The sequence below is a fragment of the Polaromonas glacialis genome, assembly GCF_000709345.1.
In the GTDB taxonomy this organism is placed as follows: domain Bacteria; phylum Pseudomonadota; class Gammaproteobacteria; order Burkholderiales; family Burkholderiaceae_C; genus Polaromonas; species Polaromonas glacialis.
In genome coordinates this window covers 3,288,961-3,343,418 of the sequence record NZ_KL448323.1, presented here as the reverse complement: position 1 = coordinate 3,343,418, position 54,458 = coordinate 3,288,961, and the positions used below count along the sequence as shown (strand labels likewise).

Sequence of the window (54,458 nt, the reverse complement as noted above, 5' to 3'; positions counted from 1 at the left end):
AGTCCAGCGGTTGCGGAGCGGTGAACTCAAGATCATTTGCAGCTGTGATGTTTTTAATGAGGGCATCGACATACCCGAAGCCAACGCAGTTTTTCTGCTGCGCCCGACGCAAAGCCCGGTTATTTTTCAACAACAAATTGGCCGTGGCCTGCGTTTGGCCAGCGGCAAGGAAGCCTGCCTGGTGCTTGATTTTGTGGGTGTACACAACGCCAATTTTCGTTTTGATGTGCTGCTACGCGCCATCACCGGCTTGTCTCGGCGGCACATCCAGAACGCAGTTGCCAACGGCTTCAGCACCTTGCCTGCTGGCGTTCATATCCAGTTTGATCGCGTGGCGCGTAATCGGGTGCTGGAAAATCTCAAGCAATCGTTGAACCTGAATGTTGCCCGCTTGTGCAGCGAGTTGGCGGCCTGGGCTTCGCTTCAAACCGGCGGATCAGTGTCACTTCGCGTATTTTTGCTGGACTGCCAACTGGAACTGTCCGACATCTACACCGGCGGCACCCAGGCCCGCTCATGGACCAGCCTCAAGCGGCGTGCGGGGCTCGAAACCAGCGCCGTGGGGGAACGTGAACCGGATATCGCAAGGCGAATTTTCAGCATTTTGCATGCTGACGATCCCTTGCTGTTAAGCGCCTGGCTTGATGCCTTTGACGGCAAGCCTGTTAATGGGCGCCGCGTTCAGATGCTCGCGCATCAGTTGCTGCCGTCGCGCAGCGAGTTGGTGACGCCCGAGGCATTTTTGGCGTTACTCGGCAGCAACCCGGTGGTGCTGGCCGAGCTTCGCGAGATTTGCGAATTGCTGAGAGAACGGAGTTCGCTGGCGCCCGTTCATCTGCCGGCCACGCCAGATGCCTGGACCCTGATTTTGCATGGACGCTACAGGAGAGCGGAGCTTTTGGCCGCCGTCGGGCATGCCAATGCATCGGTGCGGCCTCTATCGGACGGCGGCTGCCTGGTTTTGGAAGATTGCAGGATTGAGCTGTTGTTTGTCACGCTGGACAAGCGCGAAGGGTTTGCTGAAAACGTCCAGTTCAATGACTATGCGATCAGTCCGGAATTGTTCCACTGGCAAACGCAAAACAGGGCGGGACCGGACAACATGACGGGGCGCCGCTATGTTCAGAGTCCTGGCAATGGCTGGTCGTTTCAGCTTTTTGTCCGGGAGCATCGCGATGCAGCTTACGTTGCGGTCGGGCCGGTTCACCTGGTTTCAAATGAAGGCGACCGTCCCATTTCCATCACCTGGCGGCTTCAGGCACCCTTGTCAGCCGAATTGTTTCGTAAGTTCAGTGTGCTGCGTGGCTGAAGCGATTGCCCGGATGTCCGCCTTGCCAGGCCAAGCTGATTAGGCGTTGAGCGTCGGCCCGGTCGGCGCACGCCAAGCGCCTCTGTTTGCATTCTCAACAGCGCCTGCAGGCGCATCCGCCAACGCAGCGGCCTCGCCCCCCGGCACCAAGTACACCGTGCGCGTCGGAAAGGCGAAATCGACGCCCAGTGCGGCCAGCTCGCGCATGAGTTGCAGGTTCAGCGTCTGCTGGGCGTCCATGTAGGCGTTGTAGCTTGGTTCCTTGACGATATAAACCACTTCGTAATCGAGCGAGCTGTCGCCAAAACCCAGGAGATGCGCGCGATCAAAACGCAGCGTGTCAATGGCTTCGACCAGCCGCTTGACAATTTCCGGAATCGCCTCGGCCTGCTCCGGCGTGGTGCGGTAGGTCACGCCGAACTTGAAGACGATGCGCCGCTCTTCCATGCGCTTGTAGTTTTTCACCACCTGCTTGAGCAGGTCGGTGTTGCTGATGATGATCTGCTCGCCGTTCAGGCTGCGGATGCGCGTGGTTTTCAGGCCGATGAACTGCACCGTGCCGACAAAGCTGTCAATGCCGATGAAGTCGCCGACCTCGAAAGGCTTGTCCACCGCAATCGACAGCGAGGCGAACAAATCGCCCAGAATGTTCTGCACCGCCAGCGCCACCGCGATGCCGCCCACGCCCAGGCTGGCGACAAAAGCGGTGATGTTCACGCCGACGTTGGACAGCACGGCCAGCAGCACGACCGTCCACAGCACGGTGCGCAGCGCCCACGACATCAGCGTAGCCGAGGCGCCTGCCTGCGTCATGCCGTCGGTCGAGTGGCGCTCCTGGTAGCGGCGCAGGCCGATGCTGATCGCCCGCGTGAGCCACAGGCCGAGCTGCAGGGCCACGGCGACGAACCAGAGCTGGCCGACGCGCGCGTTCCAGCGGTCGTTCAGGTCGAGCATGCCCAGGCCGATGAGCAGCGCGGCCAGCAGCATCAGCCAGCGGTTGCTGCCGCCCAGCACCTCGACCACCGTGTCGTCAATGCGGTTGGTGGTCTGCTCGGCGATTTTTTTCATGCGTCCCACGGCAAAACGCAGGGCGATGCGCATCAGCAGGTAGGAAACCAGCGTGGCAGCAATGGCCAGTGACAGGCTGACAAGTGACAGGGAGAAAATATCGGCGGTTTGGAACCAGTCAAGAAAGTCATTCATCCAAGGCAGCTTAACCAAAGCGCAGTAACTCGGAAAAACAGCGGAATTGGCCGGCTGGACGGTGGCGCGCCTGGTTCGCGCTTCAGGTCGTGCAACCGCCTGGACACTGGCGGTTGGAGAAATCGTGAAAAATAATGATAAAAAAAGCCTTTTTCGCAAGCTGCATATGCGTTGATAGCTATTGAAAACATAGCGCACTGGAAGCACACGACGGCGGCATGGCTTGCGCTCCCCGTTCACGCGCAGTCGATGGCGCTGTTGTCTGACACCGCATGTTTGCGCCGGGCGCGCAAAATGCGGCCATCGGCCCACGCGGCCGAACCGGGAAGGGATTGAAAAGTCCTGATTCCCTCCACACTCCAGAAGGATGCGCATGTCCAAGAAACAGATTCAGGCTGACAACCAGCCCGTAGACGGGGAAATCGGCCAAGGCCACGGCGGCAAGGTTGAAAACGACACCAACAAGACCGGTGCCCACGAGCCCACGCAGAAGAACCAAGGCCGGCGAACCCCGCAAAGCCGCAATGACCGGGAGTCGCACATCGGCAGCAGCAACCAGACGCAGTCACGCCGGGGAAACAGTGGAGGAAGCTCGGGCGGGCATTAGCCGCCAGGTCCGGGGCTTTTTTCAACCCGTCTTCAGCTTGTTCGCCCTGCACGGCTCGCACGGGCCAAAGTCCCTCCCATAATCAACCCACTTATTTCCGGGTGGAGGCGACATATGGGCATGCTGATCGTGGGCTTGATACTTTTTCTGGGGGCGCACTCCACGCGCATCGTGGCCGAAGGCTGGCGTTCGGCCATGATCAGGCGCTTGGGCGCTGGACGCTGGAAAGCCGCTTATTCGCTGGTGTCGCTGGTCGGCCTGGTGCTGATCATCTGGGGCTTTGGACTGGCGCGTCAGCAGCCGGTCGAGTGGTGGCCGGCGCCGTTCTTCATGCGCCATGTGGCCTGGCTGCTGACCGCCGTGGCCTTTGTGCTTTTGGCTGCCGCCTATGTCCCGCGCAACCGCATCAAGGCGCGGCTGCACCATCCGATGGCGCTCGGCGTGGTGTTCTGGGCCGCTGCGCATTTGCTGGCCAACAGCAACCGGGGCCATGTGGTGCTGTTTGGCAGTTTTCTGGTGTGGGCGGTGCTGAGCTTTTTTTCGGCCCGCATGCGCGACCGCATGGCCCGGACCCTGTACCCTGCGGGCACCGTTTCAGGCACCGCAGTCACCGTGCTGGCGGGCCTTGCGGCCTGGGCGGCGTTTGCGTTCTGGGCACACGGCTTGCTGATCGGCATCCGGCCGATGTAGCCGGTGTTGGCACGACAAACCTCTTGCCTGCCTTGAAGGGAAAAGCGCAAGCCGCCGGTTTACTTGTCGGGCAGTTCAATCTTGACTTCGAGAACGTCAAGGTTTTCCTGACGCTCCAGGTTGAGCTTGATGTCGTCGGGGTTGATCTTGATGTACTTGGCGATCACGGCAATCAGGTCGCGCTGCAGCGCCGGCAGGTAGTCGGGTTCGTGGCCGTTGCGTCCTGAACGCTCATGCGCCAGGATGATCTGCAGCCGCTCCTTGGCCACATTAGCCGTTTTTTTCTTTTCACCGAGAAGGAAGGAGAAAAAGGAGGCCATGGCTTTTTACTTTCCCCCAAACAGGCGTTTGAAGAAACCGGGTTTCTGGGCATCGATGAAGCGCATCGGCTTGTCCTCGCCCAGGAAGCGGTCGATCACGTCCTTGTAGGCTTCCGACACGTCGCTGCCCTGCATGTGGACCGCCGGTACGCCTTGGTTGGACGCCTGCAGCACGGTTTCGGATTCGGGAATCACGCCGATCAGCTTGATGCGCAGGATGTCCTGGATGTCTTCGAGCGACAGCATCTGGCCCTGGTCCACGCGGCTCGGGTTGTAGCGGGTGATCAAGAGGTGTTCCTTGATCGGCTCGCCGCCGTCGATGGCACGCTGCGTCTTGCTCGACAGCATACCCAGGATGCGGTCCGAGTCGCGCACCGACGAGACTTCGGGGTTGGTCACGACCAGCGCCTCGTCGGCGAAATGCATCGCCATCAGCGCGCCGGTCTCGATGCCGGCGGGCGAGTCGCAGATGATGTATTCAAAGTCCATGGCCGCCAGGTCGTCGAGGATTTTTTTCACGCCTTCGATCGTCAGCGCATCCTTGTCGCGGGTTTGGGAGGCGGCCAGCACGAACAGCTCGGGGCACTGCTTGTCCTTGATCAGCGCCTGGTTGAGCGTGGCTTCGCCCTGGATGACGTTGATCAGGTCGTACACCACGCGGCGCTCGCAGCCCATGATCAGGTCCAGGTTGCGCAGGCCCACGTCAAAGTCGATCACGGCGGTTTTGTGGCCGCGCAGGGCCAGGCCGGTTGAAAAGCTGGCGCTGGTAGTGGTCTTGCCGACGCCGCCCTTGCCAGAGGTGACCACGATGATTTTTGCCATTCGAAAAAGTCCTTTTGAAAACGGTAGGTGATTCAGTCAGTCAGTCAGTCAGTCAGCCAGGTTGGCAAGGCACCTCTGCCAGATCATGCATCAAAGTGCGCCTGGCAGGTAAGCGGTTGCGCCCGAAAAAAACGGTGCGGCGTGAAAGCGTGGGCCATGGTCACAGCATCGGTGTCATGACCAGCTTTTCGCCGTCCGGGCCTTCGACCAGCCGCACCTGCGTGGGATGGCCGGTGACCTCGGGCGGCAACGGGTTTTCGCTGGTGCGGTAGATGCCGGCGATCGACAGCAGCTCGGCCTCCAGCGCCAGCGCAAAGATGCGCGCCTCGGTATTGCCGCGCGCGCCGGCAATGGCCCGGCCGCGCAGCGGCGCATAGACATGGATGTGGCCGTCGGCAATCACCTCGGCGCCGGCATTGACCATGGCCAGCACCACCAGGTCGCGGCCCCGGGCATAGACCTGCTGGCCGGAGCGCAGCGGCTTGTCGATGACCAGCGCGCCCAGCGGCGCCGCATGCACCTGCGGCTGCGGCTCCTGCGGTTGTTCGGGCGAAGCCGGCGCCGGCCGGGGCGTCAGCAGTTGCGCATCGTTGCCGGAAACCAGGCCGGCCTGGCGGGCGGCGGCCATTTGCGCCGGGTTGCCGCCCTTGACGGCAATCGGCACCAGCCGGAAGCTGACCAGCAGGTCCAGCAGCGCGGGAAAGTCGATGTCGGCCGCGCCCAGGCCCTGCAGTGGCGAGAGGTCGATGACCAGCGCATCCTGGTCGAAAAAATCGGGAATGTCGCCGAAGCGCAGCGTCATCTCGCGCGCCAGCGCGGCCAGGTCGGTGGACTTGAGCAGCAGCGCGACCAGCGGAAAATTGGCGCTCTTGATTTCAAAGGTGGTGGGCGTGGCGACAGTCATGGGCGATCAAGGCTTGGTGAACAAAGGAAGGCAGGCCCCGACGGGGTGGCAGCGCCCATGCTGGCTGGAAACCCGAGGGTAGCGCAGGAAGCGCGGCCATTCCGGCGGCGGGAAGCGGCATTTGTTAGCGTGTGAAACGCTGCAGGGGAATGACCCTGCGTCTGAACCACATCAAGCATTGAATGCATGCAGATTGCGCCCATCTGTAAACGTTGAAAACAAAAACGGCCATTATCCCGGAACTTGATGAACTTTCTGACGCTGGCCGGACTGAGCGCCGCACTTCACGCTTATGTTGCCCTTCGCCTTATTCCGGACCTGGCGGGATTTCCGGCGGCCCGGCTTTTGCTGGCCGCTGTGCTGGTGATGTCAATGCTGCTGATTCCCCTGGGGCTGATGGCCCGCCGCATCGCCCGCCTGCCGCTGGCCGACCGGCTGGGCTGGGCCGGCCTGCTGTGCATGGGCCTGTTCTCGACGCTGATGGTGCTGACGCTGCTGCGCGATGCGGCCTTGGGCCTGTTGTGGGCGGTGGATTTCCTGGCGCCTGGCGGGCTGGCGCTGGCTTGGTGGCGCACTGTGTCGGCGCAGGCAGTGCCCTTGCTGGGCGGGCTGTCGGCGCTGCTGGGATTCCTGAACGCCCGGCGCACGGCGGCGGTGGTGCGGATCGATGTGCCGATTTCCGGACTGCCGCCGGCGTGGCAGGGGTTCACCGTGGCGCAGATCAGCGACATCCATGTCGGGCCGACCATCCGCCAGCGCTATGTGCGCCGCATCGTCGAGCGGGTCAACACGCTGCAGGCCGATCTGGTGGCGATCACCGGCGACCTGGTCGATGGCCGGGTACACGAACTGGCCGCGCAGGTGGCGCCGCTGGCGGACCTGCGTTCGCGCCACGGCACGTTTTTTGTGACCGGCAACCATGAATACTATTCGGGCGCGCATGCCTGGATTGAAGAATTGCGGCGTTTGGGGCTGACGGTGTTGCTGAACGAGCATGTGGTGATTGCCGCCGGGGATGCAGGTAAGCCGCTGGTGCTGGCCGGCGTGACCGATTTCAGCGCGGGCCATTTCGACCCGGCGCACCGCAGCGACCCGGTGCGCGCGCTGGCGGGCGCGCCGCCTGAGGCGGTGCGGGTGCTGCTGGCGCACCAGCCGCGCAGTGCGGCTGCGGCGGCTGAAGCCGGGTTCGACCTTCAACTGTCGGGGCATACCCATGGCGGACAGTTCTATCCGTGGAACCTGTTCGTGCGCTTGCAGCAGCCGTTCACGGCGGGCCTGCACCGGTGGGGAACGCTGTGGGTGTACACCAGCCGGGGGACCGGCTACTGGGGGCCGCCGAACCGGTTTGGGTCGCCTTCGGAAATTACCTGCCTGCGGTTGGTGGCGGCTTGAGTTGTTTGCTTGCGCTTCATGGACCTGCTGGCCGGGGGTTGCCCGGCAGCAACTCACTTTTCTTTGCTTCGCCAAAGAAAAGTAAGGGCGGATTCAAATCGCAAGTGCAACACTACGAATCCGGAGGAGTTGCATGACAAGAACCTATCAACAATTGAATGCTGAAGAGCGCGGCGTGGTGATGGCCATGAAGCTGCAGTTCTGCAGCATGCGCTCGATTGCCAGTGCACTGGGCAGAGCGCCGAGCACGATCTCGCGCGAGCTGCGCCGCAATGAGTGGCAAAGCGAAGCCGGGCAATGCGTCATGGGTCGCCCCCGCATCGCTGGCGGCTATGACGCAAAGCGCGCCGGCAAGCGGGCCAGACGGGTGCGCCGCGAAGCCTGGCCGTCGCGCAAACTCCACCACACTGGTCTCCTGTGGGCCGAGGTCAGGGCGCTGCTGGAACTGAAGTGCTCGCCCGAGCAGATCGCTGCCAAACTCAGGCAGCGCCATCCCGGGCAACGTCAGTTGCAGGCCTGTCATGAAACCATCTACACCGCGATCCACGCCGCCATCTACGCCATGCCCGGGGGAGAGCTGCGCCGTGAGCTGGTCGGGCTGCTGCGCCAGGGCCGCTGTGCACGCAGGCGCCGCAGCCGGGGCACTGACAGGCGCGGCTCGCTGCAGGGCACGTTGAGCATTCATGCGCGCCCGGCCCAGGCCAACGAGCGTTTGCTGCCCGGCCACTGGGAGGGCGACCTGATCGTGGGCAAGGCCAACGCGTCGTCTGTCGGCACGCTGGTGTGCAGGAAGTCGCTGTTCACCATGATGGTCAAACTGGGCAGCAGCAAGGCTGCAGACGTGCTCGACGGCTTCACCAGGGCGTTCTGTGCGCTGCCGCAGGAGTTGCGCCAGACGCTGACGTACGACCAGGGCAAGGAGATGGCGCTGCACAAAAGCCTGGCCGACAACACCGGGATGACAATCTACTTTTGCGACCCCCACAGCCCCTGGCAACGGGGCCTCAACGAGAACACCAACGGGTTGCTGCGCCAGTACCTGCCCAAGGGCACGGACCTGGGCGTGTACTCCCAGCGAGAGCTCGATGAGATGGCCTGGGAGCTCAATACGCGCCCCCGAAAGAGCCTCGGCTGGCGCAGCGCTGCAGAGGTGTTCTACGACGATGCCAGCATGGCAAAAGCCGGCCTTATCCCTACTGTTGCACTTGGTCTTTGAATCCGCCAAGCAAAAGAAAGGCGACCCGGCTGTCCTGGTCCCTTCGCTTCGCTACGGGCAACCTGCGATGACCGGCAAAAGCGGGGGTCCGCGCAAACTCGCTGCGCTCAAACAGCGCGCGGCCCTGATCCCGCTTTTGCCCGTCATCACAGGCCCAGCCAGAACGGGACAGGCGGGAGCGGATTCGGAGTCAAAAGTGCCTTTTGCGCATTAAGGGTGGGTATAAGCAGCTATCAAATTAGTAGTGTAATAAACTTGGCCAGCAACGCAAAAAAACACCTCAAACCCACCATGAACACCCCGCCAGGCCTTCCCGCCATCTACGTCCTGCGCCTCAACCCCGGTGATGACCTGCGCGCCGGACTGGCGTCGGCTTTCAAGGAACTGCAGGGCCGGGGATGCCAGGCCGCCTGCGTCATCTCGGCCGTGGGCAGCCTGTCGCGCGCCGTGTTGCGTCATGCGGCGCAAGCGCAGGCAAGCGTGCTGGACGAGCCGCTGGAACTGATCAGCCTGTCGGGCACGCTCAGCGCCGATGGCCCGCACCTGCATGCCAGCGTGGCCGACGCCAGTGGCCAGATGCGCGGCGGCCATGTCATGCCGGGCTGCAGCGTGCGCACCACGGCCGAAATCGTGCTGGCGCCGCTGCCGGGCTGGGCGTTCAGCCGGGCGCATGATGCGCGGACCGGCTTCATGGAACTGGTGGCGCAGCCGCTCGCCGTGCGCCGCTAGCCGTCGGTTTTGGCCGATGGTTTGGCCCGGGTTTCCATCACCAGGTAAACCGCCGCCGCCACCAAGAGCGGCACCAAAAAATACACCACCCGGTAGGCGACCAGCCCGGCCAGCAGTTCGTGCTGCGGCATGCGGTGCGACAGCAGCGCGACAAACACCGCCTCCAGCACGCCCAGGTTGCCGGGGATGTGGGTGATGACGCCGGCAATCGCCGCCAGCAGCAGCACGCTGGCGACGCTGAAAAAATCGATGTGCTGCTGCAGCAGGACAAAGACGATGCCCGACATCAGCAGCCAGTTGGCCGCGCCCATGGCAATCTGCAGGCCGGCCAGCCTGATCGACGGCAGCTCGATGTCGTGGCCGCGCAGGCTGAAGCTGCGCTGGCTGGAAAAGGCGCAGGCGCCCAGGTAGGCCAGCGCCAGGGCCAGCAGCGCGGAACCGATCAGGCGCAGCTGGAATGCGTCGATTTTCCAGCCCGGCGGCAAGGCCGGCGGCTGCAGGCTGAACACCAGCCCGGCGAGCAGCAGGTAGCCCATCCAGTTGGCCAGCATGCTGATCGACATGACGCGGGTGATGGTGCCCAGCGCCAGCCCGAGCCGCGAATACAGCCGGTAGCGAAAAGCCACGCCGCCGACCACCGAGCCGAGGTTGAGGTTGAAGGCATAGCTGACGAAGGTCAGCTGCATCACGGTCAAAGCGCGCAGCGGGTGGCCGGTGTAGTGGCGCCCGAGCAGGTCGAAGCAGCTGTAAAGCGCATAGCTGGCGCCAGCCAGCGCCACCGCGCCCCAGGACGCCGACAGCGGGTAGTCCTGCAGCGATGACAGCACCCTGCCCCATTCGATGGTGCGCGCCTGCGTCACCAGCAGCCAGGCGACCAGGGCGAAAAAGACCGTCGTGCCGGCGCGCCGCAGCCACGGCCACCAAGCCCGGTCGGTGAGCTTGCGCCCCACGCCTGGCGGGCCGCCCGGAGGCGCCGGGGACGGCAGGCTGTCGCTCATCGGCGCCTCACGCCGCGTCGGCATGGCTGACCCGGTCCGCGCCGGCGTTTACGGAAGCTTCGGCAGGCGCTGCGGGCGGCATCAGGCGCGGCGCGTGCGCCGGCAGCCAGCCGGCCCAGGCCGGAAAGCGGCTGAGCAGGTGAAAGACGAAAAAACTGCGCAGCACGCGCCACCAGCTCCATTCCACCAGATCGGCGGCATGAATTTGCTTGCAACTGTTTTGCACCAGGTCGTCCAGCCGCGCGCCCAGGAGCTGGTTGAAGGCGCGGTCCTTGATGATCACGTTGGCCTCCAGGTTCAGCGACAGGCTCAGCGGGTCCAGGTTGCTTGAGCCGACCGTGGACCAGGCGTCATCCGACACTGCCACCTTGCCGTGCAGCGGCCGCTCGCAATATTCGAAGATCTGCACGCCGGCCGACAGCAGGTGGTGATACAGCATGTTGGCGGCGGTCTTGACAATCGCCATGTCGGGCTCGCCCTGCAGGATCAGCCGGACCTCGACGCCGCGCCGGGCGGCCCGGCGCATTTCCTTGAGCAGCCGGTAGCCGGGGAAGAAGTAGGCGTTGGCAATCACCACGCGGTGCCGGGCGGCGCGGATGGCGATGCGGTAATGCCGCTCGATGTCGGTGGTGTGCTTGCGGTTGTCGCGGGTGACAAAGATCGCCGCCGCCTCACCCGCCGGCGCCGGTTCCGTGCGCCAGCCTTGCGTCAGCAGGTGCGCCCGGTCGGCGATGCGCTCGCGCAGCTGGCCGGCAAAGCTCGTGGCGGCGTTGCGCTGCCCGGCCGCCAGCGCCTTGTGTACGAACGCGTGGATCACCGTGACGATGGGGCCTTCGATCTCGACCGAATAGTCCTGCTTGGCCTCGGGGCCATAGTCGGCCAGGTGGTCGGCCGAATAGTTGATGCCGCCGACAAAGGCCTGCTTTGCGTCCACCACCACGATCTTGCGGTGCATGCGCCGGAACACGTTGGTGCGCCAGCCCCACAGGCGCGGCGCCGGGTCGAACACATGCACCCGCACGCCGGCCTGCGTCAGCGCCGAGATAAAGCCGGGCGACAGGTCGGGCGAGCCGAAGCCGTCGATCGTCAGGTCGATGCGCACGCCGCGCGAGGCCGCCGCCAGCAGCACCGCATGCAGCGCCAGCCCGACCTTGTCCTCGAACAAAATGAAGGTTTCCACCACCACCTCGTGGCGGGCGCCGGCAATCGATTCAAACACGCGCGGAAAAAACGCCTCGCCGTTTTCCAGCAAGTGAAAGCGGTTGCCGCCGACCCAGCGCGTCACGCCTTTCCCCCGCAGGCCGCCTGGCCCTGGAATGGTCGGTAAGGCCGGTACAAGGCACGGAGCGGGTTCATGGCGCGAACCTTTTCAAAGCCTGATTTCCGCCGCCAGCGGCGCGTGGTCGGACAGGTGCGACCACGGATGGCTGGGCAGCACGATGGGCGAATGGCCGACCGCATTGCGCACATAGATGCGGTCCAGCTGCAGCAGCGGCAACCGGGCCGGAAAGGTGCGCGCCGCATGGCCGTTGGCCTGCACGAAGACCTCGTGCATGTTGGCGCCTTTGGCCATCTGCGCGTGGGCGCGGCGCCGCCAGTCGTTGAAGTCGCCGGCCACCACGACGGGCGAGCGCGCCGGGATGTCCTTGCGCACCAGGTCGCACAGCAGCTTGATCTGCTGCGTGCGGTGGGTTTCGACCAGCCCCAGGTGGACGCAGATGGCGTGTACATTGCGGCTCTGGCCGGGCACCTGCAGTTCGCAATGCAGCATGCCGCGCCGCTCGGGGCCGCTGATGGAGATGTCGCGGTTTTCAAACTTGACGATCGGAAACTTCGACATCACCGCGTTGCCGTGGTGGCCGTTGGTGTAGACCGCGTTGCGCCCATAGGCAAACTGGTCCCAGATGCTGTCGGCCAGGTATTCGTAGTGCGGCTGCTCGGTGTAGTTGTCGAACTTTTCCGCATGCTTGAGGTGGCTGCCGGTCACCTCCTGCAAAAACACCACGTCCGCGCCCACGGTGCGCACCGCGTCGCGCAGTTCGGACAGGATGAACTTGCGGTTGAAGAAAGTGAAGCCCTTGTGGATGTTGACCGTCAGCACCTTGAAGGAGGTCGCTGGGGCGGCAGCGCCGGCGGCCGGTTCGGCAGCGGCCGCGGCCGCAATACGCCTCGCGCGGGGCTCGGCATGAGGTGATTTGATTTTGTGGGGCATGAGGTTCTCGGACGCTGGATCAAGGATTCCGGGCAGCGCGGCATTGAAGGAAGAATGGACAACAATCTGGCCGCTACGGGAGGCCGGGAACCGGCCAGGCTTGACGAAACATGATTGTTAACCGGCAGGGTATTGAGGACTGTAGGACGGTAACTTATTTCTGCCGCAATGACAGACACATCCTACGTGCTTGACTGTGAACGTCCGACACAAGGCGTAGGCTTTGCTTGCTAACTTTCATGTGGCTTTTTCCAATTAACAAGCCCTTGCGGGTAAGAAAAGGAGAGCAACGTCATGACCACGAAATTTGCCCTGAGAACGATTCCCCTGGTAACCGTGATGACCGCTGCGGTGATGTTCGGCGCCGCCGCGCACGCGCAAACCGCAGCCAGCCCGGCGGCGGCGGCGCCGACGCGCGAGGCAGTCAAGATGGAGACCGCCGATTTCCTGCGGACCCACCGCTGGGACGATGACAGAACTTCCTGGGTGATGAAGTCGGGCGTCGATGCCCCGGCCGGGGTGAAGCCTCGCACCGAAGTGAAGGCCGAGCGCGACGTCTTCCTGCGCGCCAACCGCTGGAGCAACGAAACCAGCACCTGGGTGCCGGTCAAGGGCGGATCGCGCGACTTGGGAACCATGTCGCGCACCCAGGTGGCGGCCGAAACCAAACAATTCCTGGCCACGCATACGTTTGACGAGGAAAAAGGCGCTTATGTCGCGAAGGCTCCGCGCAAGACGAAGTGAAGCGTCAAGGCGCGTTGCGGTTGGCGCCAGAACCTGAAAAAAGCATGAAAAACCATGTTTGCGCAATAGCGGCGGGCATTACCAGCTATTAAAAAAGGAGTAGCCAGCCGTCTTGGGCGGACATGAAAAAACCCGCACCGTCGTGCGCGCAGGCGCAAGAGGTGCGGGTTTTTCAAGATGCCAGCGACACGGATCGCCCGCCGGCACGGGGCCAATCAGCCCTTGCGGTGCATGCCTCCGTGGTGCTGGCCATGGCCGCGATGCTCTTGGCCCATTTTCTGGTGCTCGGCATCAAAGGTCTTTTGCTGATCAAGGCTCAGGGCGGCGTAGAAAGCCTTGGTGGCGTCGCCGCGCTTGTCCATCTCGGCATTCATTTCGGTCATGCGCTGGGTGCGCAGCGCCTTCATCTTGTCGATGCGCTCGGGCGTGGTCAGCTTGTCGAGTTCGGCGCGCTGCCCGGCCATGGGCCGTTCGCCGCCCATCATGCGGGCCGGCGGCTGCATAGCGGCGGTGAAGGCGGTCCAGGCGCCTTCCTGGGCCGGCGTGATCTTGAGCCTGGCTTTCAGCTCGGCCTGGCGCTTGGCCATCCACGCCTGCATCTTGGCGGGGTCGTGGCGGCCCATATTGTGCTCGCCATGGTGCGGCGTGGCGTTCTGGGCCGCAGGTGCCGACGTGCCGGAATTCAGCCCTGCGGGGGCCGCGTCGGTGCCTTGCGCGATGGCGCCCACGCCAGCGGTGGCCAGCAGGCTGGCAAGGATCAGGCCATTCAGTGATTTGAGTGCGAATTTCATGGAAGCTTCCTTGGGATGAAAAGGTCTGGCACCAGGAATTGGCGACAGCTTGGGCGCCAGTGTGGCGCGCCCGTGTATCGCCGCCATTGCGCGGTTGTGATGGTTTGTAAAGTTGGGTGAAAGCCGTGTGGCGGCCACCGGTTTTTTTCGGGCTGTCTGGGATATGCTTTGGCCTCCAAACGCAACAGGAAACCAGGCAGGCCATGAGTTTTTTATCGGAACTGAAAAGTCGGGCCAATGTGCTGCAAGGCCTGGAACTCGGCGCGCAGCGTGACCTCATGGCCGGCACCGAGGCCTGCGAGCAGGCCTGCCGGACGGCGCTGGTGTACCTGCAGGATTTGTGCGCCCAGCTCAACGTGATCAAGCCGCTGGCGCCAGCGGTTTACAGCCTGGACGGCAAGGCGCCGTTTGCCGCATCCACGGCGCTGGCGCAGCGCAATTTCCGCTGCGACGCGCGCCGCAAGATGCTGCGCAATGCCGAAGTGTGCGACTACATCGGCGTCGGCTGGGACTTGTCGCCGGCCGCCGGGCCGGTCGCCACCCACACCGTCAGCGTGAACTTTCCACCCGACCTGGCGCGGGTGACCGAACGCCTGTCGGTCGGCCAGATCGCCCACGAGCGCAAGGAGCAGCGCCATCCCGGAACCAGCAAGCTGCTGGCGTATGTGTTCGACTACCAGACCGAAGCGCGCGCCTTCATCACGCTCACGCCCGACCATGACACTGGCGCCATCGCCTTTCGCGTGACCAACGTGGGCGGCTTCGGCGTGCTGAACGCCCGCTATGCGGCCGCGCAGGTCACGAACCGGCTGATGGACGAACTGGCGAAAAAAGTGGTCGGCCAGCCCAGCCGCTTCGGCTGACAAGCGCACCCGTTTGCGCACAGGGTTATTGCCCGGCCGGGCCGGGTGTGCTTACAATCGCCGCAGCTTGTCGGGGTGCCCGGGATGTTTACATCCGGGGCTGAGATCGCAGTTTGCGAGACCCGCTGAACCTGATCGGGATCATCCCCGCGTAGGAAACAAGGCACTTTGGCTCCGGAAATCCGTCAACCCCCTGCAAAGGGTTTTTTTGGCGGCGACAGTTCCGGCTCCCCAGGCAGGCCCCCACCTTTTCTGGAGACAAGCTATGGCCAAAAACAATCTTTCCGTCAACGCAGCCGACCTGACCAGCCGCATCACGCGCACGCCTTTTCCGGGTTCGCGCAAGATCTACATCCAAGGCTCGCGCCCCGACATCCGCGTTCCGTTTCGCGAGGTCACGCTGACTGACACGCTGGTGGCCGAAGGCGTTGACACCCGCCGCGAGGCCAATCCGCCGCTGCGGCTGTTCGACTCGTCGGGCGTCTACACCGACCCGGCCGCCAGCATCGACATCACGCGCGGCCTGTCCGCATTGCGCGCCGCCTGGATAGCCGAGCGCGGCGACACCGAAGCCTTGCCCGGCATCAGCAGCGCCTACGGCCGCGAACGCCTGAACGACCCGGCGCTGGCTGACCTGCGCATGGCCCACGCGCCGGTGCCGCGCCGCGCCAAGCTAGGGGCCAACGTCTCGCAAATGCATTACGCACGCAAAGGCATCATCACGCCCGAGATGGAATACATCGCGATCCGCGAGAACCTGGTGCGCGCCCAGCTGGCCGAACGCCTGGCGACCGAGCGCGTTCCCAAGACCGGCCATTCCTTCGGCGCGGCTATCCCCAAGGACATCACCGCCGAATTCGTTCGCGACGAAGTGGCGCGCGGCCGCGCCGTGATCCCGAACAACATCAACCACCCCGAAACCGAGCCGATGATCATCGGCCGCAACTTCCTGATCAAGGTCAATGCCAACATCGGCAACTCGGCCGTCACGTCGAGCATCGAGGAAGAAGTGGACAAGCTGGCCTGGTCGATCCGCTGGGGCGCCGACACCGTGATGGACTTGTCCACCGGCGAGAACATCCACGAAACGCGCGAATGGATTTTGCGCAACTCGCCGGTGCCGATCGGCACGGTGCCGATCTACCAGGCGCTGGAAAAGGTCAACGGCAAGGCCGAAGACCTGACCTGGGAAATCTTCCGCGACACGCTGATCGAGCAGGCCGAGCAGGGCGTGGACTACTTCACGATCCATGCCGGCGTGCGCCTGGCCTATGTGCCGCTGACCGCCAACCGCCTGACCGGCATCGTCTCGCGCGGCGGCTCCATCATGGCCAAGTGGTGCCTGTCGCACCACAAGGAAAGCTTTCTGTACGAGCATTTCGAGGACATCTGCGAAATCATGAAGGCCTACGATGTGTGCTTCTCGCTCGGCGACGGCCTGCGTCCCGGCTCGATTGCCGACGCCAACGACGAGGCGCAATTCGCCGAACTGCATACGCTGGGCGAGCTGACCCAGATCGCCTGGAAGCACGACGTGCAGGTGATGATCGAAGGCCCGGGCCATGTGCCGCTGCAGCTGGTCAAGGAAAACGTCGAAAAGCAGCTGGAGGCCTGCTTTGAAGCGCCGTTCTACACGCTTGGCCCCTTGATCACCGACATCTCGCCCGGCTACGACCACATTTCGTCGGCGATGGGCGCGGCGAATATCGGCTGGTATGGCACGGCGATGCTGTGCTACGTGACGCCGAAAGAGCACCTCGGGCTGCCGAACCGCGACGACGTGAAGCAGGGCCTGATCGCCTACAAGATCGCCGCGCACGCGGGCGACCTGGCCAAGGGCTACCCCGGCGCGCAGATGTGGGACAACGCGGTGTCGAAAGCGCGTTTCGAGTTCCGCTGGGAAGACCAGTTCCGCCTGGCCATCGACCCGGACACGGCGATGGCTTACCACGACGAAACGCTGCCGAAAGAGAACGCCAAGGTGGCGCATTTCTGCTCGATGTGCGGGCCGAAGTTCTGCTCGATGAAAATCTCGCAGGAAGTGCGCGAGTTTGCGCGGCTGAACCCGCAAACCACGACGCTGGCGAAAACGCCGGGCGTGATTCCGATTCAGCAGGTCAGCAGCGGTTTCGAGGAAAAAGCCGAGGAGTTCCGCAAGGGCGGGAACGAGATCTACTCCTGAAGCCTGAAGCGGGCGGCTCCCGTCTTGCGCCTTCCCCCGCTGGGGGAAGGCCGGGACAGGGGCCTCCCCGAATCGAATCAGGAGCCGCTTTTAAGGCGCTATCAATAAAATAGCTGTCAGTACATGCAGGATGTGCGCTAGTAGCCTTTTTTGACTTAAATTCAACGGGATTTTCCCCGCGTCAGATTTTTAATCCACCTTTGTTCCCGCCGCCGCCGCCCGCATCCCAGCCTTCCCCCCAGCGGGGGAAGGAGCAAGGAGGGGACGGCTGGCAGCCATCACGAGTCAATCCACCATGACCTCCCCTCTTCACATCGGTATCGCCGGCGCCGGCCTGGCCGGCCGCACGCTGGCCTGGCGCCTGCTGCGCGCCGGCTGCCGCGTCACTTTGTTCGATTCACGCCAGCGCGCCGAGCTGGACACCGCTTCGATGACGGCGGCGGCCATGCTCTCGCCGCTGGCCGAGCTGTCCGTGTCGGACGAGGTGGTGTTCGCGCTCGGCCAGCGCTCGATGCAGCTCTGGCCGCGCTGGATCGGCGAGCTGGCCGAAGGCGGCGGCGAGCCGGTGTATTTCCGCCAGAAAGGCACGCTGGTCGTCGCGCATGCGCCAGACCAGAGTTCGCTCGACCATTTCAGCCGGCTGCTGCAGCACAAGCTGCCGGGCGCCTGCCGCGCGCAGGTCCACACGCTCGATGCGGCCGGGCTGGCCGCGCAGGAGCCGGCGCTGGCCGGGCGTTTTGACGGCGGCCTGTTTCTGGAAAGCGAAGGCCAGCTGGCCAACGACCAGTGGATGGCCGCGCTGGCGACTGAAATTGACCGGCTGGGCGTGACCTGGCATGAAGGCGTGGCGGTCGAGCGGGTCGAGGAAGGCCGCATCGTCTGCGCCAGCGGCACGCATGCGGTGGATGTGGCGGTCGATGCGCGCGGCGTGGGCAGCCAGGCGCAGTGGCCGCAGGTGCGCGGCGTGCGCGGCGAGGTGCTGCGCGTCGAATGCCCCGGCGTCACCCTGCAGCGCCCGGTGCGGCTGATGCATCCGCGCTATGCGCTGTATGTGGCGCCGCGCCCGGACCACCAGTTCGTCGTCGGCGCGACCGAACTCGAATCGGAAGACACCGGCCCGGTCACGCTGCGCTCGACGCTGGAGCTGGGCAGCGCGCTGTACAGCCTGCATCCGGCTTTTGGCGAGGCGCGGGTCTTGCGCCTGTCGGCCGCGCTGCGCCCGGCGCTCGACGACCACCGGCCGGCAGTCGTGCTGCGCGGCGGCGTCTGGCACATCAACGGCCTGTACCGGCATGGCTATCTGTGCGCGCCGGCGGTGGTCGATGAACTGGCCCATAAACTCCTGGGCATTGAACCCAAGGAGGCGGCATGAGCAATTTTGAAATTTCCCTGAACGGCGAGCGCATCGCCACGCAGGCATCCACGCTGCACGCGCTGCTGCTGGAGCGCGGCTACGATATGAAAAGCGCGTTTGCCTGCGCCATCAACAGCGGCTTCGTGCCGCGCCCGCAGTGGCCGGAACGCCATTTGCAGGGCGGCGACCGCATCGACGTGGTCACGCCAATAACGGGAGGCTAAGAATGGCACACCCCCGCCGGGCGCTCACTGCGTGTAGCGCCCAACCCCCCTTGCAGGGGGCAACGCCCATGGCCTGGCAAAGCCAGTTCCATGGCGTTTACTGATAGAAAGCAATACCTGCGCCGTGTACTGCGCAGGGGCTAATTAAAGAAGCAATTCACATGACTATTTCCGCAGCCCTTCCCATCGCCCACGGCAGCCCTTGGACGGTGGCCGGTATGACATTGAACAGCCGGTTTTTCCTCGGCACCTCGCACTACCCGTCGCCGCAGGTGCTGGGCGACGCGGTGCGCGCCAGCGGAACCGAAGTGCTGACCGTCGGCCTGCGCCGGCTGCAGCCCGAGAGCGGCGGCGGCGCGAGCTTCTGGCAGCGCATCCAGGCGCTGGGCTGCCACATCCTGCCCAACACCGCCGGCTGCCACAGCGCCAACGAGGCCATCACGCTGGCGCAGATGGCGCGCGAGATTTTCGGCACCGCGTGGATCAAGCTCGAAGTGATCGGCGACGACTACACGCTGCAGCCCGACACCGTGGCCACGCTGGAGGCCGCCACGGCACTGGCGAAGGACGGCTTTTCGGTCTTCGCCTACACCACCGACGACCTGGTGATGGCCCAGCGCCTGCATGCGGCGGGCTGCGCGGCGGTGATGCCGTGGGCCGCGCCCATCGGCACCGGGCGCGGGCCGCTGAACCCGTATGCGCTGGAAACCATGCGCCGCCGCCTGCCGGATGCGGTGCTGATCGTCGATGCCGGGCTGGGCCGGCCGTCGCATGCGGCGCAGGTGATGGAACTGGGCTTTGACGCCGTGCTGCTGAACACCGCCGTCGCGCAGGCGGGCGACCCGGTGCGCATGGCGCGCGCCTTTACCGACGGCGTGGCGGCTGGCCGCGCCGCGTATGAATCGACGCCCATGCCCGAGCGCGCCGCCGCGCAGGCCTCCACGACAACCGTCGGCGTGCCGTTCTGGCATGCGAACTGATGCCATCCGAAGAGTCCTTTTTTACGCGGTGACCGACATGACCTCCACGCCCTTCGCATCCCTGACCGGCCCCATCGGCTTTTACCCCGTCGTGCATGACGCCGCCTGGGTGCAGCGCCTGCTCGGCTGGGGCGTTCGCACCATCCAGCTGCGCTTCAAGGCCGCCGGCCACACGCCCGCCGAGATCGAACGCGAAGTGAATGCCGCCGTCGAAGCCGGTAAAAGTGTGTCGGGCGCACAGGTTTTCATCAACGACCATTGGCAGATCGGGCTGGCCGCTGGCGCCTATGGCGTGCATCTGGGCCAGGAAGACCTGGACAGCGCAGACATTGACGCCCTGCGCAGCGCCGGCCTGCGCCTGGGCCTGAGCACGCATACGCCGGCCGAACTGGCGCGCGCCCAAGCGGTGCAGCCGTCTTACCTGGCGATTGGCCCGATCTACCCGACGACGCTCAAGGTCATGCCTTACGAGCCGGTCGGCCTGGCGCAATTGAAGGAATGGGCCGCGCTGGCCACGCCGTATCCGGTGGTGGCGATCGGCGGTATTTCGCTGGAGCGCCTGCCCGGCGTGCTGGCCTGCCTGAACGGCGGCAACGATGGCGTGGCGGTGGTCAGCGCGGTGACGCTGGCGGATGATCCGCAGCAGGCGGCGCTGGCCGGCCTGCGGCTGGCTGCCGGCTAAATGCGCCCTGAACCCCATTTCATGCATCAAAATGCCTTGTTGCGCAGACGCAGCGGGCACTTTCAGCTATTCATTCAGTAGCGCGGGATAGTCGGTGTAGCCTTCGGCGCCGCCGCCGTAGAAGGTCGCCTTGTCGGGCTCGTTCAGCGGTGCATCGGTGCGCAGGCGCCTGACCAGGTCCGGATTGGAGATGAAGGGCTTGCCGAAGGCGACCAGGTCGGCGCCGTCCTTCAGGGCCTGCTCGGCCGTCGCCTTGTCGTAGCCGTTGTTGACCATCCAGGCGCCCTTGCCGCCGGCTGCGCGGTAGGCTGCCTTCAGCGCCGCATAGTCGAACGGGCGCTCGGGCATATCGCGCGCGCCGCCGGTGGCGCCGACGATGATGTGGACATACGCCAGACCCAGCTTGGCCAGGTGCTTGACGACGTACTCGAACAGCGGCTGCGGGTCGCTGTCGAACGCATCGTTGGCCGGCGTGACCGGCGACAGGCGGATGCCGGTGCGGCCGCCGCCAATCGCGTCCACCACGGCGCGGGTCGCCTCCAGCATCAGGCGCGCGCGGTTGCGGATGGGGCCGCCGTAGTCGTCGGTGCGCTGGTTGGAGCCGTTCTTCAGGAACTGGTCGAGCAGGTAGCCGTTGGCGCCATGGATTTCCACGCCGTCGAAACCGGCGGTGACCACCGCATTGAGCGCCGCCGCCCGGTAGGTGTGAACGATCTCGGGCAGTTCCCCGGCGTCGAGCGCGCGCGGCTCGGACGTGGCCACGAAGGTCGGCACGCCGTCCCGGATCAGCACGGTCTTGGTCCTGGCGGTGATGGCCGAAGGCGCCACCGGCTGGCCGCCTTCGGGCTGCAGCTCGCAATGCGAGACGCGGCCCACATGCCAGAGCTGGACCACGATCTTTCCGCCTTCGTCATGCACGGCTTTGGTGACCTGCTTCCAGCCGTCGAGCTGCTCGGTGCCGTACAGGCCGGGCACATCGGCATAACCCTGGCCCTGGTGGCTGATGGCCGTGGCTTCGGTGATGAGCAGGCCGGCCGTGGCGCGCTGGGCGTAGTACTCGGCCATGAGCGGCGTGGGAATGGCGTCGGGCGCGCGGTTGCGCGTCAGCGGCGCCATCACGATGCGGTTCGCCAAGAGCAGATCGCCGGCCTGGACGGTGTCGAATAAAGAAGGCATTGGATTTCCTGGTTCTGGTGTGAAAAGGCAGGCCGCCGGCCAGAACGGAGACACAGGCGTGCTGCACCGGATCGGCTTGTCCGGGCCGTCTGGCGCACGGCAAGCCTTGAGAAAACTAGCTGCCGATTATGAACCGGGGCCTGCGGCGCAGGCCACCCGAAGCCCCTGATTCTGGTCAGGAAAAACAGTTTTTGCCCGAGCTTCCCGGTTTGACCATCGGGCCATAATGGCATGGAAAATGCCTCATTCCCCGCTCATTGAACCATGTCACGATAGCGGACTCTGATCAGCAGGCAGGCGAAATTCGCGGCACCGGCAAGGCGATGTCCTACAAGGTGCAAAGGGCGGTGCTTATTCTGAAAACCGGCACGCGCTTTTACGATGGGAAGCATCGTCTTACGCATGGTTTTAACGGATGGACGTGTGCCCCGGGCTTGTGGTCACGGCACTGAAAGGAGATAGAAATGGTCAAGTACGCAATTATCTTTGCGGTGATTTCACTGATTGCAGGCGCCCTGGGATTCAGCGGCGTTGCAGCCGGAGCGGCGGGAATTGCCAAGGTGCTGTTCGGCCTGTTCCTGATCCTGGCGCTCATTTTCATCGTGCTGGCCGCGCTGGGTGTGGGCGCCGCCAAGAAAATGATGAAGTGATGGAGCCCACCGACAGCAAGCCGCCCGCAACGGTGGTGTCACGGTTGAAGGACCGTCTTTTTCAGGGCTGGTCGTCCCGCGAAGAACCCCGTGAATCCGAAACCCACCCGGTGCCGGCCATCGCGCCCCAGCGCCAGGTCGGGTTTCCCTCCAGAATCGCCGAGTTCCTGCTGGTGTTCCGGCTCAGGGCGCGCCGCCGTTCCGCGCTGTCAGCCGACATCCTGGAGCGCGCCGTCCGCGTCGTGTTCGTGACCTGCAAGAACTGGTTTTCCGGCACCGATTCGCCTTCCCCCCGGCCGGGCAGGCATGATTAGCCGGCCGGCTGGTCACGCAGCCGGCCTTTTTTGTCTGTCCTACACGAAACAACCCTCCCATGCATACCTCTTTGGTTGACTGCCTGCTCGAATACGAAGTGAGCAGCCCGGCGCATTTCCTGCTCAACATCGGCGCCGCCTTCCATCCCGGCCACGAGGTCGTCGAGGAGCGGCTGACCATCACGCCGAGCATGAAGGTGCGCCATTTTTCCGACGAGCGCAGCGGCAACCGCTTCATCCGCCTGGACGCGCCCAAGGGCGTGCTGTCGGTCAACTACCATGCCCGGGTGCAGCTGCATCCGTCCGCGCAGCCGCTGCACCTGGACGAGTCGCCCGTCAGCGCCCTGCCCGACGACGTATTGCATTACCTGATGCCCAGCCGTTACTGCGAATCCGATTCGCTGCGCCGCGTGGCGCAGCAGCTGTTCGGCCATCTGCCGCCGGGCATGGGCCGGGTGCGCGCGGTGGAAAGCTGGATTCACGAGTCGGTCGACTACCAGCCGGGCGTCACCCAGCCGACCACCACGGCGCAGGATGTGTTCGTGCAGCGCGTGGGCGTGTGCCGCGACTTTGCGCACCTGGGCATCACGCTGTGCCGGGCGCTGAACATTCCGGCGCGGCTGGTGGTGGGCTATGTGAATTTCGCCGAGCCGCCGCAGGACTTTCACGCCGTGTTCGAGGCCTGGCTCGACGGCCGCTGGGTGCTGTTCGACGCCACGCGCATGGCGCCCATCGACCGGCTGGTGCGCATTGGCACCGGCCGCGACGCCAAGGACGTCGCTTTCGCCACGATTTTTGGCGACGTGAAAATGCTGCGCAAGGAAATCACCGTCGATGAGGGCGAATTTCCCGCTGATGGCAAAGGCAGCGACGCCGAGCCGGCGGCTGCCGCATCGCTGGGCTTGGCCGGGTTTTAAGCGCCGCCGTCAGGTTTTGTAGCTGGTATCGCTCCGGTCCAGCTTGCGGATCAGCGACGGCCAGACAAAGGCGCCGCCCAGGCCGCCGGTCTGCACGCGCATCGCTTCGGAAACGCCCTTGACGATCAGCGGGTTGACCTGCGTCAGCGCGCCGCCGCCGGCCTGCGCGTCCACCTGGATGCGGCAGGCGTTTTCAAAGGTGTACATGCTCAGGAACGCATCGGCAATCGACTTTCCGACCACCAGCAGGCCGTGGTTGCGCAGCACCAGGAAATTGGCGCGGCCCAGGTCGGCCTGCAGGCGCGGCTTTTCGTCGTCCCTGAACGCCACGCCTTCATAGTCATGGTAGGCCAGCGACGCCAGCACGAAGGTCGATTGCTGGCTGATGGGCAAGATGCCGCCGGCCTGCGCGCTGACGCCCACGCCGGCCCGCGTGTGGGTGTGCAGCACGCAGGCCGCGTCAAGCCGGGCTTCATGCACGGCGCTGTGGATCACGAAGCCGGCGGGGTTGACCGGAAACGGCGAGTCGATGACCTTGTTGCATTGCTCGTCCACCTTGACCAGGCTGGACGCGGTGATCTCGTCGAACATCAGGCCGTAGGGATTGATCAGGAACTGGTGCGCACCAAGGCCGCTAACCGACTCGGGCAATTTGGCGCTGATGTGGGTGAACACCAGGTCGCTCCAGCCGTACAGCGCCACCAGCCGGTAGCAGGCCGCCAGGTCGCAGCGCAGCTGCCATTCTTCGGCGCTGACCGCGCCCTGCAGGGAAGGAATGTTCAAGGGGTGCCTCCTGGGATATACGTGATGGGGCCGACAGCCTACAACGCCTGCCGCCCGGTACGGTGTTTCCCGCGCGACACCCTGGCTCCGGCCCGGATTCGGAGCCGGGAAAATACCGGTTAATGCTATTTAAAATATAGCTAATACTGCCCGTGGACAGTGCGAAAACCGGGCTTTTGGCTGTTTTTCCGGGCAAATCACCTAGCGCTGGAAGGCGACCACCACCTGGCGCTGCTCGCCCAGCCCGTCAATACCCAGCGCGATCTGGTCGCCTGCTTTCAGGTAGACCGGCGGCTTCATGCCCATGCCGACGCCGGGCGGCGTGCCGGTGGTGATGACATCGCCGGGCTCCAGCGTCATGAACTGGCTGACGTAGCTGACGATTTTGGCCACGCTGAAAATCATCGTCCGGGTCGAGCCGGTCTGCATGCGCCGTCCGTTGACGTCCAGCCACATGCCCAGGTTCTGCGGGTCGGGCACCTCGTCGCGCGTGACCAGCCACGGCCCGAGCGGCCCGAAGGTGTCGCAGCCCTTGCCCTTGTCCCAGGTACCGCCGCGCTCGATCTGGAATTCGCGCTCGCTGACGTCGTTGATGGTGCAGTAGCCGGCGACATGGTTGAGCGCCTCGCTTTCTTCCACATAGCGCGCGCGGGTGCCGATGACCACGCCGAGCTCGACCTCCCAGTCGGTCTTGACCGAATCGCGCGGCAGCATGACCGCATCGTCCGGTCCCTGGATGCAGCTGGTGGCCTTCATGAAGACGATGGGCTCTGCGGGAATCGGCAGGCCGGATTCGGCCGCATGGTCGGCGTAATTCAGGCCGATGGCGATAAATTTACGCACGCCGGTCAGCGGACTGCCCAAACGCGGCGAGCCTTCGACCGCCGGCAGGGCGCTGGCGTCGTGCTGGCGCAGGGCGTCGAGCGCGGCATCACCCAGCTGGTCCGGGCCGATGTCGCTGACGATGCTGCTCAGGTCGCGCAGCTGGGCTGACGCATCGATGAGGCCAGGTTTTTCCTGGCCGGGGCGGCCGTAGCGAACGAGTTTCATGAGGTTTCCTTTTTTCCTTAGGGGGGTGAATCAGTTCATCTTCAGCCCATGGCGTCAGATCGTGATGCCGCCGTCGATGTTGTAGGCTTGGCCGGTGACAAACGCCGATTCGTCGCTGGCCAGAAACACCACCAGCGGCGCGATTTCATGCGCCTGCGCCAGCCGGCCGATGGGCTGGCGCGCGACAAAGCCCTTGCGCGCCTCGACCGGGTCGTCAAACACATTGATGCGCTCCTGCAGCGACGGCGTGTCCACCGTGCCGGGGCAGACCGCATTGCAGCGCACGCCCTGCCCCACGTAGTCGGCGGCGACGCTCTTGGTCAGGCCGATCACGGCGGCCTTGGAGGCGCCGTACAGAAAGCGGTTGGGCAGGCCCTTGAAGCCGCAGGCGCTGGCCATGTTGACGATGCTGCCGCCCTGGTTGGCCAGCATCTTGGGCAGTGCCGCCTGGATCATCCAGAACTGCGCGCGCACATTGAGCTGAAAGGCAAAGTCCCATTCGGCGTCGGTGGCCTGCAGCACCGAGCCGGCATGCACGAAGCCGGCGCAGTTGAACAGCACATCGAGCGGCGGCAAGTCGTTCATCAGCGTTTGAATAGCCTGCTTGTCAAGCACATCGAGCACCGCCGTGCGGACATTGGCCACGCCGTCATAACCGGCGAGCAGCGCCGGATTGACATCGGTGGCCCAGACCTGCGCGCCTTCGGCCGCCATGGCCAGCGCGCTCGCCTTGCCGATGCCCTGTCCAGCGGCGGTCACCAGCGCGGTTTTTCCTTCGAGTCTCATCTTGTTTCCTTGCGAGGGGTTGTCGATCGGCACAGCCGCAGGCGCCAGGGCAGGGTTTTGCCGGATGGGTAAGCCGCCTGTTCCATGGGATTATTAATTGGCCTTACCACTTGGCCAATTCTGGCTAACCCTTAATTCGAATTTTCAGCTTTTTGCGCATGTCCCTTCTTCAAACCGTCGAACCCCAGCGCCTGTACCGGCAGATCGCCGCGCAGTTGCGCACGCTGATCAGCGCAGGCGAACTGGCCGTCGGCAGCCGCCTGCCGGCCGAGCGCGACCTGGCAAAACAACTGGGCGTGAGCCGGCCGTCGGTGCGCGAGGCGCTGATTGCGCTGGAAGTCGAAGGCTGGGTCGAGGTGCGCACCGGCTCGGGCGTGTATGTGCTGGACCGCAGCAGCCAGGCTAGCCATGCCGCCGCCCGCCAGCCGCAGATTCCCGACGACGAATGGGGGCCGCTGGAACTGATCCGCGCACGCCGTGTGGTGGAAGGCGAAACCGCCGCCCTCGCCGCCACCGAGGCCAGGCCCGGGCACATCGCGGCCATGGCCCAGGCGCTGGCCCGGATGCAACTTGACGCCGACCAGGACGTGCTGCCGCTTGAAGGCGACCGCGACTTTCACACCGCCATCGTCGAGTCCTGCGGCAATGTGGTGTTGATCGAGACCGTGCAGCGCTTCTGGGACTCGCGGCGCGGGCCGCTGTTCGAGCGGCTGACCGGCTATTTTGAAACCCTGGATTCCTGGCGCGCCGCCATCGCCGAGCATGAGGCGATCCTGCTGGCGATCCGCAGCCGCGACCCGGCCGCCGCCCGGCTGGCGATGCACCAGCACATGGACAACTCGCACACCCGTTTCAGCGTGAGCTGGCGGCAGGCACAAAAGCCCAAGTAGCTGTCCACCCCACAAGCGGTGCACGACTGGCGTGTGCATCGCCCGTCCCCGGCAAAGCCAGCAACCCACCCACAGAGGAGACATCATGAACCATCCGAACAAGCGAAGCACTCTCAAAACCATAGCGTATTGCGCCCTGCTGGCGGGCGCAATGGGCCTATCCGGAATGGCATCGGCGCAAACCAAGCTGAAATGGGCGCATGTCTATGAAACCTCCGAGCCGTTTCACAAATGGTCGGTGTGGGCCGGCGACGAAATCAAGAAACGAACCAACGGCAAGTACGAGGTGCAGGTGTTCCCGGCGTCCACGCTGGGCAAGGAAGCCGACATCAACCAGGGCCTGACGCTGGGCTCGGTGGACATCATCCTGAGCGGCGCCAGCTTTGCCGGCAACACCTACAAGCCGCTGGCCGTCACCTACTTTCCCTTCATCTTCCGCGACGCCGAGCACCTGCTGAGCTATGCCAAGAGCGACGTGTTCAAGGAACTCGCCAAGGGCTACGACGACAAGAGCGGCAACCACATCACCGCGCTCAACTACTACGGCGCGCGCCACGTCACGTCGAGCGCCGCCAAGCCGGTGACCAAGCCCGAGGACATGAAGGGCCTGAAGATCCGCGTGCCCGACGCGCCGGCCTACCTGGCCTTCCCCAAGGCGCTGGGCGCCAATGCCACGCCGATTGCCTTTGCCGAGGTCTACCTGGCGCTGCAGAACGGCACCGTCGATGCGCAGGAAAACCCGCTGCCGACCATCGAGGCCAAGAAGTTCTACGAAGTGCAAAAGAACATTTCATTGACCGGCCACATCATCGACTCGCTGCTGACCATCACCTCCGGCCAGTTGTGGGGCAAGCTGTCGGCCGACGAGAAAAAGATTTTTTCCGACGTGATGCAGGAAGCCGCCGAAAAGACCGGCCGCGAGATCATCGCTTCTGAAATCCGCCTGGCCGAGGAGTTCAAGAAAAGGGGCAACAACGTCATCACGGTGGACAAGGCGGCCTTTCGCGAGGCGGTGCTGAAAAATACCAAGCCGACCGACCACGGCTACCGCCAGCAGGACTACGACCGCATCACCGCGCTGAAGTAAGCGATGCGCGCTGGCCGCCTTGCTTTCGGGCCTGGCGGCCCGTCTTGTGACCCGAATGACTGTTTGCGGAGTGCCCATGAGCGACAAAATCATCAGCGACGACGGCGAGTTCCACACCGAGGACGAGACATTCGACCTGTCCACCACGAAGCCGGAGGCCTGGCTCGCGCTGGTCTTTTTCTGGCTGCTCGGGCTGACCGTGTTCTACCAGTTCATCACCCGCTATGTGTTCAACGATTCGGCCGCCTGGACCGAGGAAATCGCCCGCTACCAGCTGATCGCGGTCGTGTTCATCGGCGCGGCCATCGGCGTGGTCAAGAACAACCACATCCAGGTCGATTTCTTCTACCGCCACATGAACGCCGGTGTGGGCCGGCTGATGTCGGGATTCGTGGATGCAGTGCGGATCGCCTTCTTTGCAGCCGCCGTGGGCCTGACGGTCCAAATGATGCTCAAGATCGGCAACCAGACCCGGATGACGGTGGTTGATTTGCCGATGAACATCGTCTATGGGCTGTGCCTGCTTGGCTTTGCGGTGATGCTGCTGCGCTCGGTGCAGGTCGCCGTGATCCATTACCGGCGCGGCTACAGCGTGCTGGAGCGGCCCGACGCCACCATGCAGGACCGGTAGAGCCCGGCAGCCCTCACCCCATCGAGCCAGTCCAGCCCTCTCCCACCGCCCTTCCCAAGCGAACCCACATGCTGAAAATATTTTTCCTGATCTTCATGGGCGCCGGCATTCCGGTGGCCATTGCCATGGCCGGTGCCTCGCTGGTCTATATCCTGTTCAGCGGCAGCTTGCCGCCGTTCGTGGTGATCCACCGCATGGTCTCGGGCATTGACAGCTTTCCGCTGCTGGCCGTGCCCTTTTTCATCCTCGCCGGCAACCTGATGAACAACGCTGGCATCACGACGCGCATCTACAACTTTGCCCTCGCGCTGGTCGGCTGGCTCAAGGGTGGCCTGGGCCATGTCAACGTCGTTGGCTCGGTGATCTTTGCCGGCATGAGCGGCACGGCGATTGCCGATGCGGCCGGGCTGGGCACCATCGAGATCAGGGCGATGAAGGAGCATGGCTATTCCTCCGAGTTCGCCGTCGGCGTGACGGCGGCGTCGGCCACGCTGGGCCCCATCATTCCGCCCAGCCTGCCCTTCGTGATCTACGGGATGATGGCCAACGTGTCCATCGGCTCGCTGTTCCTGGCCGGGCTGCTGCCGGGCCTGATGCTGGCGTTGCTGATGATGCTGACGGTGGCGTACTTTGCGCACAAGAACAAATGGGGCGGCGACATCCATTTTTCCGGCAGCCGCTTTGGCAAGGCGCTGGTCGAACTCGCCGTGGTGGCCGGTTGGCCGCTGGCGCTGTGGGGCTTGATCCAGGCCGGCGCACCGCCGCAGCTCACCGTCTTTCTGGGGCTGGTGGCGCTGTTTGTGCTCGACAAGATTTTCAGCTTTGAAGCCGTGCTGCCGATCATGACGCCGGTGCTGTTGATCGGCGGCATGACCACCGGCCTCTTCACGCCCACCGAAGGCGCGATTGCAGCGTGCGTCTGGGCCATGGTGCTGGGCTTTGCCTGGTACCGCACGCTCAAGTTCAGGATGTTCGTCAAGGTCTGCCTGGACACGGTCGAAACCACCGCCACCGTGCTGTTCATCGTCGCCGCGGCATCCATCTTCGGCTGGATGCTGACGGCCACCGGCGTGACGGCGGGCATTGCCGAATGGGTGCTGGGCTTGACGCAGGAAGCCTGGGTGTTCTTGCTGCTGGCCAACCTCTTGATGCTGTTCGTCGGCTGCTTCCTGGAGCCGACCGCCGCCATCACCATCCTGGTGCCCATCCTGCTGCCGATCACGCAAAAGCTGGGGATTGATCCGGTGCATTTCGGGCTGGTCATGGTGCTCAACTTGATGATCGGCCTGCTGCACCCGCCGATGGGCATGGTGCTGTTCGTGCTGGCGCGTGTCGCCAAGCTGTCGGTGGAACGCACCACCATGGCGATCCTGCCGTGGCTGGTGCCGCTGCTGGTGAGCCTGGGGATCATCACCTACTTTCCCAAGGCGGTGCTGTGGCTGCCGAAAATGTTCTACTGATTTGTTGCGGGAAAGACCAAGGTACCTGAAGCGAAGCGAAAGGCCTTGCTCTGTCCCCAACCGATCAAGTCTCCGAATTAATCCAGCACCTTGAACCGGTGCCTCATCCCAAACCCAAACCCAACTCCACCATGACTCCCTTTATCCGCCTTCATCCCGCCGACGACGTGCTGATTGCCCGGGCCCAGCTGGTCGGCGGCACACAGGTCGAAGGCATCACCGTGCGCGGCCTGATTCCACCCGGCCACAAGGTCGCCACGCGCGCGCTGGCGGCAGGCGAGCCGGTGCGGCGCTACAACCAGATCATCGGCTTTGCCAGCAAGCCGATTGCACCGGGCGAGCATGTGCACACCCACAACCTGGACATGGGGCCGGACAAGGGTGACTTTGCGCGGGATTACGCTTTTGGCGCCGACGTCAAGCCGGCAACGCCCTTGCGCGAAGCGACGTTCATGGGCATCAAGCGGGCCGATGGCCGGGTCGCTACCCGCAACTACATCGGCATTTTGTCGAGCGTCAACTGCTCGGCCACTGCGGCACGCGCCATTGCCGACCACTTCTCGCGCCAGACCCACCCGTCGGCGCTGCAGGATTTTCCGAACGTCGATGGCGTGGTGGCACTGACCCACGGCACCGGCTGCGGCATGGACACCGAGGGCATGGGGATGCAGATCCTGGAGCGCACGCTGGCGGGCTATGCCACGCATGCCAACTTTGCCGGCGTGGTGGTGGTCGGCTTGGGCTGCGAGGCCAACCAGATCAACGCCTGGCTGGCCCACAGTGCCCTGCGCGAGGGCGACAACTTTCGCGTCTTCAACATCCAGGACACGGGCGGCACCCGAAAAACCGTGGACAAAGGCATCGCGCTGATCAAGGACATGCTGCCGCGCGCCAACGACGTGCAGCGCGAACCCTGCAGCGCCGCGCACATCACCATCGGCCTGCAATGCGGCGGTTCCGACGGCTACTCGGGCATCAGCGCGAATCCGGCACTGGGCGCAGCGGTGGACCTGCTGGTGGCCCACGGCGGCACCGCCATCCTGAGCGAAACGCCGGAAATCTACGGCGCCGAGCATTTGCTGACGCGCCGCGCCGTGCGGCCCGACATCGCCGAAAAGCTGATCGCCCGCATCAAGTGGTGGGAGCATTACACCGAGATCAACGGCGGCGAGATGAACAACAACCCGTCGCCCGGCAACAAGGCCGGCGGGCTGACGACGATCCTGGAAAAGTCGCTGGGCGCGGTCGCCAAGGGCGGCACCAGCAACCTGGAGGCGGTCTACGAATATGCCGAGCCGGTCAGCGCCCACGGGTTTGTCTACATGGACACGCCCGGTTACGACCCGGTCAGCGCCACCGGCCAGGTGGCGGGCGGCGCCAACGTGATCTGCTTCACCACCGGGCGTGGCTCGGCCTATGGCTGCGCGCCCTCGCCGTCGCTGAAACTGGCGACCAACTCGGCGCTGTGGCAACGCCAGGAGGAAGACATGGACATCAACTGCGGCGAGATCATCGACGGCGGCGTGTCGGTGCAGGCCATGGGACAACGCATTTTCGAGCAGGTGCTGGCCACGGCCTCGGGCCGGCAGAGCAAGAGCGAGCAGCACGGCTACGGGCAGAACGAGTTTGTGCCCTGGCAAGTCGGCGCGGTGATGTGAACCTTTTCAACGCTATAAATTATGTCAAAAACCCTGTTTCCGCCTGTCCTGCGGGCCTGTTGCGCTAGCATTTTAGAAGCAGCTGGCAGTTCGGCCGAAGAAGCCGAAAAAGTCGCCGCCAACCTGGTCATGGCCAACCTGAGCGGCCACGACTCGCACGGCGTGGGCATGCTGCCGCGCTATGTCGATGCGGTGCTCGAAGGCGGCCTGGTGCCCAACGCCAGCGTGCAGACGGTGCTGGATGCGGGAAGCCTGCTCAGCCTGAACGGCCAGCGCGGCTACGGCCAGGTCATCGGCGAGCAGGCGATGGCGCTGGGCATCGACAAAGCGAAGCGGTACGGCAACTGCATCCTGGCGCTGGCCGAGTCGCACCACCTGGGGCGTATTGGCCACTTTGCTGAAATGGCCGTGGCCGAAGGGCTGGTGTCGCTGCATTTCGTCAACGTCAAGTCGCGCGCCGTGGTCGCGCCCTGGGGCGGCAGCGACGGGCGCTTTGGCACGAATCCGTGTTGCATCGGCATTCCGCTGAAAGACCAGCCGCCTTTCGTGTTGGACTTTGCGACCAGCCGCGTGGCCCAGGGCAAGATGCGCGTCGCCTACAACCAGGGCAAGACAGTCCAGCCCGGCCTGCTGATGGACGAGCACGGCCATCCGACCACCGACCCCGGCGTGGTCGTCGTGCCGCAGCCGAACGGATTTTTTGGCGCCTTGATGCCCTTTGGCGAACACAAGGGCTACGGGCTGGCGGTGACCTGCGAATTGCTGGGCGGCGCGCTGACCGGCGGCGGCACCTGGCATTCCACCAACGTCCACAGCCGGGCCATCCTCAACAGCATGCTGACCGTGCTGATCGACCCGGTCAAGCTGGGCACCCAGACAGCGTTTGACACCGAGGCCCGGGCTTTTGTGGACTGGCTACGCCAGAGCCCTCCCGCCGACGGGTTTGACCGTGTGCAGATTGCCGGAGAGCCCGAGCATGCCATGCGCCTGCAGCGCGAGCAGGACGGGATCGAGGTGGACCTTCAGACCTGGCAAGAAATCGTCGAGGCTGCAGGCAAGGTCGGCGCCCGCATTTGATTTGCATGGGCTGTTGCAGCTTTCACCCGGGGTTGCCATGTCTGGCCACGGCTGGGCGTCCGAGGCTATGGGCACAGGCCCAGGATGCGTTCCTGCTGCGAGCACATTTTGGCCGGCTGCCTTGATTTCACAACCGTTCCCATCTTGGCGGTTTCAGCCACGCAGGACCGAAGCTCGCGCGCCGTCGGTGCGTAGTAGATCCATCCCCGGCCGAGTTCCGGCAGGGAAAGTTCAACCTCTTTCCACTTCGGGTGTCCTTTTTCCTGGAGCTGCGAAAAGTTCTGGCACAAGGAGCGGGCCATGTTTCTCAGGTTATTTCCGGTGTCCCTGAGGCGGAAATCGTAGGTGACCAGAAAAGCCTTGACCGCCAGTCCCGGAATATCTTCTGCCAGCAGGCTGGGGTAATTGCTGGCACGCACGGTGGCGGGAAAGTAGGTCTTGAGAACCGCTTCGCTGGAGGGGTGGCTGGGGTCGAACTTGAGCAGCTTGATGAGCTTTCGCGACTCGGGCTTCATGTCCACAAGCAGTTTGGCTGGCTGGCCCAAAACGAGGGCGACCACGTCGATGGTCTTGTCGGTGACGAGCTTGGCCAGGGCCTCCTCGTTGGAAAGAAAGCTTGCGCTGTCAGGCATGGCCTCGTTGAACATCAGGCGGTAGAGCGTGGCCGAGGTCAGCGCCGTGCCGCTTCCCGACTCGCCCGCGTTGAGCTTGGCGTTTTTGATCTCGTGGATGAAGTTGCGCTCCGAATCGGCCCGCACGATGAAGTAAATTTCCTCGTTATAGAGCGGCATGATCACGCGAAGCGGCCGTATCAAGGCGCTGGCGGCAGAATTTCCCTTGGCTGCAATGTCAAGATACGACTGGTAGACGTCCGACTGCACCAGGGCCAGCTTGACGCCTGGCTCGTAGCGCAGCAGCCTGACGTTTTCGGCCGATCCGGCTGACGGCAGCACGTCGAGCTGGATGTCCGCCGACGGCGCCACGAACTCGGCGAGATCGCGCCCTATCTTGATGTAGGTGCCGCGCTCGGAAGCGGTCACGATCTTGTAATTCACTTCAGCCGCCGCCATCGAAGCGTGGCAAAGCATTCCTGCTGTCAGCAGTACGCTCAGGATCAGTTTGTCCATGCTGTTTTCTCCTGGTTCATGAAGGTCAGTCGCATAGCCCCAGCGTTGCAACGGCCGGAGGGCATTCTTTAAGGACGGGCGCGGTCTGTCGGGGTTTTTCCCTGGCTTCAGTGGCCGGTGCAGGCCTGGCAGGCGGCCTGGCCGCGATGCCGGGCCGCGAAGGGGCTGGCAACTTTTCTGCACCGGCAACGCCATTTCCACCGGGCGACACAGGCGGTGCAACTGATACAGGCGGTGCGGACTGCGGCTGCGCTAACTGCGCCAGTGTCTGCCGGACGGATGCCAGGGCGCTGGCCGCCAGCCGCGACCTGTCGTCGTTCTCGCCAAACCGGGTCGAATACGTCAGCACGCTGTCGGCCAGCAGCGTTTGCGCGCGCGCCAGCAATTCGGCGCGATTGGGAGCGGCCGCAGGACCTTCACGACGGCCGAGGTTGGCATAGTGCGATCCCAGCCGGTATTTCGCGTCGGCGGACTCGACCGAAGCCGCGCCCTTGAGCTTGTCCGCGATCTTGCACGACATCAGCAAACCCACCTCGGCGTCGCGCGCACGGCCTGCAGCCGAGGCTTCCTGGCTCAGGACGACGAAAGAGGCAATGTCCACCGCCAGCAGGCCCGAAACGTCGGCCTGCATGGGAAACTGCCCGTCCTTGTCGCCCGCCGCTGGCACCACGGGTTCCGAGGGACACATGACGAGTGGCCCCGATGCCGCTTGCGCAGGTTCGGGCCGTGCTGCATTTGGCCGTTCGCTGCCCGGCAGGTCTGCAGGCGCTGTGTTCAGCAGCAGCCATCCACCCAGTCCGATGGCCGCCGCAATGACCACAAGCCACGGGGCCAGGGACGCAAATCGCCTCGGACCGGAAGCGACGGATCCTGGGGCAGGGGCCGCTGGCTTTGGCGGGCCAGGACTTGGCGGGAACGGCGGACTGTCGGGCTGTGGCGAACCCGGCGGGTGAATCAACGCTGACTCCCGCGCCCTCCATGCGTCCAGCAGGGCCGATGCGCCGGGCGCTGGCGTCGGTTCAGGTTGAGCCGCTGGCGGCGCAACATCGGGCTTGGGCTGGCCAAACCCCGACGGTGGAAATGGCGCACCGGGTTGAGGTGGCTGGGACGTGGTTTGCGGTGGCACAGGCTCGGCTTTGGGCAATTCACGGGCAAATGCCGCGCGCCATCTGTTCCATGCTTTTGCCAGGGTCATGTTCCGAGGACCAGACGCGTCGTGAACAATGCCGCTGAATGCTTGATGATGACCATGAGCCGACCATATCGCGCCAGCGCAAGCCCGGAGGGTGACAAAACAATGCGTTGCAAAGCTTGCAACTTTGCTTTTTATTGCAAAGCCGTGCTCTCACCCGAAAAGGCAGAAAGCACGCGTGCCGACTTTGGTGTGTACCGTGATTTCTACCCTGGAACCCACGGCGTCGGGACTAAAAACATCCTGCCAGAACGGGTAGTGGTTACCCCGTTACGGAACCGCGCAGCCAGCGGTTTGCGTCAACAGCCCGCGCGCCGACAGATTGGCATAGAACGCGCGCAGCCCGAAGGTCCACGGCGCTGCCCGGTCGCAGTGGTTCACTTCATTGACCAGCAGGCCGAGCTGCGGGCTGGAAATCCGCACCATGTCGCCCAGCCGGTGCGTGAAGCCGCTGCCTGGCTGGCCCCGGTCCTGCGTCGGCGCGAACATGGTTCCGAGGAACAGCATCACGCCATCGGGATACTGGTGGTGAGCGCCCAGCGTCTGCGCCACCAGGTCGAGCGGGTCGCGGCTGATCTTCGCCATCGAGCTGCTGCCGTGCATCTCGAAGCCGTCGCTTCCTTCCACCCGCAGGCTGACGGTGCAATGGCGCACATCGTCCATGGAATAGCTGGCATCGAACAGCCGGATGAACGGCCCGATGGCGCACGATGCGTTGTTGTCCTTGGCCTTGCCCAGCAGCAGCGCGCTGCGGCCCTCGAAGTCGCGCAGGTTCACGTCGTTGCCCAGACTGGCGCCCACCGTTTCTCCCCGGCTGTTCACGGCCAGCACGATCTCGGGCTCGGGATTGTTCCAGGCTGAACCGGGATGAATGCCGACCTGCGCGCCGTTGCCAACACTGGACAGCACCGGCGCCTTGGTGAACACCTCGGCGTCGGGACCGATGCCGACCTCCAGGTATTGCGACCACAGGCCTTTTTCGATCAGCAGCGCCTTAAGTTGCATCGCCTGCGCCGAACCGGGCTTGATGGCGCCCAGGTCGCCGCCCAGAAGCTCCACGACCTGCTGGCGCACGGCGGCGGCTTGCGCGGCGTCGCCCCGGGCCTGCTCCTCGATCACCCGCTCGATCAGGCTAGCGGCAAAGGTCACCCCGGCGGCCTTGATGACCTGCAGGTCGCAGGGCGCGAGCAGGCGCAGCGTCTGCGGGTCGTCGGACTGCGCGGCCGCGCTTGGCATCAGCTGGTCGATGCTGCCAACCAGGCGGCCCGGGGCTGCGCGCACCTGCGCGACCAGATCGGCCGCATCGAGCAAATCGCTCATGGTGGCGAAATGCGCCGACAGGTCATACACGCCGTCCGGGCGCAGCACGATGACCGATGGCCCCGGAACCGGGCCGGGAACCCACGCGCGGCCGACCAGCGTTCCGGTCAGTCCGTCTTCAGGCAGCCAGGGCGTGGCGGGCATTTTTTTCATGGGAGCGTCTCCGTTTTCAGTGTTGATCAAGGGGAAGTAAGGATTCAGGTGGCAGATGCCGCTGGCAGCCGGTAGAGCCGCCGGGCATTGCCATCCATCACGGCGCTTTGCGCCTGCGGACTCAATCCGGCGAGCAATTGCCGTGTCTCGGCGAACCATTGGCCATAGCTGCCGGCCAATTCCAGCACCGGCCAGTCGCTGCCCCACGCCAGGCGCTCGGCGCCAAAGCAGGCCAGCACATGCGCTGCCCAGGGCTGCACGGCGCCGGGCGCTGGGGCTGGTCCGGCCTCGGTCAGCAGGCCAGAGAGTTTGCAACAGGCGCCGGTCCGCGACGCCAGCCGGGCCATGCCGTCGACCCACGGCTGCCACTGGCCGGCGGCAATGTCGGGCTTGCCGGCATGGTCGATGACGATGCGCAAACCCGGATGACGCCCGGCCAGCGTCAGGATGTGCGCCAGGTGCGCCGGCTTGACCAGCGCATCGAACACCAGGTCGTTATCGGCCATGGCCTGCAGCGACGGCGCCAGCGCGGGCTGCAGAATCCATTTGGGATCGGCCATGTCCTGCAGCATGGGGCGCAAGCCCTTGAGCCGGGGATGGCGCGCCAGCTTTTCAATGCGCGCCAGCGCGTCGGGAGCGGCCAGATCGACCCAGCCGACCACGCCCAGCACGGCGGGGTGGGCGTCGGCCTGCGCCAGCAGAAAAGCGGTTTCCGCCTCGGTCGGCGCGGCCTGCACCAGCACGCCGCCGGTCACACCATGCGGCACCGACTGGGCCTGCCAGTCGCTGACGGCCACATCGCGGTAGATCGGCGCCAGCGCGGGTCTCAGCCAGCCATAGTCGCCGCGCGCCAGTTGCCAGCAATGAAAATGCGCGTCAATGGTCATGGCGTGGGCGCCTCCAGAGGAATCAGGCCCTGCGCCCGCAGCGCGGCCCAGAATTCAGGCGCCACCGGGTGCCGCAGCATGGCTTGCGCATCTTCCCATTCCGCCACCTTGCGCGCGCCCAGCATGACGATGCCCACCGCCGGATGCGCGAGCGGAAACTGCAGCGCCGCCGCCCGCAGGGGAACGGCAAAGGCGTCGCACACCGCTTCGATTCGCGCGGTGCGTTCCAGCCATTGGCTTGCCGCCGGCGCATAGTTGAACGTGGCCGCGCCGCCCCGCGTGCCGGTGGCCAGGATGCCTGAATTGAACACCCCGCCCAGCGCCACGCGAACGCCGCGCGCCGCGCATTGCGACAGCAACCCGGGCAGCGCGCTATGGTCCAGCAGGCTGTAGCGCCCGGCCAGCATCAGCACATCCAGGTCAGCCCCGGCAAGCACCCGCAGCACCACGTCCACGTCATTGGTGCCCAGCCCGATGGCGCCGACCAGGCCTTCGGCTTTGAGCTGCCGCAGCGCAGGCAGGGTTTCGTCCAGCACCTGGCGCAATACCCTGGGCGCATGGACGCCATGCGTGGCTGCGTCGGGGTCATGCACATAGGCCAAGTCGAGCCGGGCCAGGCCCAGGCGCTGCAGGCTGTCCTCCACGCCGCGGCGCGTGCCGGCGGTGCTGAAATCCCAGGCTTGCCGGAACGGCAGGATATCCACATAGCCATGCTGGTCGCGCGGGGCGGCAGCATCGGGCACGAGCAGCCGCCCGACCTTGCTCGACAGCACGAATGCATCACGCGGATGCTGGCGCAGCGCATCGCCCAGCCGCCGCTCGGACAGGCCGTGGCCGTAGTGCGGCGCGGTGTCAAAGCTGCGGCAGCCGCTGGCCCATGCCGCTTCGACCAGCTGCCGGGCTTGGCCATCGCTGACCGCTTCGAACAGGTTGCCCAGCGGCGCGCCGCCCAGGCCGAGCCGTAGGCCGCTGCCGGCGCAGGGCGGAAAGAAAATGTTCATTTCAGGGTAAATCCCAATAAAAGTTTACCCATCGTATAACTAACATGTCAGTCATTGACACCGGGAAATCCCGGGGTTCCGACAACAAATCGCACGCCCTCGACGCCAGCCAGCCCTAGCCCACAAACAACGCCTTTACCATGCTGAAAAACATTCCCCCGCTGCTGACACCCGATGCCCTGCATGCGCTGGCCAGCATGGGCCATGGCGACGATGTGGCCATCGTCGATGCGAACTTTCCGGCGGCCAGCATGGCCGGCAAGGGTGGCGCGCGGCTGGTGCAGTTGGCCGGCGCCAACGCCACGCAGGCATTGAAGGCCGTGCTGCAGGTCCTGCCGCTGGATAATTTCGTGCCTGAAGCGGCCTGGACCATGCAGGTGGTGGGCGATGCCGTCGCGGTGCCCGGGCCGGTGGCCGAGTTCGCGGCGGCCTTGCAAGAGGCCGGCGAAGCGCCCGCCGCCACACTGGAGCGGTTTGCTTTTTACCAGCGCGTACAGTCGGCTTTCCTGATCCTGCGCACCGGCGAATCGCGCAAATACGGCAACATTTTGCTGCGCAAGGGCGTCATCGCCAGCGACGCGCCGTGAGTACCGCACCCGCCGTCGCCACCACCAGCCTGCGCGCGCAGGCCTATGCGAGCTTTCAGCAGCAGATCGTCGATGCCAACATCCACCCCGGCCAGTTCATCTCGCAGCGCGAACTGATGCAGCTGCTGGGCATGCCGCTGGGCGCCGTGCGCGAGCTGATTCCGCGCCTGGAAGCCGAGGGCCTGCTCAAGACCGTGCCGCAGCGCGGCCTGCAGGTGGCGCATGTCGATTTGAAACTGATCAACAACGCCTTCCAGCTGCGCCAGCTGCTGGAACGCGAGGCCGCCAGCCGTTTCGTCACCACGGTGTCCGACCGCGAACTGGCGGCCATTGAACAAAACCACCTGGACATCGTGCAGCGCGCGCGCAGTGGCGCCATTGACGACGGGCTGCTCAAGGATGCCACGGCGGTGGACTGGGGCCTGCACGACCTGATGATCGACGCGTTGGGCAACGAGCTGATTTCCGAGGTGTACCGCATCAACAGCCTGCGCGTGCGCCTGATCAAGCTCGAAGGCTCGACGCTTTCGCCGCAGGTGCTGGTTCCGGCGATGGAAGAGCACCTCTGGTTTATCGAGGCGCTCAAGCGGCGCGACGCGCAATCCGTGCTTGAGCGCCTCTGCCACCACATTGAAAGCGCGCACCTTCGCGTGCTTGGACTGCCGCGGCCCGCGATGCCGTGGTCTTTGGAGAACCCTGGATGACGACACCCCCCAATCCTGATCAAAAAACCGCCGCCTTCAGCGGCATTTGGCCCGCCCTGCTGACGCCGCTCAATGCCGACTTGGGCATTGACCACGCTACGCTGGCCGTCCACTGCAAGTCGCTGATCGCCCGGGGCTGCCCCGGCGTGACCATTTTTGGCACCACCGGCGAAGGCCCGTCGTTTTCCATGGCCGAGCGCAAGGAAGCCGTCGAGCAGCTGATCGCCAACGGCATTCCCGCCGCGCAGATCATGGTGTCCACCAGCTGCGCCGCGCTGCCCGAAACCTTGGCGCTGACGCGCCACGCGGTCAGCGCCGGCGTGCACGGCTGCCTGATGCTGCCGCCGTTTTTCCTCAAGGGCGTGTCCGACCAGGGCATCATCGACAGCTACCGTTACGTGATCGACGGCATGGGCCAGGACCTGCCCAAACTGAAGATGTACCTGTACCACATCCCGCAGGTCACCGGCGTCAGCCTGTCCCACCACGTCATCGCCACGCTCAAGCAGCAGTACCCCGACACCATCCTGGGCATCAAGGACAGCGCCTGCACGACCGCGCATTCCATCGGCCTAGCCGAGGCCTTCATGAAGGACCTGACGGTGTACGTCGGCTTCGAGCCCGACCTGCCCGAAATGGGCCGGCGCGGCAGCACGGGCGCCATCAGCGGCCTGGCCAACTTCATGCCGCGCGTAGTGGACCGGCTGGTGACGCAGCCCGATGCGCCGACCACCCCGGCCGAACGCGAGCGCGTGATCGAGCTGATCGGCCTGCTCGACAGCTATTCGCTGATGCCGGCGCTCAAGGGCATCATGGCGATGCTGAGCGGCGAGCCGGCTTGGCTGCGCGTGCGCGCGCCGCTGGTGGCGCTGAGCGCCGACGAGTTCACGGCGCTGGAAAAAACCATCCGGGAATTCGGCATCGATCCCGAATCCGACTGAGCTTGGCCTGCCGGCCCCGATTTCTTTACAAGTTAGCCAACCGATAAACGACTAGGAGACAACCATGAAACATTCCCTGCTTCGCCGCACCCTGCTGGCCACCGCTTCGGCCGTTGTGATGATTGGCGCCCTGCTACCCGCCGCGCAGGCCCAGAACAAGGTGGTGCTGCGCGTTTCGACCCCGGCCGTGCCCGACGACTGGCACGCCAAGATGTGGACCGTGTTCAAGGACAACCTTGTAAAATCCGCACCCGGCGAATTCGACGTGCAGATCAACCTGAACGCCTCGCTGTTCAAGCAGGGCACCGAGCCGGCCGCCATGGCGCGCGGCAACCTGGAACTGTCGTCGATCTCGGCCTTCGACATCGCCAAGCTGGTGCCCGAGTTCTCGATCTTTACGGCGGGCTATGTGATTCGCGACCCGGAGCACCAGCAAAAGGTGTTCAATGGCCCGATTGGCGCTGAACTTTTCAAGACCGTGGCGGAGAAGATGGACGTGACGCCGCTGTCCACCGTCTACCTGGGCACCCGCCAGGTCAACCTGCGCGAGGCGCGCAACGTCAGGACGCCGGCCGACCTGAAAGGCGTGAAGCTGCGCATGCCGGGCACCAAGGAATGGCTGTTCCTGGGCGAGGCGCTGGGCGCCACCGCCACGCCACTGGCTTTCGGCGAGGTGTATCTGGGCCTGAAGACCGGCACCATCGACGGCCAGGACAATCCGCTGCCTTCGGTGCGCGCGGCCAAGTTCTACGAGGTCACCAAGCAGATCGTGCTGACCAGCCATCTGGTCGATGGCATCTTCATCGCGATTTCCAACAAGGCCTGGGGCGCCATGACCCCGGCGCAAAAGCAGAAGGTCACGGCGGCGGCGCAGGCGGCGTCCAGCTACAACAACGAGAACCGCATCAAGGAGGAGTCGCAGCTGGTGGACTTCTTCAAGCAGCAGGGCCTGCAGGTCACCACGCCGGACGTGGATGCGTTTCGCAAGTCGGTCCAGGCCACCTACCAGAACTCGGATTACGCCAAGGTCTGGCCCAAGGGCCTGCTTGAGCGCGTGAACCAGACCAAATAAGGGAGACATCCATGCTGGAGCGTTCACGGCGTATCGCCGAAGGCGTGGCTGCGGCCGTTTTCGCCCTGCTGTTTCTGGTGTTCGTGGTGCAGGTCAGCATGCGCTTCCTGTTCAACCGGCCGCTGGCCTGGTCGGACGAGCTGATCGTGGTGCTATACATCCTGATGGTGTTCTGGAGCGCGGCCACGCTGCTCAAGGAAAAGGAGCATGTCATGCTGGACCTGGTCTATGCCGCCCTGCCGCCCGGCGGGCAGCGCATTTTCGGCCTGATTGGCGCTGCCCTGACGGGCGGGCTGCTGCTGTGGCTGCTGCCCGAGGCGTTTGACTATGTGCGCTTCATGCACCGCGAGAAAACGCCGGTGCTGGACATTCCCTTTTCCTATGTGTTTGCGCCCTTCGTGCTGTTCGTGGCCGTTATCGGCGTTCAATACATCGTCAAGTTTGTCCGTTTGCTCGGACGCAACTGGAAGGAGCAGCTATGAGCCAGGCTTTGATGGTTTTGCTCGGCATGCTGGTCGTGACGCTGGTGCTGCGCCTGCCGATCGGCTTTGGCATGCTGATCAGTGGCGTGTCCTACCTGGTGTTCAAGCGCCAGGACCTGGGGCTGGTGGCCGAGCAGGTGCTCAACGGCCTGTACAACAGCTACATTTTGCTGGCCGTGCCGCTGTTCATCTTTGCGGCGTCGGTCATGAACTCGGGCACCGTCAGCGAGCGGCTGTTTGACTTTGCGCTGGCCATCGTCGGCCGCGTGCGCGGCGGGCTGGCGCACGTCAACATCATCGTCAGCGTGATCTTCTCGGGCATGAGCGGCAGCGCCATTGCCGACGCGGCCGGGCCGGGCATCGTGAGCATCCGCATGATGCAGAAAAACGGCTACAGCGCCGAATTTGCCGGCGCGCTGACGGCGGCGTCATCGACCATCGGCCCGATCATTCCGCCGTCGATTCCGCTGGTGATCTATGCCATGGTGTCGGGCGCGTCGGTGGGGGCGCTGTTCCTGGGCGGCGTCATTCCCGGCCTGCTGATGGCCGTGGCGCTGATGCTGGGGGTGCAGTTCGTCGCCGTCAAGCGCAACCTGCCGCGCGGCGAGAAGATTGCGCTCAATGCCTATCCGCGCATCCTGCTGCGCGGCATCTTGCCGCTTACCCTGCCGGTGGTGCTGCTCGGCGGCATCTACACCGGCATTTTCACGCCGACCGAAGCTGCGTCGGTGGCCGCGCTGTACGCGCTGTTCCTGGCGAGCATCGTCTACCGGGCGCTGAGTTGGAAGCGGCTGTACGAGATTCTGGTCGAATCGTCCAAGGCCAGCGCGTCGGTCACGCTGATCATTGCCTCGGCCTTTGTCATCAACTATGCCTTCACGGCCGAGAATGTTCCCGGGCTGGTGGCGGCATGGCTGACCGGCATGGAGTTGTCGCCGCTGGGCTTTTTGCTGCTGGTGAACGTGCTGTTCCTGGTGCTCGGCTGCTTTCTGGACACCTCCATCATGCTGCTGGTGCTGGTGCCCATCCTGCTGCCGACCGCCAAGCTGCTGGGCATCGACCTAGTGCATCTGGGCGTGGTGCTGGCCGTGAACATGATGATCGGGCTGGTCACGCCGCCGTTCGGCATGTTGCTGTTCGTGATCAACGCGCTGGCCGGCGTGTCGCTCAAGGGCATGATCCGGGAAGCCTGGCTGTTCATCGGCGTGCTGCTGGTGTCGCTGGTGCTGATGACGGTGTTTCCGCAGATCGTGCTGTGGCTGCCGAACCTGATGGGTTACGGAGGCACATGATGGCGGCCGAACCTTGCTGCGTGGTCTGCGTCGCCAGCTGGAATGCCGACCTGATTTCGCGTGTGGCGCGCCCCATCGCGCGCGGCGAGACGCTGATGGCCAGCGCCTTCAGCATCAGCCCCGGCGGCAAGGGCAGCAATGCCGCCGTGGCCGCAGCGCGCCAGGGCGCCCGCGTGGCGCTGATCGCGCGCATCGGCGACGACGACTTCGGCCGCATGGGCATGGACCTGTGGAACGCCGAAGGCATTGCGACCGGGCATGTCGAGTGCGCGCTTGGAGAGCGCAGCGGCGTGGCGCAAATATGGGTGTACGACGACGGCGACAACAGCATTGCCGTGTATCCGGGCGCGGGCGCTGGCCTGGGCGCAAGGCATGCGCAGGCGGCGGCGGAACTGCTGGCGCATTGCCGGGTCGTGATTGCGTCGTGCGAAGTGCCGGTCGAGGTCACGCTTGCCGCCTTTCGGCTGGCGCGGCAGGCCAATGCCATCACCGTGCTCAATCCCGCGCCCGCGCGGCCGCTGCCCGAGGAACTGCTGGCGCTGGTCGATGTGCTGACGCCCAATGAAAGCGAACTGTTTGATCTGGCTGGACCCGGCTGCGCGGGGTCTGTCGATGCGGCCGCTGCGCTGCTGATGGCGCGAGGCACGCGCAGCGTTCTGGTCACGCTGGGCGCGGCGGGATGCCGGCTTTACCAGCGCGGCCAGGCGCCTGTCGATCTGGCGGGCCGCGCCATGCCGGTGGCCGACACCATAGGCGCCGGCGACACCTTCACCGGCACGCTGGCAGCTGCCCTGGCGCGTGGCGAGGCGCTGCCGGGGGCGATGCAGTGGGCCAACGCGGCCGCCGCGCTGTCGGTGACGCGGCATGGGGCCATCACCGGCATTCCGACGCAAGCCGAAGTGGCGGCCCTGCTGGCTTGAACCGCAGCGGCTTGAAAGCGTTCAGCTTTCGGTTTCAGCCTTTTTCAGGATGACGTAAATCTGGTCCTTGAGCTGCAGCTTTTCCTTCTTCAGCACTTCGATCTCCTCGGACGTGGCCGGCTCGATGCGCGACTCCATGTTCAAAATCTGCTGGTCCACGGCGTTGTGCTCGTCGAACAGCCGGGTGAAATGGGCGTCGGTGGTTTTCAGTTGCGTGATGAGGTCGCGGTATTCGGGAAACATAAAAAAAACTCCTGATAAAAACAACCCGCGCCCGGCCCATTGAAAAGAAGGGCCGCAAACGCGAGGTGTGGCAACTATAAGCGGCCACTGGGCTGGCGCTTGCAGTGCTTGTTCCCCTGCGCATGAAGGGCGATCACCGGCTTGCTTCAGCGGGCGGGTATCACCTGAAAAACATGATTTCAGGTAAAAAAGATCGTTTCCGCAATACCCGCTTGTGCAAGCAGCTATTTATTCAATAGCGGGTTGCGGGTCGTCCGCCAGTCCGGTCTGGCGCGCCGGTGATTTTTTGCAATACACCTGCCCGCCCGCCCCGGCGTTTACTTTGTGCCGCGAATCCGGGTGAGTTCCTTCTGCGTTTCGTTCCACAGGTCCATGCCGACTTCGGTGCCGATCTGGGCATACACGCCGGTCAGCTTGTTGCGCATGCGCTCGGCTTCTGCAGGCGAGAGTTCATTGACCAGCATGCCCTTGGCCTTGAGTTCGGCCATGGCTTTGGATGCTTCCTCACGCGTATCCTTGCGCTCGTAGTCGCGGCTGGTCTTGGCGGCGTCCATCAACACCTTCTGCTCGGCCTTGGACAACTGGTCCCACCACTTCTTGCTGACCAGCACGATCCACGGGCTGTAGACGTGGTTGGTGACGGTTAGGTACTTCTGCACTTCATAGAACTTGCTCGACAAAATCGTGTTGTACGGATTTTCCTGCCCGTCCACCGTCTTGGTTTCCAGCGCGCCGAAGAGTTCGGAAAAGGCCATCGGAATGGCGTTGGCGCCCAGCGTCTTGAAGCTGTTCAGAAACACGTTGTTCTGCATGACGCGCAGCTTGATGCCGTCCATGTCCTCGACCTTGGTGACCGGGCGCTTGCTGTTGGTCAGGTTGCGAAAACCGTTTTCCCAGTAGACCAGGCCGACCAGGCCTTTTTCCTGCAGCTTGTCCTTGATCTTGTCGCCAATCGGGCCGTCGAGCAGCGTGTCGGCTTCCCTGGTGTTGCTGATCAGGAAGGGCGTGTCCCACAGCGCCATTTCCTTGGTGATGCCGACCAGCGTGGCGGTCGAGCCGACCATCATTTCCTGCGCACCGCCAATCAAGGCCTGCTGCATCTGCGTGTCCGGGCCGAGCGCGGCGGCGCCGATGGCGCGCACCTTCATCTTGCCGCCCGAGGCTTTTTCAACCGCCTCGGCAAACACCTTGGCGGCGCGGCCCTGGTTGCTGGCTTCGTTCAGGCCGTAGCCGAAACGGATCAGGCGCGGCTTGATGTCCTGCGCCAGCGCGGAAAACGAGGCGGCGAGCGTCGCAGCGGCGGCGGCAGCGATAACGGTTCGACGAATAAATGTCATGGTGAAGTCTCCTGGAGTTATGGGAAAAGTGGGAACGTTGAGAAAATTGGAAAAGGTTCAGCGCATCCACGCGACGGGCGCGGTGACGATCTGGGGGAACAGCACGAAAATGAACAGGATCAGCGTGTAGGTGATCAAAAACGGATTCACGCCGCGTATCACCTGGTGCAGCGGCATGCGGCCCACGCCAGCCACCACGTTGAGCACCGTGCCGACCGGCGGCGTGATCAGGCCGATGGCGCCATTGAGCACGAACATCAGGCCGAAATACACCGGGTCGATGCCGGCCTTCACCGCAATCGGCAGCATCACCGGCGCAAAGATCAGGATGGTCGGCGTCAGGTCGAGCGCGGTGCCGACGATGACCAGCACGACCATCATCACCGCCATCAGCAGGCGCGGGCTGTCCACCAGCGGGCCGAGCCAGCCGGTCAGCGTGCTGGGCAGGTCGGCCAGCGTGATCATGTAGCTGGCGACCTGCGCGCCGGCGCACAGGAACATCACGATGGCGGTGGTCTTGGCGGCGCGCACCAGCACGCCATGCACCTCGGGCAGCTTCATTTCGCGGTGTACGAACAGGGCGATGAACAGCGCGTAGAACGCCGCCACCACGGCCGCTTCGGTCGGCGTGAAGAGGCCGGTCTTCATGCCGCCGATGATGATGATCGGCATCAACAGCGCCCAGAAGGCCTTGGCGGTGGCGCGCAGGCGTTCCTTCATTGGCAGCGGCTGGCCCTCGGGCAGGTCGGTGTTGCGCAGCACCAGCTTCCAGGCCACGATCAGGCCCACGCCCATGATGATGCCCGGCACGATGCCGGCCAGGAACAGCGACGAGATCGAGGTGTTGGTGGTCACGCCGTAGATCACGAAGGGCAGCGACGGCGGAATGATGGGCGCGATGATGCCGCCCGAGGCGACCAGCCCGGCCGAGGTGTGCATCGGGTAGCCCTGCCTGCGCATCATGGGCAGCAGGATGGTCGCCAGCGCGGCGGTGTCGGCCAGCGCCGAGCCGCTCATGCTGGCCATCAGCACCGACGCGCCAATCGCCACATAGCCGAGGCCGCCGCGAATGTGGCCGACCCAGGCCTGCGCCATGGCGATGATGCGCTGGCTGATGCCGCCCGAGTTCATCAGCTCGCCGGCCAGGATGAAGAAGGGCACGGCCAGCAGCGGAAAGCTGTCCACCCCGGCGACCAGGTTCTGCGCCAGCAGCTGGGTGTCCCAGAAGTCCAGCACCCAGGCCATGCCGGCGCCGGTCAGCACCAGCGCCAGGCCCATGTTCATGCCGATGCCCATGAGCGCCAGCATGCCGACGGAGAAAACGATAAAAGCGAGGCCTTCGTTGCTCATTTTTTTACTCGACTTCCACGTTGTGGCCAAGGTCCAGCGGCGTGCGCTGGAAGATCTCGAAAAGCGCCATCAGGCCGATGGCCACGGCGCACAAAAAGGCCGGCAGCGGCAGCAGCGCCGTCGAATAGCCGAGCACCACCGAATGGCTGCCATAACCGACCACCACCTGTTGCCAGGCGCCCCAGCCGATCAACGCGCAGGCCAGCAGCACCAGCAGGCGGATGAAAAGCGTCATGCCCAGGAACAGCGCGGGCCGGTCTTTCAGCATGCCGACCAGGCTGGTGAAGGCCATGTGCTCGCCGGCCGGATAGGCGGCGGTGGCGCCGATAAACACCATCCAGACAAACAGCAGGCGCGACAGTTCTTCGCTCGCCGGCAGGCCGCTGCCAAAGCCGTAGCGCAGCACGATGTTGACAAACACCGCCACGGCCATCACGCCCAGGCAGATGGCCAGCAGCGTGTTGCTGATGCGCTGGAAGCGGCTTTTGGGCGCTTCGATCAGGATTTCATTGCTCATGCCTGCTCCTTGCTAGCGCCCAGCCATGCCGTGACCTCGGCCTGCAACTGGGCCAGCGATTTGAGCGCGTCAACGCGCAGCACGCCCGGCTCGCCCGTGGGATTTTCAAGCGTGGCGAACTGGCTGTCCACCAGCGTGGTCGAGAAAAAATGCTCGGCGGCGCGCGCGGCCACCCTGGCCTGCGCCTCTTCGCGGCTGATGTCGAGGAAGACGAAGCGCAGGCCGGGCGCGGCCTGGCGCAGGCGCTCGCGGTAGGAAAGTTTCAGCGCCGAGCAGGTCAGCACCAGGCCTTCGGGATGGCCGCGCAGCTGATCACCCAGCACGCCCAGCCAGCCGTCGCGGTCGGCGTCCGTCAGGGCGATGCCCTGGCTCATCTTGGCGCGGCTGGCCGGGCTGTGGAAGTCATCGCCTTCGACCAGCGCCAGGCCGGTGGCCTGCGCCACGGCCGCGCCCAGGCTGGACTTGCCGCAACCGGCCACACCCATGATCACGAGGGAATCTGTCATTTGTCAAAGCCTTGGATAGCGCTGTCCTGTTGAGTCGAAATAAAAGGCGACTGCCGGGACAACCCTGTTCTAAAAAGCCGCCGATCAGGGCGTCTCAGGGATTGTCCGGCTGGCGGTCACCGTTGGATAGCGCTATCCTATGCGAGTATCAGCCCCCTTCTCTCAGTAGTTTCCCTAGGATTCATGACCGCAACCCGCCTTCGCCCCCGCGCCACCGGCCGCGTCACCCTGGCCGACGTGGCGCAGGCCGCCGGCGTCAGCCCCATCACCGTGTCGCGCGCTTTGCGTGGCGAACGCGCCGTCGATCCGGTGCTGGTCGAGCGGGTCCGCGCGGCGGCGCGCACGCTGGGCTATGTGCCCGACCCGGCGGCGCGCGCGCTGGCGTCGCAGCGCAGCGCGCATGTCACAGTGCTGATCCCGATGCTGTCGAATGCACTGTTCGTCGATGTGTTTGAGGCGGTGCAGCGCAGCCTGCGCCCGGCCGGCTACCAGACGCTGATGGGCGTGACGCACTACAACCTGGACGAAGAGGAGTTGCTGCTGCGCGAGCAACTGCTGCAGCGCCCGGCCGGCCTGCTGGTGACCGGCCTGGAGCGCAGCGACGCGGCGCGGGCACTGATCGCGCAAAGCCGCGTGCCCTGCGTGCATCTGATGGAAATGTCGGGCGCGCCCGGCGTGTACAGCGTCGGCTTTTCGCAGCTGGAAGCCGGCGCCGAGATGACCCGGCACCTGCTGGGGCGCGGCCGGCGGCGCATTGCCTTTGCCGCCGCGCAGCTCGATGCGCGCACGCTGCAGCGGCTGGGTGGCTGGCGCCGCGAACTGGGGGCGGCCGGCCTGCACGACGCGGCACTGGAATGGCTGGACCCGGCGCCCTCGTCCATCGCGCTGGGCGCGCAGATGTTCGAACGGATCATGCGCGAGCAGCCCGGCGTGGACGCGGTGTTCTTCTGCAACGACGACCTGGCGCAGGGCGCGCTGCTGGCGGCGCTGCGCCTGGGCATTGCCGTGCCGCAGCGCGTGGCCGTGGCCGGTTTCAACGACCTGACCGGCAGCGACCAGATGCTGCCAACGCTGACCACGGTGCGCACGCCGCGCGCCGACATCGGCATGGCGGCGGCGCGCATGCTGCTGTCGCTGATGAACGGCGACACCGTGGCCGCGCCGTGCGTCGATCTGGGCTACGAACTGGTGGTGCGGGCGAGCACCTGAAACCGCCGCAATGCTATTGAAATGATAGCTCTTTGCGCCCGCCCACTTTGCGCAAACGACTGATTTGGCTTAAAACTTGATCGCAATGTCAAGCACCGACGGCCCGGCGCTGCCGCCAATCAGCGAGCGCGTGGCGTCGCCGGTGGTGTTGCGGTACAGCGTGGCCGCGCCGGTGGTCAGTGACACGGTGTAGAGCGTGTACGGGCCGGTGGCGCCCGTTCGTAAGGCGGCAAGCACCAGGCCGTTGGCGCCGCCGGCAATGTCCATCGACGCCGCGCCGGCGAACGGCACGCTCAGTGCGCCGACGTTGACCAGCGTGCCGTCGTTCGGCGGGTTTTGCCGGGCCAGCACGGCGCTGGCGGCGTCCAGGTCATAGAGCTCGGTGCCGCGCGCGCCGGCAAAGCTGTTGCTGTAGGCGCCGCCAGCCACCACGGGCGCTGCGCCTGCGCGGTTGATGGCGCCGTCGGTCGTGGTTGCGCCGGTGTCGGCATTGATGCGCAGATTCAGCCCGCTGTCGCTGACCACGCGCAGGCGGTCGGCCACCGGGTTGAAGTCCACCGCGAAGCGTGCCGCATTGCCCAGGCCGGTATAGGGCAGCGTGGTGTCGGCGGCGTCCGTGCTGAGCGTGGCAACCACGGTGCTGGCGCCGGTATCGGCATCCACGGTCAGCAGGCGCGCAGTGCTGGTCAGCGCATAGAGCTTGCCGTTGGCGGGACGGAAGTCAATACCCAGCACTGACTCGCCCGTGACCAGGCCGCTGACCGGCACGCTGGCCGTTAGCGTGGTGGGCGTGGCCGGGTCAAAGCTGGCCAGGCGGCTGCCTTCGGTTAGCGCATAGACCTTGACCGTCGTGGGCTGCATCAGCGCCAGGCCCGCCAGTGCCTCGCCGCTGCCGATGGTGCCAATGCGAACCGCCGCACTGCCTGCCGCCAGCGGCACGGTGTACAGCGCCGTGCTGCCGCCGCTGGTCAGGGCGGCATAAGCGGTGTTGCTGCGCGCGTCGATGTCAAAGCCGTTGGCGCCGGTGAACGTGCTGCCCAGCGCGATCGGCGCGGTCAGCGTGCCGTTGTTGGGCGGGTCTTGCAGGTAGACCTGGCCAGCGGCAGCGTCCAGGCTGAAAAGCTGGGTCGTGGCCGTGCCGGCGACGGCGTTGGTGTAGGCGGCTGCGGTGATCGCGGCCGCCGGGCCGTTGACCACGCCGTCGGTGGTGGTAGCGCCGGTCGTGACGTCGATGCGCAGGTTCAGGCCGCTGTCGCTGATGACACGCAGCCGGTCGGCGACCGGGTTGAAGTCCACGCCAAACTGGCTGCCCGTGAGCGCGGTGTAAGGGTTGTCGTCGCCCGTGGCCGCTGTCAGCGCGGCCTTTAAGGTGGCCACGCCGGTGGCCGCATCGAGTGTGTACAGCCGCGCCTGGCTGCTCAGCGCATACAGCAGCCCGTCGGCCGGGCGCATGTCCAGGCCGACCAGCTTTTCATCGGGGCGAAGGCCGGACACCGCGATGGAGCCCTTGAGCGTGGCGGGCGTTGCCCGGTCGAACGACAGCACATTGCCGGACACCGTCAGCGCCACAGTGTCGCCGACAGCCACGGGAACGGGCGCTGGCGTGGGGGTGGCATTGTCGTCATCGCCGCCGCAGGCGGCAAGGGCGGCGGCGGCCAGCAGGGCCGGGACAAAGAAAGCGCGGGAAGTTTGCATGGTGAGGCTCCTAAAAAGGTTGAAAGGCGGTGGCGTTTGGGCACGCCACCTGAGTCCTACCCGTGAGGCCTGGATTTGGATGCACCTGTCCGGGCGGCATTACTTCCCGTTACCAGTGCTGCCACAAGCCCGTCGAATTTCACAGGGCCGCGAAAGTGAAAAACAGGTCCGCTATTCGGGTTAATACGCAGGACCGCAAGACGGGTTGAATCCAACAATGGCTATGCAGTTTCATTCATAGGCAAGGCATCGTTGGGTGCCATTACCCAAGGAGCTTTCTTCATGCAAAAGGTGTTGCACATCAACCCCGAAAAATGCACTGGCTGCCTGCAGTGCGAGATGGCGTGTTCGTTTGAGAACTACGGCGTTTTCGCCCCCGCCAAGTCGCGCATCAAGGTGTTCGACTTCCACGACACCGGCAAGAAGGTGCCCTACACCTGCACCCAGTGCGACGAGGCCTGGTGCCTGCACGCCTGCCCGGTCGAGGCCATCACCGTTGACAAGGCGACCGGCGCCAAGGTGGTCAACGAATCGACCTGCGTCGGCTGCAAGGTCTGCACCATCGCCTGCCCGTTCGGCACCATCAACTATGTGCAGGAAACGGGCAAGGTGCAAAAGTGCGACCTGTGCGGCGGCGAGCCGGCCTGCGCCGAAGCCTGCCCGACAGCGGCCATCACCTTCATCGACGCCAACTGGACCGGCCTGGGCCGGATGCAGCAATGGGCCGACAAGCTGGGCAACCAGCCTTCGGCCAGTTAAGGAGCCACGAACATGTCATGGGCTGGAAAAATCCTCCGCGTCAACCTGACGCTTGGTACCGTCACCGCCGAACCGCTGAACATGGACTGGGCGCGCAGCTACCTGGGCTCGCGCGGGCTGGGCAGCAAATACCTGGTGTCCGAAGTCGATCCGAAAGTCGATCCGCTGTCGGAGGGCAACAAGATCATCTGGGCCACCGGGCCGCTGACCGGCACCATGGCCTCGACCGGCGGGCGCTACACCGTCATCACCAAGAGCCCGCTGACCGGCGCCATCGCCTGCTCCAATTCGGGCGGCTACTGGGGCGCCGAGCTGAAAATGGCCGGCTGGGACATGGTGATCTTCGAAGGCAAGTCGCCGACGCCGGTCTACCTCTACATCAACGACGACACGGCCGAGCTGCGCGACGCAAGCCACCTCTGGGGCAAAAGCGTCTGGGAGACCGAGCCGCTGATCAAGAAGAGCCTGCAGGACCCGCAGATCCGCGTGTCGTGCATCGGCAAGGCCGGTGAAAACGGCGTGCTGTATGCGGCCGTGGTCAACGACCTGCACCGCGCCGCCGGCCGCTCGGGCGTGGGCACGGTGATGGGCAGCAAGAACCTCAAGGCGATTGCCGTGCGCGGCACCAGGGGCGTGGGCAACATCCGCGACCCGAAAGCCTTCATGAAGGTGACCTACGAGAAGAAAAAAATCCTGCACGACAACGCCGTCACCGGCCAGGGCCTGCCGACCTACGGCACGCAGGTGCTGATGAACGTCATCAACGAAGTCGGCGGCCTGCCCACGCGCAACCACCAGGATGTGCAGTTCGAGGGCGCGAAAGACATCTCGGCCGAAGCCATGGCCACGCCGCGCGAAACCGACGGCAAGGCGCAGCTGCTGACCAACCAGGCCTGCTTCGGCTGCACGATTGCCTGCGGGCGCATCAGCAAGATGGACAAGGGCCATTTCACCGTGGCCAACAAGCCGCAGTACTGGGGCGCATCGGGCGGGCTGGAATACGAAGCCGCCTGGGCGCTGGGCGCGGCCAACGGCGTGAAGGACCTGGAAACGCTGCAATACGTGACCATGCTGTGCAACGAGGAAGGCATCGACCCGATCAGCTTTGGCGCCACGCTGGGCGCGGTGATGGAGCTGTATGAAATGGGCGTGCTGACCAAGGAGCAGCTCGGCATCGAGGCACCCTTTGGTTCGGCCCAGGCGCTGGCCTTTCTGGCCGAGGAAACCATCCACGGCCGGGGCTTTGGCAAGGAAATCGGCCAGGGTTCCAAGCGCCTGACGGCCCGGTACGGCCACCCGGATTTGTCGATGTCGTCCAAGAGCCAGGAGTTTCCGGCCTACGACGGCCGCGCCATCCAGGGCATCGGCCTGGCCTATGCCACGTCCAACCGGGGCGGCTGCCATCTGCGCGGCTACACCATCGCCTCCGAAGTGCTGGGCATTCCGGTCAAGACCGATCCGCTCGAGCACGAAGGCAAGCCCGAACTGGTGAAAGCCTTCCAGGATGCGACGGCGGCGTTCGACTCGGCCGGGATCTGCGTGTTCACCTCGTTTGCCTGGGGCCTGGCCGATGTGGCGCCGCAGATTCAGGCCGCCTGCGGCGAGGAGTTCACGACCGAGGAACTGGAGAAAATCGGCGAGCGCATCTGGAACATGGAGCGCGAGTTCAACAACGCCGCGGGCTTCACCAAGGCCGACGATTCGCTGCCCAAACGCCTGCTGACGGAAGCCGCCAAGACCGGCCCGGCCAAGGGCAAGGTCAACATGCTGGCCGAGATGTTGCCCAAGTACTATGCCGCGCGCGGCTGGGATGCCGAAGGCGTGCCGACGGCTGAAACCCGCCAACGGCTGAGCTTGTGACCCCCACGCTTGTCGCTGCGCGTACTGCGCTGCCCCCCGAGGGGGCCGCTGCCCTTGCAGGGCGCCACGCTGCCAGAGGCAGCGCATCTGCAGGCTGTCCAATCCCGCGCAGGCGGGCTCGGAGCCGCAGCCTGCAGCCTGCGGCCCGGCAAAGCCGGTTCCGCGGCCCCTGATGGCAGGGAAGGGCCGCCCCCACACCTGTCGCTTAGCCTTGCGTCGCAACTACGCCCTTTTTATCGTCGGAGACACAGATTCCATGACCCACCACGTCATCCTCGGCGCCGGCCCGGCCGGTGTGATTGCTGCCGAAACCATTCGCAAGCACGCGCCGCAAGACACCATCACGCTGGTCGGCGACGAGGCCGAGCCGCCGTACTCGCGCATGGCGATTCCTTACCTGCTGATGGGCAACATCGACGAGGCGGGCACCTACCTGCGCAAAACGCCGTCGCATTTTGCTGATTCAAGGATAAATCAGCTGTTTGCGCACGCTGTGTCTGTGGATATAGCTATTAAAAGCGTAGCACTCAGCACGGGCGAAAACCTCAGTTACGACCGGCTTTTGATCGCCACCGGCTCCCGCCCCGCCCCCCCCCCCCCTCC

At 64.8% G+C, this 54,458-nt stretch carries 55 protein-coding genes, 1 pseudogene and 1 riboswitch (1 of these 57 running past the window's edge); of the genes and pseudogenes, 33 read left to right on the top strand and 23 right to left on the bottom strand.

The features are described 5' to 3' along the window. On the top strand, positions 1 to 1,309 hold the 3' end of the coding sequence (locus EC86_RS0116405; protein WP_029526857.1) for a DUF3427 domain-containing protein. It extends 1,838 nt beyond the left edge of the window; 1,309 of the gene's 3,147 nt are visible here — the last part of the coding sequence; the start codon falls outside the window, past its left edge; its stop codon occupies positions 1,307 to 1,309. A 39-nt stretch (positions 1,310 to 1,348) separates the two neighbouring features. Here EC86_RS0116405 and EC86_RS0116400 read toward each other — a convergent pair whose 3' ends face one another. Continuing rightward, positions 1,349 to 2,512, bottom strand: coding sequence for a mechanosensitive ion channel family protein (locus EC86_RS0116400; protein ID WP_051675996.1), 1,164 nt, complete (start codon positions 2,510 to 2,512; stop codon positions 1,349 to 1,351). Between the two features lie 373 nt (positions 2,513 to 2,885). Here EC86_RS0116400 and EC86_RS0116395 point away from each other — a divergent pair, with 373 nt between their 5' ends. Next, the gene (locus tag EC86_RS0116395; protein WP_232229918.1) at positions 2,886 to 3,119 is read left to right on the top strand and encodes a hypothetical protein; all 234 of its coding nucleotides are present in this window, start codon (positions 2,886 to 2,888) and stop codon (positions 3,117 to 3,119) included. 114 nt (positions 3,120 to 3,233) lie between these two features. Then, entirely contained in the window at positions 3,234 to 3,809 is a 576-nt protein-coding gene (locus EC86_RS0116390) for an NnrU family protein (protein WP_029526854.1), read from the top strand. Positions 3,810 to 3,868: 59 nt separating this feature from the next. Here the strand turns inward: EC86_RS0116390 and minE are convergent, their stop codons facing one another. The 3 genes from minE to minC form a co-directional block, all read right to left on the bottom strand. Further along, the gene (minE, locus tag EC86_RS0116385) at positions 3,869 to 4,129 is read right to left on the bottom strand and encodes a cell division topological specificity factor MinE (protein WP_029526853.1); all 261 of its coding nucleotides are present in this window, start codon (positions 4,127 to 4,129) and stop codon (positions 3,869 to 3,871) included. Positions 4,130 to 4,135: 6 nt separating this feature from the next. Continuing rightward, positions 4,136 to 4,951, bottom strand: a complete 816-nt coding sequence (minD, locus tag EC86_RS0116380) for a septum site-determining protein MinD (RefSeq protein WP_029526852.1) — start codon at positions 4,949 to 4,951, stop codon at positions 4,136 to 4,138. A 160-nt stretch (positions 4,952 to 5,111) separates the two neighbouring features. Then, positions 5,112 to 5,855, bottom strand: a complete 744-nt coding sequence (gene minC, locus EC86_RS0116375; protein WP_029526851.1) for a septum site-determining protein MinC — start codon at positions 5,853 to 5,855, stop codon at positions 5,112 to 5,114. A 246-nt stretch (positions 5,856 to 6,101) separates the two neighbouring features. Between minC and EC86_RS0116370 the strand changes: the two genes are divergently transcribed. The 3 genes from EC86_RS0116370 to EC86_RS0116355 all read left to right on the top strand — a co-directional run bounded on the left by EC86_RS0116370 (position 6,102) and on the right by EC86_RS0116355 (position 9,192). Continuing rightward, entirely contained in the window at positions 6,102 to 7,247 is a 1,146-nt protein-coding gene (locus EC86_RS0116370) for a metallophosphoesterase (protein ID WP_029526850.1), read from the top strand. Positions 7,248 to 7,380: 133 nt separating this feature from the next. Beyond that, positions 7,381 to 8,463 carry an IS30 family transposase gene (locus EC86_RS0116365; RefSeq protein ID WP_029524521.1) on the top strand — a complete coding sequence of 361 codons (1,083 nt, stop codon included), beginning with the start codon at positions 7,381 to 7,383 and terminating at the stop codon, positions 8,461 to 8,463. Between the two features lie 291 nt (positions 8,464 to 8,754). Then, positions 8,755 to 9,192: a PPC domain-containing DNA-binding protein gene (locus tag EC86_RS0116355; RefSeq protein ID WP_029526847.1), complete on the top strand. Its 438-nt coding sequence runs from the start codon at positions 8,755 to 8,757 to the stop codon at positions 9,190 to 9,192. Here EC86_RS0116355 and EC86_RS0116350 read toward each other — a convergent pair. From EC86_RS0116350 to EC86_RS0116340, 3 genes are all read right to left on the bottom strand, one after another. Further along, positions 9,189 to 10,214, bottom strand: a complete 1,026-nt coding sequence (locus EC86_RS0116350; RefSeq protein ID WP_029526845.1) for a lysylphosphatidylglycerol synthase transmembrane domain-containing protein — start codon at positions 10,212 to 10,214, stop codon at positions 9,189 to 9,191. The two genes, EC86_RS0116355 and EC86_RS0116350, sit on opposite strands and share 4 nt — an antisense overlap. Then, complete coding sequence (gene clsB / locus EC86_RS0116345; protein ID WP_036772291.1) at positions 10,198 to 11,475, bottom strand: cardiolipin synthase ClsB; 1,278 nt, start codon at positions 11,473 to 11,475, stop codon at positions 10,198 to 10,200. The genes EC86_RS0116350 and clsB overlap by 17 nt, the downstream gene beginning before the upstream one ends. 84 nt (positions 11,476 to 11,559) lie before the next feature. Continuing rightward, a complete protein-coding gene (locus tag EC86_RS0116340; RefSeq protein ID WP_084181396.1) occupies positions 11,560 to 12,402 on the bottom strand; it encodes an endonuclease/exonuclease/phosphatase family protein in 843 nt (280 codons plus the stop codon). Between the two features lie 294 nt (positions 12,403 to 12,696). On the opposite strand from EC86_RS0116340, the gene EC86_RS0116335 reads away from it, so the two are divergent. Next, positions 12,697 to 13,146 carry a hypothetical protein gene (locus EC86_RS0116335; RefSeq protein ID WP_029526841.1) on the top strand — a complete coding sequence of 150 codons (450 nt, stop codon included), beginning with the start codon at positions 12,697 to 12,699 and terminating at the stop codon, positions 13,144 to 13,146. Positions 13,147 to 13,361: 215 nt separating this feature from the next. On the opposite strand, the gene EC86_RS0116330 is transcribed toward EC86_RS0116335, so the two are convergent. Beyond that, entirely contained in the window at positions 13,362 to 13,937 is a 576-nt protein-coding gene (locus EC86_RS0116330) for a Spy/CpxP family protein refolding chaperone (RefSeq protein WP_029526840.1), read from the bottom strand. 203 nt (positions 13,938 to 14,140) lie between these two features. Between EC86_RS0116330 and EC86_RS0116325 the strand changes: the two genes are divergently transcribed. The 6 genes from EC86_RS0116325 to EC86_RS0116300 all read left to right on the top strand — a co-directional run bounded on the left by EC86_RS0116325 (position 14,141) and on the right by EC86_RS0116300 (position 20,222). Next, the gene (locus tag EC86_RS0116325) at positions 14,141 to 14,800 is read left to right on the top strand and encodes a hypothetical protein (RefSeq protein WP_029526839.1); all 660 of its coding nucleotides are present in this window, start codon (positions 14,141 to 14,143) and stop codon (positions 14,798 to 14,800) included. A gap of 61 nt (positions 14,801 to 14,861) precedes the next feature. Further along, a riboswitch (TPP riboswitch) is annotated at positions 14,862 to 14,975 on the top strand. Between the two features lie 90 nt (positions 14,976 to 15,065). Then, on the top strand, positions 15,066 to 16,982 hold the full coding sequence (thiC, locus tag EC86_RS0116320; RefSeq protein WP_029526838.1) for a phosphomethylpyrimidine synthase ThiC: 1,917 nt from the start codon (positions 15,066 to 15,068) through the stop codon (positions 16,980 to 16,982). A gap of 295 nt (positions 16,983 to 17,277) precedes the next feature. Further along, a complete protein-coding gene (gene thiO, locus EC86_RS0116315; protein WP_029526836.1) occupies positions 17,278 to 18,354 on the top strand; it encodes a glycine oxidase ThiO in 1,077 nt (358 codons plus the stop codon). After that, entirely contained in the window at positions 18,351 to 18,560 is a 210-nt protein-coding gene (gene thiS, locus EC86_RS0116310; RefSeq protein ID WP_029526835.1) for a sulfur carrier protein ThiS, read from the top strand. Before thiO ends, thiS begins: the two co-directional genes overlap by 4 nt. A 218-nt stretch (positions 18,561 to 18,778) precedes the next feature. Next, positions 18,779 to 19,540 (top strand): thiazole synthase, encoded by a 762-nt coding sequence (locus tag EC86_RS0116305; RefSeq protein ID WP_232229970.1) that lies wholly within the window; start codon positions 18,779 to 18,781, stop codon positions 19,538 to 19,540. 37 nt (positions 19,541 to 19,577) lie between these two features. Next, entirely contained in the window at positions 19,578 to 20,222 is a 645-nt protein-coding gene (locus tag EC86_RS0116300; RefSeq protein ID WP_029526832.1) for a thiamine phosphate synthase, read from the top strand. A gap of 66 nt (positions 20,223 to 20,288) precedes the next feature. Here EC86_RS0116300 and EC86_RS0116295 read toward each other — a convergent pair whose 3' ends face one another. Further along, the gene (locus EC86_RS0116295) at positions 20,289 to 21,398 is read right to left on the bottom strand and encodes an alkene reductase (protein WP_029526831.1); all 1,110 of its coding nucleotides are present in this window, start codon (positions 21,396 to 21,398) and stop codon (positions 20,289 to 20,291) included. Positions 21,399 to 21,862: 464 nt separating this feature from the next. Between EC86_RS0116295 and EC86_RS0116290 the strand changes: the two genes are divergently transcribed. Genes EC86_RS0116290 through EC86_RS0116280 form a run of 3 tightly spaced genes read left to right on the top strand, consistent with a single transcriptional unit; the run spans position 21,863 to position 23,279 of the window. Then, positions 21,863 to 22,048, top strand: a complete 186-nt coding sequence (locus EC86_RS0116290; protein WP_029526830.1) for a DUF1328 domain-containing protein — start codon at positions 21,863 to 21,865, stop codon at positions 22,046 to 22,048. Then, entirely contained in the window at positions 22,048 to 22,362 is a 315-nt protein-coding gene (locus EC86_RS0116285) for a hypothetical protein (RefSeq protein ID WP_029526829.1), read from the top strand. Before EC86_RS0116290 ends, EC86_RS0116285 begins: the two co-directional genes overlap by 1 nt. A 59-nt stretch (positions 22,363 to 22,421) precedes the next feature. Continuing rightward, entirely contained in the window at positions 22,422 to 23,279 is an 858-nt protein-coding gene (locus EC86_RS0116280; protein WP_029526828.1) for a transglutaminase-like domain-containing protein, read from the top strand. 9 nt (positions 23,280 to 23,288) lie between these two features. On the opposite strand, the gene EC86_RS0116275 is transcribed toward EC86_RS0116280, so the two are convergent. From EC86_RS0116275 to EC86_RS0116265, 3 genes are all read right to left on the bottom strand, one after another. Beyond that, positions 23,289 to 24,062: a class II aldolase/adducin family protein gene (locus EC86_RS0116275; RefSeq protein ID WP_029526826.1), complete on the bottom strand. Its 774-nt coding sequence runs from the start codon at positions 24,060 to 24,062 to the stop codon at positions 23,289 to 23,291. A gap of 201 nt (positions 24,063 to 24,263) precedes the next feature. After that, the gene (locus EC86_RS0116270) at positions 24,264 to 25,112 is read right to left on the bottom strand and encodes a fumarylacetoacetate hydrolase family protein (RefSeq protein ID WP_029526825.1); all 849 of its coding nucleotides are present in this window, start codon (positions 25,110 to 25,112) and stop codon (positions 24,264 to 24,266) included. 54 nt (positions 25,113 to 25,166) lie between these two features. Then, positions 25,167 to 25,898 (bottom strand): SDR family oxidoreductase, encoded by a 732-nt coding sequence (locus tag EC86_RS0116265; protein ID WP_029526824.1) that lies wholly within the window; start codon positions 25,896 to 25,898, stop codon positions 25,167 to 25,169. Between the two features lie 158 nt (positions 25,899 to 26,056). Here EC86_RS0116265 and EC86_RS0116260 point away from each other — a divergent pair, with 158 nt between their 5' ends. The 6 genes from EC86_RS0116260 to EC86_RS0116235 all read left to right on the top strand — a co-directional run bounded on the left by EC86_RS0116260 (position 26,057) and on the right by EC86_RS0116235 (position 32,701). Continuing rightward, the gene (locus tag EC86_RS0116260; protein ID WP_029526823.1) at positions 26,057 to 26,788 is read left to right on the top strand and encodes a FadR/GntR family transcriptional regulator; all 732 of its coding nucleotides are present in this window, start codon (positions 26,057 to 26,059) and stop codon (positions 26,786 to 26,788) included. Positions 26,789 to 26,873: 85 nt separating this feature from the next. Further along, the gene (locus tag EC86_RS0116255; protein WP_029526822.1) at positions 26,874 to 27,875 is read left to right on the top strand and encodes a sialic acid TRAP transporter substrate-binding protein SiaP; all 1,002 of its coding nucleotides are present in this window, start codon (positions 26,874 to 26,876) and stop codon (positions 27,873 to 27,875) included. Between the two features lie 76 nt (positions 27,876 to 27,951). Next, on the top strand, positions 27,952 to 28,506 hold the full coding sequence (locus EC86_RS0116250; protein WP_029526821.1) for a TRAP transporter small permease: 555 nt from the start codon (positions 27,952 to 27,954) through the stop codon (positions 28,504 to 28,506). A 68-nt stretch (positions 28,507 to 28,574) separates the two neighbouring features. Beyond that, positions 28,575 to 29,966, top strand: coding sequence for a TRAP transporter large permease (locus EC86_RS0116245; protein WP_029526820.1), 1,392 nt, complete (start codon positions 28,575 to 28,577; stop codon positions 29,964 to 29,966). Positions 29,967 to 30,097: 131 nt separating this feature from the next. Then, a complete protein-coding gene (locus tag EC86_RS0116240; RefSeq protein WP_029526819.1) occupies positions 30,098 to 31,624 on the top strand; it encodes a UxaA family hydrolase in 1,527 nt (508 codons plus the stop codon). A gap of 21 nt (positions 31,625 to 31,645) precedes the next feature. Continuing rightward, positions 31,646 to 32,701, top strand: a complete 1,056-nt coding sequence (locus EC86_RS0116235) for a malate/lactate/ureidoglycolate dehydrogenase (protein WP_029526818.1) — start codon at positions 31,646 to 31,648, stop codon at positions 32,699 to 32,701. 65 nt (positions 32,702 to 32,766) lie between these two features. Here the strand turns inward: EC86_RS0116235 and EC86_RS0116230 are convergent, their stop codons facing one another. The 5 genes from EC86_RS0116230 to EC86_RS0116210 all read right to left on the bottom strand — a co-directional run bounded on the left by EC86_RS0116230 (position 32,767) and on the right by EC86_RS0116210 (position 38,381). After that, positions 32,767 to 33,828, bottom strand: coding sequence for a TAXI family TRAP transporter solute-binding subunit (locus EC86_RS0116230; protein ID WP_029526817.1), 1,062 nt, complete (start codon positions 33,826 to 33,828; stop codon positions 32,767 to 32,769). A 25-nt stretch (positions 33,829 to 33,853) separates the two neighbouring features. Further along, on the bottom strand, positions 33,854 to 34,648 hold the full coding sequence (locus EC86_RS0116225; RefSeq protein WP_029526815.1) for a hypothetical protein: 795 nt from the start codon (positions 34,646 to 34,648) through the stop codon (positions 33,854 to 33,856). A gap of 642 nt (positions 34,649 to 35,290) precedes the next feature. Beyond that, positions 35,291 to 36,493 carry a fumarylacetoacetate hydrolase family protein gene (locus tag EC86_RS0116220; RefSeq protein WP_029526814.1) on the bottom strand — a complete coding sequence of 401 codons (1,203 nt, stop codon included), beginning with the start codon at positions 36,491 to 36,493 and terminating at the stop codon, positions 35,291 to 35,293. A gap of 44 nt (positions 36,494 to 36,537) precedes the next feature. Continuing rightward, a complete protein-coding gene (locus tag EC86_RS0116215; protein ID WP_029526813.1) occupies positions 36,538 to 37,380 on the bottom strand; it encodes an amidohydrolase family protein in 843 nt (280 codons plus the stop codon). Further along, the gene (locus EC86_RS0116210) at positions 37,377 to 38,381 is read right to left on the bottom strand and encodes an aldo/keto reductase (RefSeq protein WP_029526811.1); all 1,005 of its coding nucleotides are present in this window, start codon (positions 38,379 to 38,381) and stop codon (positions 37,377 to 37,379) included. Before EC86_RS0116210 ends, EC86_RS0116215 begins: the two co-directional genes overlap by 4 nt. Before the next feature lie 140 nt (positions 38,382 to 38,521). Between EC86_RS0116210 and EC86_RS0116205 the strand changes: the two genes are divergently transcribed. The 7 genes from EC86_RS0116205 (at position 38,522) to EC86_RS0116175 (ending at position 44,379) form a co-directional block, all read left to right on the top strand. After that, complete coding sequence (locus EC86_RS0116205) at positions 38,522 to 38,968, top strand: RbsD/FucU family protein (protein ID WP_029526810.1); 447 nt, start codon at positions 38,522 to 38,524, stop codon at positions 38,966 to 38,968. Beyond that, positions 38,965 to 39,672: a GntR family transcriptional regulator gene (locus tag EC86_RS0116200; RefSeq protein WP_029526809.1), complete on the top strand. Its 708-nt coding sequence runs from the start codon at positions 38,965 to 38,967 to the stop codon at positions 39,670 to 39,672. Before EC86_RS0116205 ends, EC86_RS0116200 begins: the two co-directional genes overlap by 4 nt. Next, positions 39,669 to 40,613, top strand: a complete 945-nt coding sequence (locus EC86_RS0116195; protein WP_029526808.1) for a dihydrodipicolinate synthase family protein — start codon at positions 39,669 to 39,671, stop codon at positions 40,611 to 40,613. Before EC86_RS0116200 ends, EC86_RS0116195 begins: the two co-directional genes overlap by 4 nt. A 64-nt stretch (positions 40,614 to 40,677) precedes the next feature. Next, complete coding sequence (locus tag EC86_RS0116190) at positions 40,678 to 41,685, top strand: sialic acid TRAP transporter substrate-binding protein SiaP (protein WP_029526807.1); 1,008 nt, start codon at positions 40,678 to 40,680, stop codon at positions 41,683 to 41,685. Positions 41,686 to 41,696: 11 nt separating this feature from the next. Further along, positions 41,697 to 42,167 carry a TRAP transporter small permease gene (locus EC86_RS0116185; protein WP_051675992.1) on the top strand — a complete coding sequence of 157 codons (471 nt, stop codon included), beginning with the start codon at positions 41,697 to 41,699 and terminating at the stop codon, positions 42,165 to 42,167. Continuing rightward, entirely contained in the window at positions 42,164 to 43,459 is a 1,296-nt protein-coding gene (locus EC86_RS0116180) for a TRAP transporter large permease (RefSeq protein WP_029526805.1), read from the top strand. Before EC86_RS0116185 ends, EC86_RS0116180 begins: the two co-directional genes overlap by 4 nt. Then, a complete protein-coding gene (locus EC86_RS0116175; protein ID WP_156955339.1) occupies positions 43,459 to 44,379 on the top strand; it encodes a ribokinase in 921 nt (306 codons plus the stop codon). Before EC86_RS0116180 ends, EC86_RS0116175 begins: the two co-directional genes overlap by 1 nt. 21 nt (positions 44,380 to 44,400) lie before the next feature. Here EC86_RS0116175 and EC86_RS0116170 read toward each other — a convergent pair whose 3' ends face one another. The 5 genes from EC86_RS0116170 to EC86_RS0116150 form a co-directional block, all read right to left on the bottom strand. Then, positions 44,401 to 44,622 (bottom strand): HP1242/YdcH family protein, encoded by a 222-nt coding sequence (locus EC86_RS0116170; RefSeq protein ID WP_029526801.1) that lies wholly within the window; start codon positions 44,620 to 44,622, stop codon positions 44,401 to 44,403. A gap of 317 nt (positions 44,623 to 44,939) precedes the next feature. Beyond that, positions 44,940 to 45,959 (bottom strand): TRAP transporter substrate-binding protein, encoded by a 1,020-nt coding sequence (locus EC86_RS0116165; RefSeq protein WP_029526799.1) that lies wholly within the window; start codon positions 45,957 to 45,959, stop codon positions 44,940 to 44,942. A gap of 57 nt (positions 45,960 to 46,016) precedes the next feature. Further along, positions 46,017 to 47,309, bottom strand: coding sequence for a TRAP transporter large permease (locus EC86_RS0116160; RefSeq protein WP_029526796.1), 1,293 nt, complete (start codon positions 47,307 to 47,309; stop codon positions 46,017 to 46,019). A 4-nt stretch (positions 47,310 to 47,313) separates the two neighbouring features. Next, positions 47,314 to 47,826 carry a TRAP transporter small permease subunit gene (locus EC86_RS0116155; RefSeq protein WP_029526795.1) on the bottom strand — a complete coding sequence of 171 codons (513 nt, stop codon included), beginning with the start codon at positions 47,824 to 47,826 and terminating at the stop codon, positions 47,314 to 47,316. Further along, complete coding sequence (locus tag EC86_RS0116150) at positions 47,823 to 48,332, bottom strand: gluconokinase (protein ID WP_029526794.1); 510 nt, start codon at positions 48,330 to 48,332, stop codon at positions 47,823 to 47,825. The genes EC86_RS0116155 and EC86_RS0116150 overlap by 4 nt, the downstream gene beginning before the upstream one ends. A gap of 183 nt (positions 48,333 to 48,515) precedes the next feature. Between EC86_RS0116150 and gntR the strand changes: the two genes are divergently transcribed. Next, positions 48,516 to 49,541 (top strand): HTH-type transcriptional regulator GntR, encoded by a 1,026-nt coding sequence (gntR, locus tag EC86_RS0116145; protein ID WP_029526793.1) that lies wholly within the window; start codon positions 48,516 to 48,518, stop codon positions 49,539 to 49,541. A 69-nt stretch (positions 49,542 to 49,610) separates the two neighbouring features. Here the strand turns inward: gntR and EC86_RS0116140 are convergent, their stop codons facing one another. Further along, positions 49,611 to 51,236, bottom strand: coding sequence for a DUF4394 domain-containing protein (locus tag EC86_RS0116140; protein WP_051675990.1), 1,626 nt, complete (start codon positions 51,234 to 51,236; stop codon positions 49,611 to 49,613). Positions 51,237 to 51,518: 282 nt separating this feature from the next. On the opposite strand from EC86_RS0116140, the gene EC86_RS0116135 reads away from it, so the two are divergent. The 3 genes and pseudogenes from EC86_RS0116135 to EC86_RS29970 form a co-directional block, all read left to right on the top strand. Next, complete coding sequence (locus tag EC86_RS0116135; protein ID WP_029526791.1) at positions 51,519 to 51,995, top strand: 4Fe-4S dicluster domain-containing protein; 477 nt, start codon at positions 51,519 to 51,521, stop codon at positions 51,993 to 51,995. A 12-nt stretch (positions 51,996 to 52,007) separates the two neighbouring features. Then, positions 52,008 to 53,855, top strand: coding sequence for an aldehyde ferredoxin oxidoreductase family protein (locus tag EC86_RS0116130; RefSeq protein WP_029526790.1), 1,848 nt, complete (start codon positions 52,008 to 52,010; stop codon positions 53,853 to 53,855). 256 nt (positions 53,856 to 54,111) lie between these two features. Continuing rightward, positions 54,112 to 54,458 (top strand): annotated as a pseudogene (locus EC86_RS29970) (FAD-dependent oxidoreductase); the annotation flags it as partial.

Bases quoted from the DNA above. Each gene is read 5' to 3' on its own strand.
- EC86_RS0116400 (WP_051675996.1), bottom strand. From the start codon at position 2,512: ATGAATGACTTTCTTGACTGGTTCCAAACCGCCGATATTTTCTCCCTG.
- EC86_RS0116395 (WP_232229918.1), top strand. From the start codon at position 2,886: ATGTCCAAGAAACAGATTCAGGCTGACAACCAGCCCGTAGACGGGGAA.
- EC86_RS0116390 (WP_029526854.1), top strand. From the start codon at position 3,234: ATGGGCATGCTGATCGTGGGCTTGATACTTTTTCTGGGGGCGCACTCC.
- minE (WP_029526853.1), bottom strand. From the start codon at position 4,129: ATGGCCTCCTTTTTCTCCTTCCTTCTCGGTGAAAAGAAAAAAACGGCT.
- minD (WP_029526852.1), bottom strand. From the start codon at position 4,951: ATGGCAAAAATCATCGTGGTCACCTCTGGCAAGGGCGGCGTCGGCAAG.
- minC (WP_029526851.1), bottom strand. From the start codon at position 5,855: ATGACTGTCGCCACGCCCACCACCTTTGAAATCAAGAGCGCCAATTTT.
- EC86_RS0116370 (WP_029526850.1), top strand. From the start codon at position 6,102: ATGAACTTTCTGACGCTGGCCGGACTGAGCGCCGCACTTCACGCTTAT.
- EC86_RS0116365 (WP_029524521.1), top strand. From the start codon at position 7,381: ATGACAAGAACCTATCAACAATTGAATGCTGAAGAGCGCGGCGTGGTG.
- EC86_RS0116355 (WP_029526847.1), top strand. From the start codon at position 8,755: ATGAACACCCCGCCAGGCCTTCCCGCCATCTACGTCCTGCGCCTCAAC.
- EC86_RS0116350 (WP_029526845.1), bottom strand. From the start codon at position 10,214: ATGCCGACGCGGCGTGAGGCGCCGATGAGCGACAGCCTGCCGTCCCCG.
- EC86_RS0116340 (WP_084181396.1), bottom strand. From the start codon at position 12,402: ATGCCCCACAAAATCAAATCACCTCATGCCGAGCCCCGCGCGAGGCGT.
- EC86_RS0116335 (WP_029526841.1), top strand. From the start codon at position 12,697: ATGACCACGAAATTTGCCCTGAGAACGATTCCCCTGGTAACCGTGATG.
- EC86_RS0116330 (WP_029526840.1), bottom strand. From the start codon at position 13,937: ATGAAATTCGCACTCAAATCACTGAATGGCCTGATCCTTGCCAGCCTG.
- EC86_RS0116325 (WP_029526839.1), top strand. From the start codon at position 14,141: ATGAGTTTTTTATCGGAACTGAAAAGTCGGGCCAATGTGCTGCAAGGC.
- thiC (WP_029526838.1), top strand. From the start codon at position 15,066: ATGGCCAAAAACAATCTTTCCGTCAACGCAGCCGACCTGACCAGCCGC.
- thiO (WP_029526836.1), top strand. From the start codon at position 17,278: ATGACCTCCCCTCTTCACATCGGTATCGCCGGCGCCGGCCTGGCCGGC.
- thiS (WP_029526835.1), top strand. From the start codon at position 18,351: ATGAGCAATTTTGAAATTTCCCTGAACGGCGAGCGCATCGCCACGCAG.
- EC86_RS0116305 (WP_232229970.1), top strand. From the start codon at position 18,779: ATGACATTGAACAGCCGGTTTTTCCTCGGCACCTCGCACTACCCGTCG.
- EC86_RS0116300 (WP_029526832.1), top strand. From the start codon at position 19,578: ATGACCTCCACGCCCTTCGCATCCCTGACCGGCCCCATCGGCTTTTAC.
- EC86_RS0116295 (WP_029526831.1), bottom strand. From the start codon at position 21,398: ATGCCTTCTTTATTCGACACCGTCCAGGCCGGCGATCTGCTCTTGGCG.
- EC86_RS0116290 (WP_029526830.1), top strand. From the start codon at position 21,863: ATGGTCAAGTACGCAATTATCTTTGCGGTGATTTCACTGATTGCAGGC.
- EC86_RS0116285 (WP_029526829.1), top strand. From the start codon at position 22,048: ATGGAGCCCACCGACAGCAAGCCGCCCGCAACGGTGGTGTCACGGTTG.
- EC86_RS0116280 (WP_029526828.1), top strand. From the start codon at position 22,422: ATGCATACCTCTTTGGTTGACTGCCTGCTCGAATACGAAGTGAGCAGC.
- EC86_RS0116270 (WP_029526825.1), bottom strand. From the start codon at position 25,112: ATGAAACTCGTTCGCTACGGCCGCCCCGGCCAGGAAAAACCTGGCCTC.
- EC86_RS0116265 (WP_029526824.1), bottom strand. From the start codon at position 25,898: ATGAGACTCGAAGGAAAAACCGCGCTGGTGACCGCCGCTGGACAGGGC.
- EC86_RS0116260 (WP_029526823.1), top strand. From the start codon at position 26,057: ATGTCCCTTCTTCAAACCGTCGAACCCCAGCGCCTGTACCGGCAGATC.
- EC86_RS0116255 (WP_029526822.1), top strand. From the start codon at position 26,874: ATGAACCATCCGAACAAGCGAAGCACTCTCAAAACCATAGCGTATTGC.
- EC86_RS0116250 (WP_029526821.1), top strand. From the start codon at position 27,952: ATGAGCGACAAAATCATCAGCGACGACGGCGAGTTCCACACCGAGGAC.
- EC86_RS0116245 (WP_029526820.1), top strand. From the start codon at position 28,575: ATGCTGAAAATATTTTTCCTGATCTTCATGGGCGCCGGCATTCCGGTG.
- EC86_RS0116240 (WP_029526819.1), top strand. From the start codon at position 30,098: ATGACTCCCTTTATCCGCCTTCATCCCGCCGACGACGTGCTGATTGCC.
- EC86_RS0116235 (WP_029526818.1), top strand. From the start codon at position 31,646: ATGTCAAAAACCCTGTTTCCGCCTGTCCTGCGGGCCTGTTGCGCTAGC.
- EC86_RS0116230 (WP_029526817.1), bottom strand. From the start codon at position 33,828: ATGGACAAACTGATCCTGAGCGTACTGCTGACAGCAGGAATGCTTTGC.
- EC86_RS0116220 (WP_029526814.1), bottom strand. From the start codon at position 36,493: ATGAAAAAAATGCCCGCCACGCCCTGGCTGCCTGAAGACGGACTGACC.
- EC86_RS0116215 (WP_029526813.1), bottom strand. From the start codon at position 37,380: ATGACCATTGACGCGCATTTTCATTGCTGGCAACTGGCGCGCGGCGAC.
- EC86_RS0116210 (WP_029526811.1), bottom strand. From the start codon at position 38,381: ATGAACATTTTCTTTCCGCCCTGCGCCGGCAGCGGCCTACGGCTCGGC.
- EC86_RS0116205 (WP_029526810.1), top strand. From the start codon at position 38,522: ATGCTGAAAAACATTCCCCCGCTGCTGACACCCGATGCCCTGCATGCG.
- EC86_RS0116195 (WP_029526808.1), top strand. From the start codon at position 39,669: ATGACGACACCCCCCAATCCTGATCAAAAAACCGCCGCCTTCAGCGGC.
- EC86_RS0116190 (WP_029526807.1), top strand. From the start codon at position 40,678: ATGAAACATTCCCTGCTTCGCCGCACCCTGCTGGCCACCGCTTCGGCC.
- EC86_RS0116185 (WP_051675992.1), top strand. From the start codon at position 41,697: ATGCTGGAGCGTTCACGGCGTATCGCCGAAGGCGTGGCTGCGGCCGTT.
- EC86_RS0116180 (WP_029526805.1), top strand. From the start codon at position 42,164: ATGAGCCAGGCTTTGATGGTTTTGCTCGGCATGCTGGTCGTGACGCTG.
- EC86_RS0116175 (WP_156955339.1), top strand. From the start codon at position 43,459: ATGGCGGCCGAACCTTGCTGCGTGGTCTGCGTCGCCAGCTGGAATGCC.
- EC86_RS0116170 (WP_029526801.1), bottom strand. From the start codon at position 44,622: ATGTTTCCCGAATACCGCGACCTCATCACGCAACTGAAAACCACCGAC.
- EC86_RS0116165 (WP_029526799.1), bottom strand. From the start codon at position 45,959: ATGACATTTATTCGTCGAACCGTTATCGCTGCCGCCGCCGCTGCGACG.
- EC86_RS0116160 (WP_029526796.1), bottom strand. From the start codon at position 47,309: ATGAGCAACGAAGGCCTCGCTTTTATCGTTTTCTCCGTCGGCATGCTG.
- EC86_RS0116155 (WP_029526795.1), bottom strand. From the start codon at position 47,826: ATGAGCAATGAAATCCTGATCGAAGCGCCCAAAAGCCGCTTCCAGCGC.
- EC86_RS0116150 (WP_029526794.1), bottom strand. From the start codon at position 48,332: ATGACAGATTCCCTCGTGATCATGGGTGTGGCCGGTTGCGGCAAGTCC.
- gntR (WP_029526793.1), top strand. From the start codon at position 48,516: ATGACCGCAACCCGCCTTCGCCCCCGCGCCACCGGCCGCGTCACCCTG.
- EC86_RS0116140 (WP_051675990.1), bottom strand. From the start codon at position 51,236: ATGCAAACTTCCCGCGCTTTCTTTGTCCCGGCCCTGCTGGCCGCCGCC.
- EC86_RS0116135 (WP_029526791.1), top strand. From the start codon at position 51,519: ATGCAAAAGGTGTTGCACATCAACCCCGAAAAATGCACTGGCTGCCTG.
- EC86_RS0116130 (WP_029526790.1), top strand. From the start codon at position 52,008: ATGTCATGGGCTGGAAAAATCCTCCGCGTCAACCTGACGCTTGGTACC.